At 71.0% G+C, this 40,865-nt stretch carries 41 protein-coding genes and 1 pseudogene (1 of these 42 only partly in view); 17 read left to right on the top strand and 25 right to left on the bottom strand.

All coding sequences use genetic code 11. The features are described 5' to 3' along the window. Window positions 1–145: 145 nt before the first annotated feature. Window positions 146–496, bottom strand: coding sequence for a DUF1622 domain-containing protein (locus ABD951_RS03090; RefSeq protein ID WP_345342009.1), 351 nt, complete (start codon window positions 494–496; stop codon window positions 146–148). An 85-nt stretch (window positions 497–581) separates the two neighbouring features. Between ABD951_RS03090 and ABD951_RS03085 the strand changes: the two genes are divergently transcribed. Both ABD951_RS03085 and ABD951_RS03080 read left to right on the top strand, forming a co-directional pair. Beyond that, on the top strand, window positions 582–1,718 hold the full coding sequence (locus ABD951_RS03085) for a lycopene cyclase family protein (RefSeq protein ID WP_345342007.1): 1,137 nt from the start codon (window positions 582–584) through the stop codon (window positions 1,716–1,718). Continuing rightward, window positions 1,715–2,749, top strand: a complete 1,035-nt coding sequence (locus ABD951_RS03080; protein ID WP_345342005.1) for a TIGR03617 family F420-dependent LLM class oxidoreductase — start codon at window positions 1,715–1,717, stop codon at window positions 2,747–2,749. The genes ABD951_RS03085 and ABD951_RS03080 overlap by 4 nt, the downstream gene beginning before the upstream one ends. Here the strand turns inward: ABD951_RS03080 and ABD951_RS03075 are convergent. Both ABD951_RS03075 and ligD read right to left on the bottom strand, forming a co-directional pair. Further along, complete coding sequence (locus ABD951_RS03075; protein ID WP_345342003.1) at window positions 2,712–3,521, bottom strand: metal-dependent hydrolase; 810 nt, start codon at window positions 3,519–3,521, stop codon at window positions 2,712–2,714. The two genes, ABD951_RS03080 and ABD951_RS03075, sit on opposite strands and share 38 nt — an antisense overlap. Before the next feature lie 163 nt (window positions 3,522–3,684). After that, the gene (gene ligD / locus ABD951_RS03070; RefSeq protein WP_345342001.1) at window positions 3,685–5,577 is read right to left on the bottom strand and encodes a non-homologous end-joining DNA ligase; all 1,893 of its coding nucleotides are present in this window, start codon (window positions 5,575–5,577) and stop codon (window positions 3,685–3,687) included. 63 nt (window positions 5,578–5,640) lie between these two features. Here ligD and ku point away from each other — a divergent pair. Further along, window positions 5,641–6,432: pseudogene (ku, locus tag ABD951_RS03065) on the top strand (non-homologous end joining protein Ku); the annotation flags it as partial. 11 nt (window positions 6,433–6,443) lie between these two features. Here ku and ABD951_RS03060 read toward each other — a convergent pair. The 9 genes from ABD951_RS03060 to ABD951_RS03020 form a co-directional block, all read right to left on the bottom strand. After that, window positions 6,444–6,908: a DUF4334 domain-containing protein gene (locus tag ABD951_RS03060; RefSeq protein ID WP_345341997.1), complete on the bottom strand. Its 465-nt coding sequence runs from the start codon at window positions 6,906–6,908 to the stop codon at window positions 6,444–6,446. Continuing rightward, window positions 6,905–8,029, bottom strand: coding sequence for an NAD(P)-dependent alcohol dehydrogenase (locus tag ABD951_RS03055; RefSeq protein WP_345341995.1), 1,125 nt, complete (start codon window positions 8,027–8,029; stop codon window positions 6,905–6,907). The genes ABD951_RS03060 and ABD951_RS03055 overlap by 4 nt, the downstream gene beginning before the upstream one ends. Window positions 8,030–8,124: 95 nt before the next feature. Continuing rightward, window positions 8,125–8,544, bottom strand: a complete 420-nt coding sequence (locus ABD951_RS03050; RefSeq protein ID WP_345341993.1) for a metal-sulfur cluster assembly factor — start codon at window positions 8,542–8,544, stop codon at window positions 8,125–8,127. Then, window positions 8,541–9,050: a Fe-S cluster assembly sulfur transfer protein SufU gene (sufU, locus tag ABD951_RS03045; RefSeq protein ID WP_345341991.1), complete on the bottom strand. Its 510-nt coding sequence runs from the start codon at window positions 9,048–9,050 to the stop codon at window positions 8,541–8,543. Before sufU ends, ABD951_RS03050 begins: the two co-directional genes overlap by 4 nt. Before the next feature lies 1 nt (window position 9,051). Then, on the bottom strand, window positions 9,052–10,347 hold the full coding sequence (locus tag ABD951_RS03040; RefSeq protein WP_345341989.1) for a cysteine desulfurase: 1,296 nt from the start codon (window positions 10,345–10,347) through the stop codon (window positions 9,052–9,054). 4 nt (window positions 10,348–10,351) lie between these two features. Then, complete coding sequence (gene sufC / locus ABD951_RS03035) at window positions 10,352–11,158, bottom strand: Fe-S cluster assembly ATPase SufC (RefSeq protein WP_345341987.1); 807 nt, start codon at window positions 11,156–11,158, stop codon at window positions 10,352–10,354. Between the two features lie 54 nt (window positions 11,159–11,212). Continuing rightward, a complete protein-coding gene (sufD, locus tag ABD951_RS03030; RefSeq protein WP_345341985.1) occupies window positions 11,213–12,406 on the bottom strand; it encodes a Fe-S cluster assembly protein SufD in 1,194 nt (397 codons plus the stop codon). Between the two features lie 26 nt (window positions 12,407–12,432). Further along, a complete protein-coding gene (gene sufB, locus ABD951_RS03025) occupies window positions 12,433–13,881 on the bottom strand; it encodes a Fe-S cluster assembly protein SufB (RefSeq protein ID WP_345341983.1) in 1,449 nt (482 codons plus the stop codon). A gap of 91 nt (window positions 13,882–13,972) precedes the next feature. Then, window positions 13,973–14,770, bottom strand: a complete 798-nt coding sequence (locus ABD951_RS03020) for a helix-turn-helix transcriptional regulator (protein ID WP_425569758.1) — start codon at window positions 14,768–14,770, stop codon at window positions 13,973–13,975. A gap of 145 nt (window positions 14,771–14,915) precedes the next feature. On the opposite strand from ABD951_RS03020, the gene mptB reads away from it, so the two are divergent. The 6 genes from mptB to ABD951_RS02990 all read left to right on the top strand — a co-directional run bounded on the left by mptB (window position 14,916) and on the right by ABD951_RS02990 (window position 21,503). Further along, a complete protein-coding gene (gene mptB / locus ABD951_RS03015; protein WP_345342022.1) occupies window positions 14,916–16,598 on the top strand; it encodes a polyprenol phosphomannose-dependent alpha 1,6 mannosyltransferase MptB in 1,683 nt (560 codons plus the stop codon). After that, the gene (locus ABD951_RS03010; protein WP_345341980.1) at window positions 16,595–17,533 is read left to right on the top strand and encodes an ABC transporter ATP-binding protein; all 939 of its coding nucleotides are present in this window, start codon (window positions 16,595–16,597) and stop codon (window positions 17,531–17,533) included. The genes mptB and ABD951_RS03010 overlap by 4 nt, the downstream gene beginning before the upstream one ends. Next, window positions 17,530–18,330, top strand: a complete 801-nt coding sequence (locus ABD951_RS03005) for an ABC transporter permease (protein ID WP_345341978.1) — start codon at window positions 17,530–17,532, stop codon at window positions 18,328–18,330. The genes ABD951_RS03010 and ABD951_RS03005 overlap by 4 nt, the downstream gene beginning before the upstream one ends. Window positions 18,331–18,419: 89 nt before the next feature. Continuing rightward, window positions 18,420–19,868: a hypothetical protein gene (locus tag ABD951_RS03000; RefSeq protein WP_345341976.1), complete on the top strand. Its 1,449-nt coding sequence runs from the start codon at window positions 18,420–18,422 to the stop codon at window positions 19,866–19,868. Window positions 19,869–19,919: 51 nt separating this feature from the next. Further along, on the top strand, window positions 19,920–20,894 hold the full coding sequence (locus ABD951_RS02995; protein ID WP_345341974.1) for a COX15/CtaA family protein: 975 nt from the start codon (window positions 19,920–19,922) through the stop codon (window positions 20,892–20,894). A gap of 123 nt (window positions 20,895–21,017) precedes the next feature. Then, a complete protein-coding gene (locus ABD951_RS02990) occupies window positions 21,018–21,503 on the top strand; it encodes an SRPBCC family protein (RefSeq protein ID WP_345341972.1) in 486 nt (161 codons plus the stop codon). An 82-nt stretch (window positions 21,504–21,585) separates the two neighbouring features. On the opposite strand, the gene ABD951_RS02985 is transcribed toward ABD951_RS02990, so the two are convergent. Continuing rightward, window positions 21,586–21,951: a hypothetical protein gene (locus tag ABD951_RS02985; protein WP_345341970.1), complete on the bottom strand. Its 366-nt coding sequence runs from the start codon at window positions 21,949–21,951 to the stop codon at window positions 21,586–21,588. Window positions 21,952–21,984: 33 nt separating this feature from the next. Here ABD951_RS02985 and ABD951_RS02980 point away from each other — a divergent pair, with 33 nt between their 5' ends. Continuing rightward, window positions 21,985–22,950, top strand: coding sequence for a quinone oxidoreductase family protein (locus ABD951_RS02980; RefSeq protein WP_345341968.1), 966 nt, complete (start codon window positions 21,985–21,987; stop codon window positions 22,948–22,950). A 2-nt stretch (window positions 22,951–22,952) separates the two neighbouring features. Here the strand turns inward: ABD951_RS02980 and ABD951_RS02975 are convergent, their stop codons facing one another. The 3 genes from ABD951_RS02975 to ABD951_RS02965 are packed head-to-tail and all read right to left on the bottom strand — an operon-like array spanning window position 22,953 to window position 25,848. After that, window positions 22,953–23,639: a TetR/AcrR family transcriptional regulator gene (locus ABD951_RS02975; protein ID WP_345341966.1), complete on the bottom strand. Its 687-nt coding sequence runs from the start codon at window positions 23,637–23,639 to the stop codon at window positions 22,953–22,955. Window positions 23,640–23,683: 44 nt separating this feature from the next. Further along, a complete protein-coding gene (locus ABD951_RS02970; RefSeq protein WP_345341963.1) occupies window positions 23,684–24,769 on the bottom strand; it encodes a TIGR03857 family LLM class F420-dependent oxidoreductase in 1,086 nt (361 codons plus the stop codon). Further along, the gene (locus ABD951_RS02965) at window positions 24,766–25,848 is read right to left on the bottom strand and encodes a phosphotransferase family protein (RefSeq protein WP_345341961.1); all 1,083 of its coding nucleotides are present in this window, start codon (window positions 25,846–25,848) and stop codon (window positions 24,766–24,768) included. The genes ABD951_RS02970 and ABD951_RS02965 overlap by 4 nt, the downstream gene beginning before the upstream one ends. 307 nt (window positions 25,849–26,155) lie before the next feature. Here ABD951_RS02965 and ABD951_RS02960 point away from each other — a divergent pair, with 307 nt between their 5' ends. After that, on the top strand, window positions 26,156–26,422 hold the full coding sequence (locus ABD951_RS02960) for a hypothetical protein (protein WP_345341959.1): 267 nt from the start codon (window positions 26,156–26,158) through the stop codon (window positions 26,420–26,422). Window positions 26,423–26,444: 22 nt separating this feature from the next. On the opposite strand, the gene ABD951_RS02955 is transcribed toward ABD951_RS02960, so the two are convergent. After that, window positions 26,445–27,416: a heme o synthase gene (locus ABD951_RS02955; protein ID WP_425569762.1), complete on the bottom strand. Its 972-nt coding sequence runs from the start codon at window positions 27,414–27,416 to the stop codon at window positions 26,445–26,447. Window positions 27,417–27,811: 395 nt separating this feature from the next. Between ABD951_RS02955 and tkt the strand changes: the two genes are divergently transcribed. The 5 genes from tkt (at window position 27,812) to pgl (ending at window position 34,305) form a co-directional block, all read left to right on the top strand. Beyond that, entirely contained in the window at window positions 27,812–29,914 is a 2,103-nt protein-coding gene (gene tkt / locus ABD951_RS02950; RefSeq protein WP_345341955.1) for a transketolase, read from the top strand. A gap of 5 nt (window positions 29,915–29,919) precedes the next feature. Continuing rightward, window positions 29,920–31,032, top strand: coding sequence for a transaldolase (tal, locus tag ABD951_RS02945; RefSeq protein WP_345341953.1), 1,113 nt, complete (start codon window positions 29,920–29,922; stop codon window positions 31,030–31,032). 4 nt (window positions 31,033–31,036) lie between these two features. Continuing rightward, entirely contained in the window at window positions 31,037–32,581 is a 1,545-nt protein-coding gene (gene zwf, locus ABD951_RS02940) for a glucose-6-phosphate dehydrogenase (protein ID WP_345341951.1), read from the top strand. Continuing rightward, a complete protein-coding gene (gene opcA / locus ABD951_RS02935; RefSeq protein WP_345341949.1) occupies window positions 32,578–33,486 on the top strand; it encodes a glucose-6-phosphate dehydrogenase assembly protein OpcA in 909 nt (302 codons plus the stop codon). Before zwf ends, opcA begins: the two co-directional genes overlap by 4 nt. A gap of 72 nt (window positions 33,487–33,558) precedes the next feature. Next, entirely contained in the window at window positions 33,559–34,305 is a 747-nt protein-coding gene (gene pgl / locus ABD951_RS02930) for a 6-phosphogluconolactonase (protein WP_345341947.1), read from the top strand. A gap of 4 nt (window positions 34,306–34,309) precedes the next feature. Here the strand turns inward: pgl and ABD951_RS02925 are convergent, their stop codons facing one another. The 7 genes from ABD951_RS02925 to secG all read right to left on the bottom strand — a co-directional run bounded on the left by ABD951_RS02925 (window position 34,310) and on the right by secG (window position 39,189). Then, on the bottom strand, window positions 34,310–34,474 hold the full coding sequence (locus ABD951_RS02925) for a hypothetical protein (RefSeq protein WP_345341945.1): 165 nt from the start codon (window positions 34,472–34,474) through the stop codon (window positions 34,310–34,312). A gap of 67 nt (window positions 34,475–34,541) precedes the next feature. Further along, on the bottom strand, window positions 34,542–34,790 hold the full coding sequence (locus ABD951_RS02920) for a hypothetical protein (RefSeq protein ID WP_345341943.1): 249 nt from the start codon (window positions 34,788–34,790) through the stop codon (window positions 34,542–34,544). Continuing rightward, window positions 34,787–34,960: a hypothetical protein gene (locus ABD951_RS02915; protein ID WP_345341941.1), complete on the bottom strand. Its 174-nt coding sequence runs from the start codon at window positions 34,958–34,960 to the stop codon at window positions 34,787–34,789. The genes ABD951_RS02920 and ABD951_RS02915 overlap by 4 nt, the downstream gene beginning before the upstream one ends. After that, window positions 34,957–35,583: a hypothetical protein gene (locus ABD951_RS02910; RefSeq protein WP_345341939.1), complete on the bottom strand. Its 627-nt coding sequence runs from the start codon at window positions 35,581–35,583 to the stop codon at window positions 34,957–34,959. The genes ABD951_RS02915 and ABD951_RS02910 overlap by 4 nt, the downstream gene beginning before the upstream one ends. A gap of 121 nt (window positions 35,584–35,704) precedes the next feature. Continuing rightward, window positions 35,705–38,497, bottom strand: a complete 2,793-nt coding sequence (ppc, locus tag ABD951_RS02905) for a phosphoenolpyruvate carboxylase (RefSeq protein WP_345341937.1) — start codon at window positions 38,495–38,497, stop codon at window positions 35,705–35,707. Between the two features lie 45 nt (window positions 38,498–38,542). Then, a complete protein-coding gene (locus ABD951_RS02900) occupies window positions 38,543–38,953 on the bottom strand; it encodes a PPOX class F420-dependent oxidoreductase (protein WP_345341935.1) in 411 nt (136 codons plus the stop codon). A gap of 2 nt (window positions 38,954–38,955) precedes the next feature. Next, the gene (secG, locus tag ABD951_RS02895) at window positions 38,956–39,189 is read right to left on the bottom strand and encodes a preprotein translocase subunit SecG (RefSeq protein WP_345341933.1); all 234 of its coding nucleotides are present in this window, start codon (window positions 39,187–39,189) and stop codon (window positions 38,956–38,958) included. Window positions 39,190–39,409: 220 nt separating this feature from the next. On the opposite strand from secG, the gene ABD951_RS02890 reads away from it, so the two are divergent. Continuing rightward, window positions 39,410–40,327: a tyrosine-protein phosphatase gene (locus ABD951_RS02890; RefSeq protein WP_345341931.1), complete on the top strand. Its 918-nt coding sequence runs from the start codon at window positions 39,410–39,412 to the stop codon at window positions 40,325–40,327. Window positions 40,328–40,396: 69 nt separating this feature from the next. Here ABD951_RS02890 and ABD951_RS02885 read toward each other — a convergent pair whose 3' ends face one another. Then, on the bottom strand, window positions 40,397–40,865 hold the 3' end of the coding sequence (locus ABD951_RS02885) for an FAD-binding dehydrogenase (RefSeq protein WP_345341929.1). 1,190 nt of this gene lie beyond the right edge of the window; the window shows 469 of its 1,659 coding nt (coding positions 1,191–1,659); the start codon falls outside the window, past its right edge — the gene reads right to left on this strand; the stop codon is at window positions 40,397–40,399.

Here is a 40,865-nt window from a genome sequence, read left to right as displayed (position 1 = left end):
GCACGCGCAGGGCGGATCCGGGTGCCGAGAGGAGGGTTCGCACACCGGCACGAACTTCGAGGTCGGTGGCGGTAATCACGACGAGCCAGCTTACCGGAGATTCGGACAGATCCCCGCCGGGGTCCGCCCACGACGACTGTGACGCTCATCGCGACGCCCGATCCCCCTGCCACGGCCAGCGACCGGTGATCTCGAGCTGCAGGGACCAGCTCAGGAAGGTCCGGATCAGCACGATCAGCGCAAGCACTCCGACCGACGTGAACGTCGGCGTGACGGCGACCGTCTTGATGATGTCGGCGGCGACGAGGAACTCGAGGCCCAGCAGGATCGAGCGGCCGAGGTTGCTCCGGTACCTCTCGTACACCGGCGCTCCCGGCACGGTTCGTCGGTCGGACAACGCAATCCAGCTCGCAACCACCGCACCGACGACGATCACGGCCACCCCGACGATGTCCACGACGGACCCGACTGCGGAGATGACGGACTCGAGGTGCATCCTGGCCTGCCTTCCCGATCGACTACCGACAGCGTCGCAGGTTCACGGCCTTCCGGCGTGGCGAACTCGGCTAACGTGCAGGCCCATGAGCGACGGCGGTGTCCCCGACCTGGCGGTCGTCGGGCTGGGTCCGGCCGGGCGGGCGCTCGCGCACCGCGCCGCCGCCGCGGGCCTGGACGTGGTCGCGGTCGATCCGGCTCCCGCCCGACGATGGGCACCGACCTACGCGACCTGGGTGGACGAGGTGCCGCCGTGGCTCGGCGACCGCGTCCTCGCCGCCCGGGTGCCGGGCCCGACCGTGTGGACGCGGCAGCCGCGGACCGTCGACCGGGAGTACGCGGTGTTCGACAACACCGCCCTGCGGGCCCGCCTCGACCTCGCCGGGGTCCGCGTCGTCACCGGTCGGGCCCGGCAGGTCACCGGCCGCACCGTCGCTCTCGGCGCCGGCGCAGTGGTGCGCGCCCGCACGGTCGTCGACGCCCGCGGTCTCCCCGTCGGGTCCGCCCTCGCCGAGCAGACCGCGTTCGGGCTGATCGTGCCGCGCGACGTCGCCGCACCGGCGCTCGGCGGTGCCGCCGCACTGTTCATGGACTGGCGCCGCGACAACGGCGCCGGCCCGCACCAGGCGCCGTCGTTCCTGTACGCGGTGCCGGTCGACGACGGCCGGGTGCTGCTCGAGGAGACGTGTCTGGTCGGGCGGCCCGCATTGTCGCTGCCGGCGCTGCGCGAACGGCTCCTGGCCCGCCTGTCCGCGCGGGGCGTGCAGGTACCCGGCGATGCCGTCGTCGAGCGCGTCCGCTTCCCGATCGAGGCACCGCGGCGCAGGCACGGCCCGCTCGCGTTCGGCGCCCGCGGCGGGCTCGCCCACCCGGGGACGGGGTACAGCGTCGCCGCGTCGCTGTCCGCCGCCGATGCTGTCGTCGACGCCCTGTGCGACGGCCGCGACCCGCGGGACGCACTGTGGCCCCGATCCGCTCGCGTGGTGCGGACCCTGCGCGGCATCGGGCTGCGGGCGCTGCTGGCCCTGCCCCCGGCGCGGGTCGACGGGTTCTTCGACGACTTCTTCGCGCTGCCCGCTCCGCTCCAGCGGGCCTACCTGTCCGACCGCTCCGACCCGGCGGGGGTCGCGGCGGCGATGTGGACGCTGTTTCGCCACGCGCCGATGCCGGTGCGGCGCACACTGATCGGCGCCGCACTGCACCCGGGGAGAGGACACCGATGAAGGTCGAGATCCAGCTCGACGCCGCGCCCGCCGACGCCGCCGCCCGCGCGGTCGACCTCGCCGCGACCGGCGCCGCGGGACTGTTCACCTTCGAGGGCCCGCACGACGTGTTCTTCCCCCTCGTCGCGGCCGCGCCGGTCGTCGACGTGGATCTGACCACCAATGTCGCCATCGCACTGCCGCGCAGTCCGATGCACCTCGCGCACGCCGCCTGGGACCTGCAGGCCCTGTCCCGCGGCCGGTTCCGGCTCGGCCTCGGGTCCCAGATCCGACCGCACATCGAGAAGCGCTACTCGGCTGCGTGGTCGCGTCCGGCCGCCCGGATGCGGGAGACCGTCCTGGCGGTCCGTGCCATCCTCGACGCCTGGGAGAACGGGTCGCGGTTGGACTTTCGCGGCGAGTTCCACACCCACACCCTGATGCCGCCGACGTTCGTGCCCGGGCCGAACCCGTACGGGCGGCCGCCGATCCTGCTCGGCGCGCTGGGGCCGGTCATGACCCGCACCGCCGCCGAGGTCGCCGACGGGCTGCTGGTGATGCCGTTCAACAGCGGCCGCCACTTCCGCGAGCGCACCCTGCCCGCGGTGGAGCGGGGCCTGGACGGCTCCGGCCGGTCCCGCGCCGACTTCGAGATCGTGCCGCAGGTGATCGTGGCGACCGGTCGCACCGACACCGAACTCGCCGCCGCGACGACCGGGGTGCGGGCGCTGCTCGCGTTCTACGGCTCCACGCCGGCCTACCGTCCGGTGCTCGAGGTGGAGGGGTGGTCCCACGTGCAGGAGCCGCTCAACGCGCTGTCGAAACGTGGTGCGGTGGCCGAGATGATCGCGATGGTCGACGACACGATGGTCGACACCCTCGCCGTCCGCGGCACGCCGGAGCAGTGCGCGGCCGAGATCGTCCGCCGCTTCGGCGAGCATGCCGACCGGGTGTGCTGTTACTTCCCGGGCTACGACGTCGATCTCGGCCATGTGCGCGACCTGGTGACCGCCCTCAGCGCAGCGCCTGCCACTCCCCCAACGCGTCCGTGACGGCGGCGGGGACACCCTCGATCGCCCACAGCGCCAACCCGACCGCGGCGAGGGTGAGCAGTGGGCCGAGGATCGCGCGTTCGAACGTCCCGCCGGCGCGGATCGACAGCATCGACGGCAGCTGAAACTCCCACCAGCGCCGTCCCCGCCACGGCACGAACGGGGCCAGGAACGGCACCCCCTCCTTGGTGATCGCGTCGCCGAGGCAGTGCACCGCGCACCCGAGCCCGACCGCGACGCCGAGGGCCCGCGAACCCACCTCGTCGGGATACCAGCGCCAGGTCAGCACCGACAGCACCGCGGCGGCGACGGTGACCGCGATCCAGCCGTTGCGTTTCGCCCACCCTCCGGCCAGACCCCGCAGCGCCAACCCGAGGGTCAGGAACAGGGTGCCGATGATCGCGGGTTGGCCGAACGCGACGATCAGCGCGGACACCGCGGTGCTGATCGCGACCGCGAACAGCGCCGTGTGGGTGAGCGTTCGGTGACCGCCACGGCGTTTCGGGTCGCGGCGACCGCGGGTGAGCCGGTAGTACCAGAGCGAGACCTCGTCGACCCCCTTGGCGAGCACCCAGCTGGCCGGGCCGAAGGACCGCGCCACCGTCGACTGGGCGGTGTCGAGGTCCGGCAGCAGGGCCGCCCCCGCGCACACACCGGCGAAGGTGAACACCTCCGCGGTCGACGTCGGACCACCCCACTCGGGCGGCAGCACCTGGGCCGCGAGCAGACCCGCGACGGCACCGGAGACGGCATGGGTCGCGCCCATCACCATGTCAGAATCATCACGAACGCGAAAACCTTTCGGACAGAACGGAAAGAGCACTGCCCGAAGCGAGCCGCACACTACGGGCCGAATGTACCAACACCGTCCGACAGGGCGGCAAGCCAGAGCACGCGCGTGGCTTCGCGACCGTCCCGCTGGCGCCGCGCCGCCCCTACCCCGTCGCCTCCGGGAACACCTGGTCGGGCCCCTTGTCCGGTCGCAGTCCACGCCACACCGGGTGACGTAGCCGGCCGTCGTCGGTCACCTCGGTGAACCGCACCTCGGCGACCAGTTCCGGGCGCAACCAGTGCGCCGTGCGCGCGTCGCCCTCGGGCACCGGCGGGTGGAACGGAGACTCGGCGGTCGCCAGTTCGGTTGCCCGCGATCGCAGTTCGTCGAGGGCCGCGCCGGTCAGCCCGCTGCCGACCTTGCCGACGTACCGCAGCCCACCGCCCTCGGGGACGCCGACCAGCAGCGACCCGATGCCCGCGGTGCGGCCGCCCTCCCCCGGCTGCCAGCCCCCGATCACCACCTCCGCGACGCGAACGTGCTTGATCTTCACCCAGTTCGGCGAGCGACCCGGCCGGTACGTCGAGTCCCGTCGTTTCGCGACGATCCCCTCCATGTGGTTCTCCGCGCTCGACGCCAGCGCCTCGTGGAGGTCGTCGGGCGCCGGCTCCGGGACCTGCCAGGTGTCGTCGGCGGCGAACCGGATCGCGGACAGGACCGTTCGCCGGTCCCGGTACGGTTTGCCTGCCAGCCCGGTCCCGTCGAGTTCGAGGAGGTCGAACAGCAGCAACCGCACCGGGTTCCGGGCCGCCGCCGCGGCCACCTCCCGAGGCCGGGTCCGGCCCATGCGCTGCTGCAGGCGCGCGAAACTCGGTGCCCCGTCGGCGCCGAACGCGACGATCTCCCCGTCGAGGATCCCGGAGTGCCCGCGCAGGCCCGCCGGGACGGCGGCGAGCTCCGGGTAGGTGGCGGTCATGTCGTTGCCGTTGCGGCTGATCAGCCGCACCGACTCCGACCCGGCATCGGAGGAGACGTGCACCAGCGCCCGGATCCCGTCGAGTTTGTACTCGAACGCCCACACGGCCGGGTCGGCGCGCGAGGCGAACCGGTCGACCGTGGTCGCGGTCGCCAGCATCGGCGTCACCGGCGGCGCGGCCGGTGCGACACCGCGAGGTTCCGGTGCCGCACCGGGCCCCGGAACGACGGCGGGCGCGACCCCGGCCCGCACCCGCCGCAGGACGTCGCCGAACTCCAGCTGCGTCAGGCCGGGGGCGGCGATCTCGTCCCAGGTCCGCGGCGCCGCCACGAACGGTCGCGCGGTCCCGCGCAGCGAGTACGGCGAGATGGTGGTCTTCGACGCCGAATTCTGACTCCAGTCGACGAACACCTTCCCGGTTCGCCGAGCCCGCGTCATCGTCGCCGTCACCGAATCCGGCGTCTGCCGTTCGAGTTCCGTCGCGATCGCCTTCGCGACCTCGCTGCAGCGCCGCGACGGCCATCCCGGCGGCAGACCGGCGTAGAGGTGAATCCCCTTGCTGCCGCTCGTCACCGGCAGGGCGTCGAGGCCGCGGTCACGCAACCGCTCACGCACGCGCAACGCCACCTGCGCGCACTCGTCGAGCGTCACACCGGGACCGGGGTCGAGGTCGATCACGAGGCGGTCCGGGTCGGCCGGAGTGCCGTCGGGGGCGAACCGCCACTGCGGCACATGGAATTCCAGCGCCCCCGACTGCGCGAAGTACACCAGCGCCGCCAGGTCGGTGACCTCCGGGTACTCGACGGTCCGCGAACCCTGCGTCAGGACGTGGGTCGGCACCCAGTCGGGAGTCGCGGCCTCGACGTTCTTATGGAAGAACGGCGGCGCGGACGTGCCGTCGGGCCAGCGTTTACGGGTGAGCGGCCGGCCCGCGAGCAGCGGCAGCAGCACCGGCCCGATCTCGGTGACGTACTGCAGCACCTCCGCCTTGGTGGTGCCGGTCTCCGGGTACAGCACCTTGTCGAGATTCGTCAGTGTCAGGCGTCGGTTTCCGACGCGTACCGCCGTGTTGTGCGTCATCAGCATCAGTCCACCGGATCGCTCCACCTGGCCGGATCCCACAGTATGGACCATCATGGGGTGATGCGGTCGATATGGAAAGGCTCCATCGCGTTCGGTCTCGTGAACGTCCCGGTGAAGGTCTACTCCGCAACCGAGGACCACGACATCCGGTTCCACCAGGTCCACGGCAAGGACGGCGGGCGGATCCGGTACAACCGGGTGTGCTCCGAGTGCGGCCAGGTCGTCCAGTTCGCCGACATCGACAAGGCGTACGTGTCCGAGGACGGCACCCAGGTCGTGCTGACCGACGAGGACTTCGACAAGCTCCCGGCGGCGGAGAAGCACGAGATCCCGGTGCTGCAGTTCGTGCCGTCCGAGCAGATCGACCCGATCCTGTTCGCGAAGAGCTACTTCCTCGAACCCGACTCCGCGTCCGCGAAGGCGTACAACCTCCTCGCGTCCACGCTGGAGTCCAGTGAGCGCACCGCGCTGGTGCACTTCACGCTGCGTCAACGCACCCGGCTGGCCGCGCTGCGGGTCCGCGACGGGCTCCTCGTCGTCCAGACCCTGCTGTGGCCCGACGAGGTCCGTGCCGCGGACTTCGGCCCCGTCGAGGAGGGGGTCGCACCGTCCGAGAAGGAACTGGCGATGGCGACCATGCTGGTGGACTCGATGTCCGAGGACTTCCACCCGGAGTCGTACACCGACGACTACCAGATCCAGCTGCAGAAACTCCTCGACGACGCGATCGCGAACGGCGGCGAGAAGGTGACCGTGCCGTCCGTGGGCGCCCGCGAGTCCGACGCGGAGGTCGTGGACCTGGTCGCCGCGCTGCAGCGCAGCGTCGACGAGGCGAAGAAGTCCGCGAAGACCGGCTGACCGGGCTACCGCTCGTCGTCGCGGTCGAGCACGAACCAGAAGTGTTCGCCGTCGTCGAGGACGCCCTTGCCGTTCATCACGCCCAACAGGGTGTCCGCTCCCACCCGCTTGAAGTGGTCGAACACCGGCATCCCGTCGTAGACCATCGTCGCGGTCACCTCCCCGCGGAACTCGACCATCCACAGGCCGGCCTCGCCGCGCCCGGATTCGACGTCCGAGAACAGCTCGCCGTCGTCGCCGCGGCAGATCAGCGGCTGCACGTCGAACCGGGAGCCGAACGTCTTGCCGTACCAGCGGGTCCGCTCGAGAAGGCGGCCGGTGCGGTGCCCGGTGCGGAACCCGCGGCCACGCCACCGCCCCGACAGTTCCTCGATCCGCACGACGGGCAACTGCGACCAGAGCCGGTCGAGTTCGCGGGGATCGACGCTGTCCGCCGCGAGCAGGGACTCGACGTGATCGTGGTGGTTCATGCGCGCCTTTCGTCGGGGTGGGTGAAGGTGAGTACCGGTTCGACCACGGAACCGGCGCGCAGCGCGTCCAGTGCCGCGGGCAGGTCGTCGAAGTCGAAGGTCGTGATCAGCTTGTCGAACGGGAACCGTCCCTCCCGCCACAGCGCGATCAGTTCGGGGATGAACTGCTGCGGGTCGGCGTCACCCTCGATCACGCCGGTGACGCTGCGCCCCATCAGCAACGCCGACTGGTCCAGCGTCACCGGGTTGTGACGGCCGCGCAGCCCCAGCGTCGCGCAGCTGCCCGGGGACCGCAGCACCGCCACCGCCGTGGTCAGGACCTCGTCGGATCCGACGGTGTCGATGCTGTGGTCGGCGCCGCCGCCGACCACGGCCCGCACGCGGCGCGCCAGGTCCGGTTCGGCGCTGTCGAGGACGGCGGTCGCGCCGAGCGAGCGGGCCAGTTCCCGGCGGGCAGGCAGCGGGTCCACCACGACGACGGTTCCGCATTCGGCGACGGCCGCCGCGAGCACGGCACCGAGACCGACCGCGCCGGCGCCGAAGATCACCAGCGAGGCACCGACCCGGGGCCGCAGCACCCGCAGCACCGTGCCGGCGCCGGTCTGGATGCCGCAGCCCAGCGGGCCGAGCAGGGCGATCGGCAGATCGTTCGCCACCTGCACCACGTCGACGTCCAGCGCGACTGCGTGTGTCGCCATCGACGACTGACCGAACCAGTTGCCGTGCAGGGCCGCACCGTCCACGTGCAGAGTGGTGGTGCCGTCTAGGCGCCGGCCGGAATGGTTGCGGACCGCGAAGTGCTCGCAGTAGGCGGGATGCCCCTCGCGGCAGTTCCGGCAGGCCCGGCAGGCCGAGAAGCTGAGCACCACGTGGTCGCCGGGGGCCACGGTGTCCACCGCGCTGCCGACCGCCTCGACGACCCCGGCTCCCTCGTGCCCGAGTACCGCGGGCACCGGGATCGGAACCGCGCCTGCCGCGGCGCTCAGATCGGTGTGGCAGATCCCGGCACCGACGATGCGCACCAGGACCTCGTGCGCACGCAGCGCGTCGAGCTCGACGTCCCGGATCTCGAACGGTTCCCCGAACGCACCCAGCACCGCCGCCCGCGCCTGTGTGCCCACCAGCACCCCCGAGAATCCGGATTAACTTTCATCGGCAGTGTAGACACGAAACCCCGCCGGGCACAGGGCTCGGCGGGGTTCGGCGGTTGCGGGTCCTAGACGGTGAATCCGAGCGCGCGCAGCTGCTCGCGGCCGTCCTCGGTGATCTTGTCCGGACCCCACGGCGGCATCCAGACCCAGTTGATCTTCAGTTCCTCCACGAGGCCGCTCTTGACCAGCGCACCGCGCGCCTGCTCCTCGATGACGTCGGTCAACGGGCAGGCCGCGGACGTCAGCGTCATGTCGATCGTCGCGATCTGGTCGTCGTCGACCGCGATGCCGTAGACCAGGCCGAGATCGACGACGTTGATGCCGAGTTCGGGGTCGACGACGTCACGCATCGCCTCCTCCACGTCGTCCACCACGGCCTGCTGCTCGGCAGTCAGCTCGACCACGGCCTGCTGCTCGGGGGTCGCCGCGGCCGGGGTCTCGGCCACCGCCGTCTCGTCGGGTGTGCCCGCCTGGGTGTCGGTCATGATGCGGATCCTCCGGTCCCTGCCGGCACCGTGCTGCCGACTGCATGCGAGTCCGCTGCCGCGTCCTCGGTGTCAACTATTCGAACAACGGCGTCCTTGAACGCCATCCATCCCAGCAGGGCGCATTTCACACGAGCCGGGTACTTCGCGACCCCCGCGAACGCGATGCCGTCGCCGAGCACGTCCTCGTCGCCCTCGACGGTGCCGCGGCTGGTGATCATCTCGTCGAACGCCGCGACCACGTCGAGCGCGTCCTGCACCGCCATGCCGGTCACCTGGTCGGTGAGCACCGACGTCGCGGCCTGGCTGATCGAACAGCCCTGCCCGTCGTAGGACACGTCGCCGACCCGGCCGTCCTCGGTGATCGCGACGCGCAGCGTGATCTCGTCCCCGCAGGTCGGGTTCACGTGATGCACCTCGGCGCCGAACGGCTCCCGCAGGCCGCGGCCGTGCGGATGCTTGTAGTGGTCCAGGATGACCTCCTGGTACATCTGCTCCATCCGCATGTCAGGACGCTCCGTCCACGGTCGTGTCGTGATGGTCGAGGGGCGCGTGGGTTCCGAAGAACTCCTGCGCCCGCCTGATCGCGGCGGCCAGCGCGTGCACCTCGTCGGCCGTGTTGTACACCGCGAACGACGCCCGCGCTGTCGCGGCGACGCCGAGCCGGCGGTGCAGCGGCCACGCGCAGTGGTGCCCGACCCGGATCGCGACGCCCTCGTCGTCGAGGACCTGACCGAGGTCGTGGGCGTGGATGCCGTCGACGACGAACGAGACCGCGCCACCGCGGTTCTCCGCCGTCGTCGGGCCGACGATCCGGACTCCCGGGATCGCGCCGAGCAGCTGCAGCGCCAACGCGGTGAGCTCGTGCTCGTGTGCGGCGACCGCGTCCATGCCGATCGCCTCGAGATACCGCACGGCCGCACCGAGGCCGACGACCTGGGACGTCATCGGCACCCCGGCCTCGAACCGCTGCGGCGGCGCCGCGTAGGTGGTCGACTCCATCGTGACCGTCTCGATCATCGAGCCGCCGGTGATGAACGGCGGCATCGCCGCCAGCAGTTCCCGCTTGCCGTACAGCACCCCGACACCCGACGGGCCGAGCATCTTGTGCCCGGAGAACGCCGCGTAGTCGACGTCCAGCAGGTGGAAGTCCACCGGCATGTGCGGCACCGACTGGCAGGCGTCGAGCACCACCAACGCACCGACCGCACGCGCCCGCCGCACCAGCTCCTCGACCGGCGCGACCGCCCCGGTCACGTTGGACTGGTGCGTGAACGCCACGACCTTGGTCGCGTCGGTCAGTGCCAGCGAGTCCAGGTCGATCCGGCCGTCGTCCGTGACGCCGTACCAGCGCAGTGTCGCGCCGGTGCGCCGGGCCAGCTCCTGCCACGGCACCAGGTTGGCGTGGTGCTCGAGCTCGGTGATCACGATCTCGTCGCCGGGCCCGACGTGCCGGTCGAACCGGTCGTCGCCGAGCACGTAGGTGACCACGTTGAGCGCCTCGGTCGCGTTCTTCGTGAACGCCAGCTCGTCCGGCTCCGCACCGACGAATCGGGCGATCGCCGCGCGGGCGTCCTCGTACGCGTCGGTGGCCTCCTCGGCGAGCTGGTGGGCCCCGCGGTGCACCGCCGCGTTGGAGGTGACGAGGAACTCGCGCTCGGCGTCGAGCACCTGCACCGGCCGCTGCGAGGTGGCCCCGGAGTCCAGGTACACCAACGGCTTCCCGTCCCGCACCGTCCGGGACAGGATCGGGAAGTCCGCCCGGATCCGGGTCACGTCGAGCGCGGTCACCGGGGTGGTCATGGACTCAGGCTCCCGTCGCTGCGGCCTGCGTGAACTTCACGTAGCCGTTGGCCTCGAGCTCCTCGGCCAGCTCCGCACCGCCGGACTCGACGACCTGGCCGCCGACGAACACGTGCACGAACTGCGGCTTGATGTAGCGCAGGATGCGGGTGTAGTGGGTGATCAGCAGGACGCCGCCGTGCTCGCGCTCCTGGTAGCGGTTCACGCCCTCGGACACGATCCGCAGCGCGTCGACGTCGAGGCCGGAGTCGGTCTCGTCGAGAATCGCGATCTTCGGCTGCAGCAGGCCCAGCTGGAGGATCTCGTGGCGCTTCTTCTCGCCGCCGGAGAAGCCCTCGTTGACGGAACGCTCGCCGAACGCCGGATCGATCTCCAGCTCGGTCATCGCCTCCTTGACCTCCTTGACCCAGTGCCGCAGCTTGGGAGCCTCGCCGCGGACGGCGGTGGCGGCGGTGCGCAGGAAGTTCGACATCGACACGCCCGGCACCTCGACCGGGTACTGCATCGCGAGGAACAGGCCGGCGCGGGCCCGCTCGTCGACGCTCATCGCGAGCACGTCCTCGCCGTCGAGGGTGATGCTGCCGGAGGTCACCTCGTACTTGGGGTGGCCGGCGATCGCGTACGACAGCGTCGACTTGCCGGAGCCGTTGGGGCCCATGATCGCGTGCGTCTCGCCGGAGCGCACCGTCAGGTTCACGCCCTTGAGGATGTTGATCGGCTCGGCGTTCTCGTCGGTCTGGGCGACCCGGACGTGGAGGTCCTTGATCTCGAGCACGGAGGTCTCGGGAGCGGGGGTTTCAGCGGTGGTCATTGAAGAAGTCCTTTTGAAAGTGTGTGTGTCGGCGACGGTCTCGGCGGGCCGGAGTCAGACGCCGACCGCGGCGAGCTCGACCTCGATGGCCGCCTCGAGGCGCTCGCGCACCTCCGGGACGGCGATGCGCTCGATGATCTCGTGGAAGAAGCCACGGACCACCAGTCGCCGGGCCTGCTCCTCCGGGATACCCCGCGAGCGCAGGTAGAACAGCTGCTCGTCGTCGAACCGGCCGGTGGCGCTGGCGTGGCCCGCGCCGACGATCTCGCCGGTCTCGATCTCGAGGTTCGGGACCGAATCCGCGCGGGCGCCGTCGGTCAGCACCAGGTTGCGGTTCATCTCGTAGGTGTCGGTGCCCTCGGCCTCGGCACGGATCAGCACGTCGCCGACCCACACGGTGTGCGCGTCGTGCCTGTGCGCGTCGGCGCTCACCTCACCCTGCAGCGCGCCCTTGTACACGACGTTCGACTTGCAGTGCGGCTGCGAGTGATCCACCAGCAGGCGGTGCTCGAAGAACTGGCCGGCATCCGCGAAGTACAGGCCGAGCAGCTCGACGTCGCCGCCGGGTCCGTCGTACTTGACCGTCGGGGTCACTCGCACCACGTCGCCGCCGAGGGTGACCGCGGTGTAGCGCAGCGTCGCGTCGCGACCGATCCGGGCGTGGTGCGCGGCCGCGTGCACGGCGTCGTCGGCCCAGTCCTGGACCGCGACGACGGTCAGCTTCGCGCTGTCGCCGAGCACGAACTCGACGTTCTCCGCGTAGGTTCCGCTGCCCTTCTGGTCGAGCACGACCGTGGCGACGGCGAAGGCCTCGAGACGAATCTGGATGTGGCCGTAGGCAACCTGGCCCGCACCGGGGCCGGTCACGACGACGTTCACCGCGCCGGCGACCTCACGTTCGGCGCCGACGGTCACGACGGTCGCGGTCTCGAAGCCCGAGTAGGCCTGCGCGGCAACACGATCCGCCGGGACACCACCCTGCCCAAGCCGGGCGTCGTCCCGCCCGACCGTCTCCACCGTGACACCGTCCGCGGCCGACACCTCGACGGTCGCGGCACCGGACCGGACCGCGGTGCCGTCGTGCAGGCCACGCAGCCGGCGCAGCGGGGTGAACCGCCACGCCTCGTCGCGACCGGCAGGCACCTCGAACGCGTTCACGTCGAACGACGTGAAGACCTCGCCCTTGTTGGTGGCAGGCGCCGCCTGCGCGTTCGTGGCAGGGTTCTCACCGGCGACGGCAGCCTTCACGCCCGTCGCCTCGTTTGCGTTGGCCACTAACCCACGGCCCCTTCCATCTGCAGTTCGATCAGGCGGTTGAGCTCGAGGGCGTATTCCATCGGCAGCTCCTTGGCGATCGGCTCGACGAAGCCGCGCACCACCATCGCCATCGCCTCGTCCTCGGTGAGGCCGCGGCTCATCAGGTAGAACAACTGGTCGTCGGACACCTTCGAGACGGTCGCCTCGTGACCCATCGACACGTCGTCCTCACGGATGTCGACGTACGGGTAGGTGTCGGAACGGGAGATCTGGTCGACCAGCAGGGCGTCGCACTTGACGGTCGCCTTCGACCCGTGCGCCCCCTTGTTGACCTGCACCAGACCGCGGTACGACGCGCGGCCGCCACCGCGGGCCACCGACTTCGACACGATCGTCGAGGAGGTGTGCGGCGCCAGGTGCAGCATCTTCGCGCCGGTGTCCTGGTGCTGGCCCTCACCGGCGAACGCGACCGAGAGCACCTCGCCGCGGGCGTGCTCGCCCATCATCCAGACGGCGGGGTACTTCATCGTCACCTTGGAGCCGATGTTGCCGTCGATCCACTCCATCGAGCCGCCGGCGTCGACCTTGGTGCGCTTGGTGACCAGGTTGTAGACGTTGTTCGACCAGTTCTGGATCGTCGTGTAGCGGCAGTGGCCGCCCTTCTTGACGATGATCTCGACGACCGCCGAGTGCAGCGAGTCGGACTTGTAGATCGGCGCCGTGCAGCCCTCGACGTAGTGCACCGAGGCACCCTCGTCGACGATGATCAGGGTCCGCTCGAACTGGCCCATGTTCTCGGTGTTGATCCGGAAGTACGCCTGCAGCGGGATGTCCACGTGCACGCCCGGCGGCACGTAGATGAACGAGCCACCCGACCACACCGCGGTGTTGAGCGCGGAGAACTTGTTGTCGCCGGCCGGGATCACGGAGCCGAAGTACTCCTTGAAGATCTCCGGGTGCTCGCGCAGGCCGGTGTCGGTGTCGAGGAAGATCACGCCCTGCGACTCGAGGTCCTCACGGATCTGGTGGTAGACCACCTCGGACTCGTACTGCGCGGCGACACCGGCGACCAGGCGCTGCTTCTCCGCCTCCGGGATGCCCAGCTTGTCGTAGGTGTTCCTGATGTCCTCGGGCAGATCCTCCCAGGACTCCGCCTGCTTCTCGGTCGAGCGCACGAAGTACTTGATGTTCTCGAAGTCGATGCCGTCGAGGTTGCTGCCCCAGTGCGGCATCGGCTTCTTGTCGAAGGTGCGCAGCGCCTTGAGGCGGATGTCGAGCATCCACTCCGGCTCGTTCTTCTTCGCGGAGATGTCCCGCACGACGGCCTCCGACAGGCCACGCTGCGCGCTCGCGCCCGCGACGTCGGAGTCGGACCAGCCGTACTCGTAGTGTCCGAGCGAGGCGATGGTCTCGTCCTGCGTCAACGTCTGCTGGTCGGGGCGTCCCTGGTCTTGGGTGACGGTCATGCGAGCTCCTTCCGGAGTCTTGTTGCGTACCGATGCGGGCTGGGCACCGGCGAGGGGTCGGAATGCTGGGGCGGGGCGATGTCGGCGGGCGTCACGTCGCTTCCTGGTGCAACGCGGCGGGCGGCACCAGCGGCACGTGCGTGGTGCACGCGCAGTCCCCGTTCGCGATCGTCGCGAGCCGCTGGACGTGAGTGCCGAGCAGCTCCGCGAACGCCTGTGTCTCCGCCTCGCACAGCTCGGGGAACTCGGCCGCGACGTGCGAGACCGGGCAGTGATGCTGGCAGAGCTGGACACCGTTGCCGACCGGCCGGGTGGTCGCGGCGAACCCGGCGGACGTGAACGCGTCGGCGATCGCCTCGGCGGTCTGCTCCACCTCCGCGGCGTCGTGGCCGTGGGCGGGGTCGATGTCCGCGACGATCGTCTGGACCCGGCGACGGGCGAACTCGACGATCGCGGCCTCCCCGCCGATCTCCCGGAGCTGACGCATCGCGGCGCCGGCGAGGTCGTCATAGGAGTGCCCCAGTCGGGAGCGGCCCACGGCCGTCAGCTGGAACTGCTTGGCCGGCCGTCCCCGGCCCTTCTGCTGCCAGCTCGCCGAGCGGGTCGCCCGGGCCTCGCCGGCGTCGATCAGCGCGTCCAGGTGGCGACGCACCCCGGCGGCGCTCAGACCGAGGCGGCTGCCGATCTCGGTCGCGGTGATCGGCCCCTGTTCGAGCAGCAACTGCACGACGGCGGCCCGGGTGTGCCCCTCGTGCCCCATCGCGGTGACGGCACCCATCGGCGAACGCGACCCCGCGTCAGGCGTGTGACCTGCGCTTTCGTCACGAGCGGGCTGGGTGGCTGCCGTTTTCACAACACCAGTGTGACGGAATTCGTCGTCCCGGTCCACCAAGGGTGCCCTCGGTTACACCGCTACGCTGCATGCTGTGCCGCAGACCGACGACACACCGGAGTCCGGTGACAGCGCGAGAACCGGGCCCACCGCCACCGAGCACCACTCGCTCGCCGACCGGTCCAGGGCACGGCTTCGCCGCATCCTCGGACTCGACGGACCCCACGACGGATTCGTCGTCTCGAGCCTGCACGGCGACGAGGCCGAGGCACCGGGACTCGACGCCCGCGAGACCGCCCAACTGCGCGGCGTCCGCCGCTTCGGCGCGACCGGCGCCCTGCTCATGGCCCTCGGCGCCCTCGGCGCCGGCGCCCAGCCGGTGCTGCAGAACCCGGTCCAGGGACTGCGCTTCCTCGGCCTGCCCGCACGGATGCCGAGCGTCGCGCTGACCCTGACGATGACCGGCAGCGCGATGGTCGTGCTCGCCTGGCTGCTGCTCGGACGGTTCGCGGTCGGCAGCTTCCGGGAAGGCTCGCCGGTCCGGCGGTTGACCCGCTCCCAGCTCGACCGGACCCTGCTGCTGTGGGTGATTCCGCTCACCATCGCGCCGCCGATGTTCAGCAAGGACGTGTACTCCTACCTCGCCCAGTCGGAGATCGCCGCCCGCGGACTGGACCCCTACGCGATCGGACCCGCGCAGGCGCTCGGGGTCGACGACGTTCTCACCCGCACCGTGCCGACGATCTGGCGCGACACCCCCGCCCCCTACGGGCCGCTGTTCATCTGGCTGGGCAAGGGCATCTCGGGCCTGACCGGCGACAACATCGTCGCCGGCATCTTCCTGCACCGCCTGCTCGCGCTCGCCGGCGTCGCGCTGATCGTGTGGGCGCTGCCGCGGCTGGCCCGGCGCTGCGGTGTCGCGGCCGTCACCGCCCTCTGGCTCGGGGCGGCCAACCCGCTGCTGCTGTTCCACCTGGTCGCCGGCATCCACAACGAGGCGCTGATGATCGGCCTGATGCTGGCCGGCATGGAGATCGCGCTGCGCGCGGTGGAAGGCCCCGACCCGATCCGGTTCCGGATACCCGGGACCGCAGCGGGCGGCGGGAGCCTGGCCCTGCTCCTCGCCGGGTCCGGCCTGATCGCGCTGTCCGCGACCGTGAAGATCCCCACCCTGCTCGCGCTCGGCTTCCTGGGCATGGCGCTGGCCCGCCGGTGGGGCGGCACGTTCCGCGCGGTGTGTGCCGCCGCCGCGCTGCTGACGGCGGTCACGGTCGTCGTCGTCTTCGCGGTCAGCCTGCTCAGCGGACTCGGATTCGGCTGGCTCAACCCGGACACGCTCGGCACCGCGAACGAGGTGCGCAGCTGGATGTCGCTGCCCACCCTGCTCGGCCTGGGCACCGGCCTGGCCGGGGTGCTCCTCGGGCTCGGCGACCACACCACCGCGGTGCTGAGCCTGACCCGGCCGATCGCGTCGCTCGCCGCGGCGTTCGTCGCGCTGCGGATGCTAATCGCCGTCCTGGTCGGGCGGATCCACCCGATCGGCGCGCTGGGCGTGTCCCTCGGCGTCCTGGTGCTGCTGTTCCCGGTCGTGCAGCCGTGGTATCTGCTCTGGGCGGTCATCCCGCTGGCCGCGTGGGCGACCCGGCCGGTCTTCCGCATTCCGGCGATCGCGTTCTCGTCGGTGGTCAGCCTGATCGTGATGCCGAACGGCGGCGAGTACCCGCCGTTCATCATCGTCCAGGCCGCGATCGCGACGATCCTCGTCTGCGGAACGTTCATCGTCGTCACCCGCAACCGGCTGCCGTGGCGGACGGAGACCGGGAACTCGAACAGCGGGGCGACGGGCGGGCACCGGACCCCCGGGGCCTACGCTGAGACCCCGTGAGTTCCTCCCTGTCCGAACCTCCCGTGCTCCGGCTCGACGGTGTGGTGAAGGCGTTCGGCGACACCACCGCGGTCGCCGGCCTCGACCTGACCCTGCACCGGGGCCAGGTGCTCGCCCTGCTCGGCCCGAACGGCGCAGGCAAGACCACGACCGTCGAGATGTGCGAGGGCTTCCAGCGGCCGGACAGCGGAACCGTCCGCGTCTTCGGACTCGACCCGGTGGCCGCGTCCGGTGAGGTCCGCGCCCGCATCGGCGTCATGCTGCAGGGCGGCGGCGCCTACCCGGGCTCCAAGGCCGGCGAGATGCTGGACCTGGTCGCCGCGTACTCCGCGAACCCGCTCGACCCGCAGTGGCTGCTGCGTGAACTGGGACTCGCCGACGCCGTCCGCACCCCCTACCGCCGCCTGTCCGGTGGCCAGCAGCAGCGGCTCGCGTTGGCCTGCGCGCTGGTCGGACGCCCCGAGCTGGTGTTCCTCGACGAACCGACCGCCGGCCTCGACGCCCAGGCCCGGCTGATGGTGTGGGAACTGATCGACGCCCTGCGCCGCGACGGCGTCACCGTCCTGCTGACCACGCACCTGATGGACGAGGCCGAGGCCCTCGCCGACCGGCTGGTCATCATCGACCACGGCCGGATCGTCGCCGAGGGCACACCCAGCGAACTGACCCGGCACGGCGCCGCGGGGCGGCTGCAGTTCACCGCGCCCGAACGCCTCGACCTCACCGGTCTGACGGCGGCGCTGCCGGACGGCTTCACCGCGACCGAACCGTCGCCCGGCACCTACGAGGTCGCCGGCGACATCGACCCGGCCGTGCTCGTCGCGGTCACCACCTGGTGCGCCGACCTCGACGTGCTCGCCACCGAGCTCCGGGTCGACCAACGCCGTCTCGAGGACGTCTTCCTCGAGCTGACCGGACGGGAGCTGCGGGGATGAGCATGTCCCACACCGATCGCCTCGCCGACAACCGCTTCACGCCCGGCACGTTCACGCCGAACCCGCGGCCCGCGGCTCCGCTGCCGATGCTCGCGGCGCAGACGAAGCTCGAACTGACCCTGCTGCTGCGCAACGGCGAGCAGCTGCTGCTGACGATGTTCATCCCGATCACGCTGCTGATCGGACTGACGTTGCTGCCGTTCGGCGATCTCGGGGATCCGCGGGTGAACCGGGTGATGCCTGCGGTGATGATGGTCGCGGTGATGTCGACCGGCTTCACCGGTCAGGCGATCGCGGTCGGGTTCGACCGCCGCTACGGCGCGCTGAAGCGGCTCGGTGCCACCCCCCTCCCGCGCTGGGGCATCATCGCAGGCAAGAGTGCCGCGGTCGTGATCGTCGTGGCGTTGCAGATGGTGTTGCTCGGCGCGATCGGGGTCGCACTGGGCTGGCGTCCGAGCGCCCTCGGCCTGCTCCTCGGCGCGGTGGTGATCGCGCTCGGTACCGCGATGTTCGTCGCCCTCGGGCTGCTGCTCGGCGGAACCCTGCGCGCCGAGATCGTCCTCGCGCTGGCCAACGTGCTGTGGTTCGTGATGGCCGGTGTCGGCTCCGTCGTGTTCGGCGGTGACTCGATTCCGGGTCCCCTGCACACCGCGGCGCGGCTGATCCCGTCCGGCGCGTTCGCCGAGGCACTGGACCACGCACTGACCGGGTCGGTCGACCCGTTCGCGCTCGCGGTGATGGCCGTGTGGGGCGCCGGCGCGGCGTGGCTCGCGACCAGGACCTTCAAGTTCACCTGATTTCCGACCGGGCGGCGCCTCCCGACACGGACGAACATTCCGTGCCGAACCGAAACATTTCCCGCAATTTCGGGGCACACTCGCTCACCATGCCGACCACCTCCGCGCGCGCATTCACCGTCGCATCCGCCGTCGCCCTCGCCTGCACCCTCGGCGGGGGTACTGCCGCCGCCCAGGGCCCGTGGGGCCCGCTCGCCCCGCCGAACCCGCACCTGGGACCGGTCGGCACCGCGACCATGCACGGCGACGCCGGATCGTCCGACGCGACACGCCTGGCCGGACCGGGCGCCGGCGAGGTCGGGGTCACCGGCATCCCGCTGCTGTCCGCGTGCCCGACGCTGCTGCAGGGCTCCGACGGCCTGGTCGTCGCCCTGTGCACCGCGATCGCCGGCCAGACGCCGACCGTGCACCTGTTCGACGCCGACGCGTCGAAGTCCGTCGCGTCCCTGCCCCTGGCCAAGGGCAGCCTCCTCGGCGGCGTGTACGCCTTCCTCGACGACCGAAACCGCCTCGTCGCGGTCGACGGCGACCGCAAGCTTCAGCGGATCGGCCACACCGCCGACCGGCTGTTCGTCGACTCCACCGTCGACCTGTCCGGCGCGGTGCCGGACGGGGACGCCGTCACCGGACTCGTCCCCGACTGGGCGGGCAACGTCTGGTTCGCGACGGGCGCCGGTGTCATCGGCGCGGTCGACGCCGCGGGTGTCGCGAAGACGGTCCGGGTACCGGCAGGCGAGCAGGTGCAGAACAGCATCTCCAGCTCCCCCGACGGGGTGTCGGTCGCGACCACACACGCGCTCTACCAGCTGTCCCTGGCCGCAGACGGGACCCCGCGGATCGACTGGCGCCACGACTACGACCGCGGCTCCGCCCGCAAGCCCGGCCAGCTCAGCTGGGGCACCGGCTCCACGCCGACGTTCTTCGGTCCGGCGACCGGCCACGAGTACGTCGCGATCGTCGACAACGCGGACACCCGGGTCAACCTGATCGTCCGTCGCGCGACGACCGGTGAGCAGGTCTGCTCGATCCCGGTGCTCGCCTCCGGCGGTCCGGGCAGCGAGAACTCCCCCGTCGGCGTCGGCAACTCGGTGTTCGTCGCGGGCACCTACGGCTACCCGTACCCGAAGGTGCCCGAGGGCGCCGGCCCGGCGGTGCCCGCGAGCGCCCCGTTCACCGGCGGGATGACCCGGGTGGATCTCGACGGCACCGGCTGCCACGTGGTCTGGGACACCGCGCTGCGCAGCTCGGCGGTGCCCCACCTGTCGACCGCCGACGGCCTGCTCTACACGGTCCTGCGGGAAGGGGCGGCGACCACGACTCCCCTCGACGGATACGCGTTCGCGGCGATCGACCCGGCCACCGGCGCGGTCCTGCGCAAGACCGGCATGGGTGCGACGACCGCGAACGACACCCTCCAGATGTCCGCGCTGATCACCTCGCGCGGCGACTACCTACAGGGCACGATCACCGGCGTCCAGCGGGTCCGCGCCGGCGGCGGCTCGGGCAGCCTGGGCGATCTCGGCAGCTCGGGCAGCTGATCGACCGCCCCAACGACGGCCTGTAGTGGACCGGGCTCTACGATCGGAACCGTGCTGTATCGCGGGTTTGTGAGCCTGGTCAACCGTCTGCCGCTGCCGTCACTGGCGGTGCAGAAGTGGATCGCCTTCGCGGTGATCCTGAGCCAGGGCGGCATCGCGGTGACCGGTTCGGTCGTCCGCGTCACCTCCTCCGGGCTCGGGTGCACCACCTGGCCGCAGTGCTATCCGGGCAGCTTCGTCCCGACCGCGTCGTCGACCGCGCCCGCGTTCCATCAGGCCGTCGAGTTCGGGAATCGGCTGCTCACGTTCCTCGTCATCGCGACGGCCGCCGCGGCGGTGCTCGCCGTTACCCGCGCCTCCCGACGGCGCGAGGTGCTCGTCTACGCGTGGCTGATGCCGCTGTCGACGGTGCTGCAGGCGGTGATCGGCGGCATCACCGTCCTCACGGGCCTGCTCTGGTGGACCGTCGCGGTGCACCTGCTGGTGTCGATGGCGATGGTGTGGCTGTCGGTCCTGCTGTACCACAAGATCGACCAGCCCGACGACGGCGTCGACGTGATCACGGTGCCGAAGCAGCTGCGCAGGCTGACCGCGCTGACCGGCGTGATGCTCGCCGCGACCCTGGTCGCGGGCACGATGGTGACCGGCGCCGGCCCGCACGCCGGCGACAAGAGCCCGGAGCGGACCGTCGAACGGCTCGAGCTCGACATCACGAACCTCGTGCACCTGCACGCCGAACTGCTCGTCGGCTACCTGGCGCTGCTGGTCGGGCTCGGCTTCGGCCTGTACGCGGTCGGGGCGCGGGCGTCGGTGACGCTGCGCCTGAAGGTGGTCATCGCGTTGGTCGTCGCGCAGGCGTGCGTCGGACTCGTGCAGTTCTGGACCCACGTGCCCGCCGTGCTCGTCACGATCCACGTCGCCCTGGCGGCGGCATGCACGGCCGCCACCGCGGCGCTCTACGGCGCGGGCCGGGTCCGGGAGACGGCACCGTCGACCGCGGACTCCCCCGCCGTCACGTCCGCCTGAACGCACCCGACACCGGGCGAGAGCCCGGACACACCTCACCGCAGGCGAGGTCCCCTCGCGCACTCCGCATACCATTCGGCACGGCACCACCGCCGCACGCCGAACGAGAACGAAGGAGCCGCCATGCGTCTGCGCGACACCCCGACCGTCGAGGTCACCGCACGTCTGACCTGCAGCCCGGAGCGGGCCTGGGCACTGGTCGCCGACATCGAACTACCCACCCGCGCGGACGGGGAGCTGCAGCGGGCGGAGTGGCTGGACGGTGCGACCGAGGTCGCGGTCGGCGCCCGGTTCCGCGGCCACAACGCCAGCGCGCAGGGCGAGTGGCACACCGAGCCGGAGATCGTCGAGGTCGAGGACGGCCGGCGCTGGGTGTGGCGGGTCGGCCCGGCGGACGCGCCCATCTCGCTGTGGGGCTTCGAGGTCGACGCCGACGGCGACCGCGCTCTGGTCCGGCAGTGGGCGAAGGTGGGCACCGGGCGTTCGCCGCTGTCCGACTTCATCGACCAGCACCCGGACACGGAGGCCGCGATCCTCGACCACCGGATGTCGGTGTGGCGGGACTCGATGACCGCCAACCTGGCCGTGCTCGAGCAACTCGCCGGCTGACCACGCGTCACCGGACACGAAAATCGGGCCGGCTCACCATCGATGGTGAGCCGGCCCGATGCGTTCGTGAGGCGACGAGCGCTCAGCCGAGCCCGTTCCGCGCCTTCGGGAAGCGGGTCTGCTTGGCGACCCAGCCGGCCATCTTCTGCCAGTGCCCGACTCGCGGGGTCACGACGCTGGTGACGCTGCGCTCCCACCCCGAGGTGGTGACGCCCTCGACCTGGGCGACGACGGCGTCCGCGGTCGCAATGTCCTCGACCACCTGGTCGCCGAGGACGCCGTCGGCACCGACGAGGGTGATCCGGACGCCGTCGAGACCGATCGGCTGGATGACAGCGGTCGCGGCGCCACCGTGGGCGGCGACGAAGTTGCGCACCGCGGTGACGGCGCGGGGCGGCGCGGCGACGGTCGGGGCGGCGGCGCCGGAATCCTGGGTGTCCACACTCATGGGCCCAGGATACGGGAGGGCAGAATCGTCGCCATGCGCGCAATCACCGTGACCGAGTTCGGCGGCCCCGACGTCCTGCAGATCACCGATCTTCCCGACCCCGTTCCGGGCCCGAACGACGTGCTCGTCCGCACCGAGGCGGTCGGCGTCAACTTCATCGACACCTATCGCCGGACCGGCGCGTACCCGATGGATCTGCCGTACGTCGCGGGCAGCGAGGGTGCCGGCGTGATCGTCGCCGCCGGCGACGACGTCGCCGGCCTCCGGGTCGGCGACCGGGTGGCCTGGGCGGACGCCCCGTCGAGCTACGCCGAACTCGTCGTGGTGCCTGCGGAGAAGGCGGTGCCGGTGCCTGCGGGCGTGCCCGCCCCGCAGGCGGCCTCGGCGCTGCTGCAGGGCATGACCGCCCATTACCTGCTGCACTCGGTGTACGAGGCGCAGCCGGGCGAGTCGGTGCTCGTGCACGCCGGCGCGGGCGGGGTCGGACTGATCCTGACCCAGCTCGCGACCGCCCGCGGGGTGCGGGTGATCACCACGGTCTCGACCGACGAGAAGGAGGCGCTCTCGCGTGCGGCGGGCGCGGCGGAGGTCCTGCGCTACGGCGACGACCTGGCCGGCCGGGTGCGCGCCCTGACCGGCGGCGAGGGCGTCGCCGCGGTGTACGACGGGGTCGGTGCCGACACCTTCGAGGCGAGTCTGGCGTCGCTGCGGATCCGGGGCACGCTCGCGCTGTTCGGTGCGGCCAGCGGGCCGGTACCGCCGGTCGATCCGCAGCGCCTCAACACCGGCGGATCGCTGTTCCTGACCCGTCCGACGCTCGCGCACTACACCCGCGACCGCGACGAACTGCGGTGGCGGTCGGGCTCGGTGTTCGCCGCGATCGCGAACGGCACGCTGACGATCCGCGTCGGCGCCACCTACCCGCTGGCGGACGCCGCACAGGCGCACCGTGACCTGGAGTCACGCCGGACCACCGGCTCGATCGTGCTGGTGCCCTGAGTTCAGGTCAAGAAGGCCACGACGGCCTCGGCGAGCGTCCGACGGGCGACATCGAGCTCCGAGGTGAAGCCGAGCTGGCGCTCGTTGCTCAGGCCTCGCACCGCCGCCGGGAGCAGGCATCGCACCTGGTACAGCTTCGCCGAGTCGAGGTCGAGGCCTTCCATCATGTAGTCGAAACCCTGAATCCAGTCGTGCTCGCGGGCGGCGAAGGCCGCCGCCGTCCGCGGGTACTCGGCGGCGACGTCCGACGGTCGCGGGGGCAGCCAGGTGCGCAGCGCGGTCAGGGCCCTGCCCTCGGTCGTGTCGAGGTAGGTCCACACCGAGTCGATGACCTCCTCGACCCGCTCCCGCAGCGAGCCGCTCCGTGCCGGCCACCGTCCCGGGATCTCCACCCAGCTGCGGGTGTGGATCTCGGTGACGACGGCGACCCACAGTCCGTCCAGGTCGCCGAACTGGTGCTGGACCGTGCCCCAGGTGACGCCGGCCTCCTTGGCGACGCGGTTCGCGGAGACCGGCTCGCTGCCACCCTCGGCCAGGCAGGCGATGGCCACATCGAGCAGCCGCGCCCGGGTCTCGAGGCCGCGCTTGTTCAGCTTCGTGCCGGCGGCCGACGTCGTGACCGGGGTCGGGACGGCCACCCGCCACCGTTCCAGGGCACGGGCCGCCTGGGGCGGGAACTCTCCGGTCATGACCTGCGGATCCTCGGCACCGCGCCCAGCCTACCGACGGCCGCTCAGGCGAACCGTCCCGGATTCGCCGCGACCGCCCTGCGCAGCGTCGGTCGATCGGCGCGATAGGCCGCCACGACGGGCGCGAGTTCCTGCGGGCTCGCCCCGTGCATGATCACCGAGTGCACGCCCAGGTCGAACTGCCGGGCGACGGTCTTCGCACAGTCCTCGGGCGATCCGGACGCGGCCGACGAGAGCCAGTCGTCGGGCATCATCGCGGCGAGCTGCTCCAGCGTCTCGACCGATGCGCTGGCGTCGACGGGGCCCGCGGCGGCCGCGTTCAGGAAGAGCTCGGTCCGGCGCATCCGCTCCCACACGGCGGGGTCCCAGCCGTTCACCCGGATCAGGACGTCGGCATAGGCCTGCAGGTAGGTCACGAGCCGCCCGGCCCGGCGGCGCAGGCGGTCCTCCTCTGCGAGGGTGTCGCTGACCGTCGCCAGACAGGCCCAGATCCGGACGCTGTCGGGGTCCTTGCCCGCCCGCTCGGCGCCGCGCCGCACGGCCTCGACGGACGCGACCGTCGCCTCGTCGGAGAAGAAGGTGTGCAACACGACGAAGTCGCCGATCTCACCGGCCAGCTCCATCGTCTTCGGGCCGACCGCCACGAAACCGATGGGCGGGGAGTCCTCGAGTCCGTTCACGTGGCGCAGCACCGGCCACTTCCCCGCCGGCCCGTCGTGGTTCAGGATCGTCTCGCCGTCCCACAGGCGACGCAGGATGCCGACGAAGTCGCGCAGCCGGGCCTCGGTCACCACCGGAAGGCCGACGGCCTGCCAGTAGGCACCCATCCCCCGGCCGAACGCCAGGGAAAAACGCCCCTCGGTGAGCGCGTGCATCGTCGATCCGACGGTCGCGGTGACGGTCGGGTGCCGGGTGTGATGGTTGGTCGACGGGCCGATTCCCAGGGTGGTCGTGCAGCCCGCCAGCGCGCCGGACAGGACCGCGGCGTCCTTGACGGTGAATCGCTCCCCGACGTGGCAGGAGCCCAGGCCGAGCTCCTCCGCGGCGCGAGCCTCGGGGATGAGCACCCGTGCGTCGGCCGGGTGGCGTGTCACGGCGTAGTAGCCGAGTTCGTTCAGTTGCTCGCTCACGGGGCCACCACGTCCAGACCGTCGACGAGGCTCTCGAACAACGGTCTGTGGTGCATCAAGGACTCGATGTCGTCGGGGCGTTCGGCCTCGCCGAAGTGGATGGCGCGCGCTCCGGTGCGCAGGAACAGGATGCCCCAGTTGACGGCGCTGTGGACGTGGTACCAGTGCAGGTCGCCGATCGGGGAGCCGGTGAGCTCGGTGTACCGGGCCACGACATCCTCCTCGCGCATGAAGTCGGGCATGCCGGGCAGGCCGAAGCGGGTCGTCATCGACTCGAAGACCTGGTGCGCGAAGATCAGCCAGGACAGGTCCAGCTCGCGTGGACCGATGCTCGCCATCTCCCAGTCCAGGACCCCGACCGGCTCGAAGTCGACGTACATCACGTTGCCGAGGCGGGCGTCGCCCCAGGTCAGCACCGCCTCGGTGGTGTCCGGCAGGGTGGATTCGAGCCAGCTCAGGGCCCGCTCGATCAGCGGTGATCGCTCGAGATCACGGGCGGCGAACTCGTACCAGGCGCGGGTGCGCGCGAGGTTGCGCTGCAACGCGGTGCCGCCGGGCTGCTGCGGGTCGAGGAAGGCGAAGGTCTCGTCGGCCGCCGGGATCGCATGCAGGCCCGCGAGCGCCTTTACCGTGCTGTCCTGCAGGCGCCGCTGATCCTCCGGGGACGCGTCGAAGAGCCAGTTGCCGCCGAAGTTGTACGGCATGACGTCGGGTGGGACGACTCCGTCGAGACGATCCATCAGGAAGAAGGGCATCCCGAGTACGTCGCCGGTGGGCTCCATGAAGCCCACGCTCGGCACGGGGACGTCGCTCGACTCGCCGATGATCCGCATCGTGTCGTACTGGTCCTGCAGCGCGTAGTGCTCGAGAACCGGGAAGTCCTCGGCCGACGGTACGACCCGGGCCACGTACTCGGCGGTGCGCTCCTCGCCGCCCTCCCGCCAGGACGCGTCGAAGACGAGGGTCTCGGAGGACATCCCGTTGGCATCGATCCCGGAGTGCAGGGTGACGGTGGGCTCCGCGCCCTCGGGGAGCTTGGTGGCGAGCCATCCGGCGAGGGCGGCCGGCACGACGCTCATGTCCCGGCTCGTTCGCTGCATCTTCATGTCATCCGGCGGCTGGGCGTGCGTCACATTTCCTCCCGAGTGTTACCTGCGTTACAACGACGAGCCAACATTCGGCCACGGGAAAGCCATTGTCAATGAACCCTCTCAAAAAAGTGAGGGGTGTGGAGACGCGCCGACTCGGACGCGGTCCGCGGCGAGACCGGCCGGGGGGTGGCCGACAGTCACCCCTGGGGTGGTTCCCGATCGCCGGCCGGGCCGCGAGAGTGGTTCTCACCCGGGAACCCTCCGGGCCTCGCAGCGAATCAGGAGTGAACTCGTCATGACCAGCGCGATCGTGAGTCAGAAGAAGAAGCGGTCGAGACGGAAGTCGATCGATCCCGACACGGCGGCCGCGTCCATCTCACCGAAGGTGGCGTGGTCGTCTGCGGCGAGCGCGCTGGCGGTCGTCGTCTGGACCCTCGTCGCCTCGCTCGCACCCACGGCGTTCACGCCGTCGTCAGTGGCGACCCTCACGGGCTCGACGGCCACGCTGCTGGTCTTCGTCGGCGGCTACTTCGCCAAGGACACGCTGCGCCACCGGCCCTGATCGGGGGGACGCGGAACCGCGGTCAGCTCAGCAACGAGGCGATCGTGTCCCAGCCGAGGACGGAGTCGACGGCGAGGCCGCAGAACACGACCGCGAGGTAGTTGTTCGACTGCAGGAACAGGCGCAGCGGCTTGACGGACGCGCCCTTGCGGACGCCGGCGTACAGCTGGTGGGCCATCAGCAGGAACCAGGCGCCGGCGACGAGCGCGACGGCCGCGTAGATCACGCCGGCGGCGGGGACCAGCGCCAGCGTCGCGAGCACGGTCAGCCAGGTGTAGACGAGGATCTGCTTGGTGACGCGCTCCTCGGTCGCGATCACCGGAAGCATCGGCACGCCGGCCGCCTTGTAGTCCTCCTTGTACCGCATCGCGAGCGCCCAGGTGTGCGGCGGCGTCCAGAAGAAGATCACCAGGAACAGCACGATCGGTTCCCAGCTGATCGTCCCGGTCACCGCGGCCCAGCCGACGAGCACCGGCATGCAGCCCGCCGCGCCGCCCCAGATCACGTTCTGCCAGGTCCGGCGCTTGAGGACCATCGTGTACACGAACACGTAGAACGCGATCGTGGCGAGCACGAGCAGGCCCGCGAGAAGGTTCGCGGCCCACCACAGCCAGACGAACGACGCGGTGCCGAGCACCAGGCCGAACACCAGGGCGTGGGAGGTCGGGACCGCCATCCGGGCCAGTGGGCGGCGGGCGGTGCGCTTCATCACCTTGTCGATGTCGGCGTCGACCACGCAGTTGAGGGTGTTGGCGCTGGCCGCGCCCATCCAGCCGCCGAACAGCGTGGCGAGGATCAGCGGGAAGTCGATCGTCCCGCGGTCGGCCAGGAGCATCGCCGGGATCGTCGCGACCAGCAGGAGCTCGATGACCCGGGGCTTCGTCAGGGCCAGGTAGGCGAGGACCTTCCCGGAGATCAGACCCCAGACGGTGTCCGATCCGTTCGAGGGGGTGGCATCGGGGGCACCAGCGAGACCGTGTCCGCCACGCTCCACTATCCGCACCGTTTCTCCTACTTCTCGGGCGCCGCCTGTGGGGCCCGGCTTCTCGGCTCGGCCTTCATGGGCTGTGGGCCGCGCGAACGTCAACCGCTCCGGCCGTCCACCCGTGACCGGGGACCCGAGCTACTACACCCGATGGTAGACGGCCCGTCCGGCAGAGCCGAACCGGCGGGGTCGAGTCACCCGAAACGGACACCCTCCGCCGGACCGCCCCGACCAGGCGTCTACTGGGCGGACACCCGGATCGACCTGCATGCACCCGAGCACTAGTGTTGTGTCGGCACTACGCTTGTGTGTCGGAGCCGACGTCGGCGTTCGCCGCACCCCGGCCGTCCCTCAGTCCCGCCGCCCGCAGTGTCGCCGTTCACCACTTAGGAGACTAGAAGCTCGTGTCGATCACAGACGAGATCCGCGTCCTCACCCAGCCGGTGCATCCCACCGACTGGACCGAGCTGGACACGAAGGCGGTCGACACCGCTCGTGTCCTCGCCGCCGACGCCGTGCAGAAGGTCGGCAACGGCCACCCCGGCACCGCGATGAGCCTGGCGCCGCTCGCCTACACCCTGTTCCAGCGTGTGATGCGTCACGATCCGTCGGACGCCGAGTGGGTCGGCCGGGACCGCTTCGTGCTCTCCTGTGGCCACACCAGCCTGACGCTGTACCTGCAGCTGTACCTGTCGGGATACGGCCTCGAATTGTCCGACCTCGAGTCGCTGCGCACGTGGGGGTCGCTGACCCCGGGTCACCCCGAGCACGGGCACACCACCGGCGTCGAGATCACCACCGGTCCGCTCGGCCAGGGTCTGGCGTCCGCGGTCGGCATGGCGATGGCGGCGCGGCGGGAGCGCGGCCTGTTCGACCCGGACGCCCCGGCCGGCACGAGCCCGTTCGACCACCACGTGTACGTGATCGCCTCCGACGGTGACCTGCAGGAGGGCGTGACCTCCGAGGCCTCGTCGATCGCGGGCGTGCAGCAGCTCGGCAACCTGATCGTCTTCTACGACGACAACGAGATCTCGATCGAGCACGACACCCACATCGCGTTCGGCGAGGACGTCGCGGCGCGCTACGAGGCGTACGGCTGGCACGTCCAGCGGGTCGAGGGCGGCGAGAACGTCTCGGCGATCCTGGACGCGGTCGAGGCGGCGAAGGCCGTGACCGACAAGCCGTCGATCATCGTCCTGCGCACGATCATCGGCTACCCCGCCCCGACGAAGATGAACACCGGCGACGTGCACGGTGCCGCGCTCGGCGCCGACGAGGTCGCCGGCGTGAAGCGGGCGCTCGGCTTCGACCCGGAGAAGAGCTTCGACGTCGATCCGGCGGCGCTGGCGCACGCCCGGGAGGTCGTCGGCCGCGGCGCCGCGGCGCACACCGCGTGGCAGGCCGAGTTCGACGCCTGGGCCGCGCGCGAACCGGAGCGCAAGGCCCTGTTCGACCGGCTGCACGCGGGCGAGTTCCCGGAGGGCTGGACGGACGCGCTGCCGACGTGGGAGCCGGACGCCAAGGGCGCCGCGACCCGCAAGGCCTCGGGCAAGGTCCTCAACGCGCTCGGCCCGCTCCTGCCGGAGCTGTGGGGCGGTTCCGCCGACCTGGCAGGCAGCAACAACACCACCATCGACGGCTCCGACTCGTTCGGCCCGCCGTCGATCTCGACGAAGGACTGGACCGCGCAGCCGTACGGCCGCACCCTGCACTTCGGCATCCGCGAGCACGCGATGGGCTCGATCCTCAACGGCATCACGCTGCACGGCCCGACCCGGCCGTACGGCGGCACCTTCATGGTGTTCAGCGACTACATGCGTCCGGCCGTGCGGTTGGCGGCGCTGATGGGCACGCCGGCGATCTACGTGTGGACGCACGACTCGATCGGTCTCGGCGAGGACGGCCCGACGCACCAGCCGATCGAGCACCTCGCGGCGCTGCGCGCCATCCCGAACCTGTCGGTGGTGCGCCCCGGTGACGCCAACGAGACCGCGCAGGCGTGGCGGTACGCGCTGGAGAACACGACCGGCCCGACCGCGCTGGCCCTGACCCGTCAGGACATCCCGGTGCTCGAGGGCACCGCGCAGCGTGCCGCCGAGGGTGTCAAGCGTGGCGCGTACGTCCTCGAGGACTCCTCGACCGGCACCCCGCAGGTGATCCTGCTCGCGTCCGGTTCGGAACTGCACCTGGCCGTGGACGCCCGCAAGGCGCTCGAGGCCGACGGCATCGGCACCCGCGTGGTGTCCGTCCCGTGCATGGACTGGTTCAACCAGCAGGACCAGGCGTACCGCGACGAGGTGCTGCCGCCGGCGTGCCGCGCCCGCGTGTCCGTCGAGGCCGGGATCGCGATGCCGTGGTGGCGTCTGCTCGGCGACGCCGGTGAGGCCGTCTCGATCGAGCACTTCGGCGCGTCCGCCGACCACAAGACGCTGTTCCGCGAGTTCGGGTTCACGGCCGAGGCCGTGACCGCCGCGGCTCGCCGCACCCTCGATCGAGTGAAGGGCTGATCGTCATGGCACAGAACCAGAATCTCGCAGCACTGTCGGCCGCCGGTGTGTCGGTGTGGCTCGACGACCTGTCCCGCGCACGCCTCGAGTCGGGCAACCTCGCCCAGCTCGTCGCCGAGAAGTCGGTGGTCGGTGTCACCACGAACCCGTCGATCTTCCAGGCCGCGCTGAAGGGCCCGGAGTACCACGATCAGCTGCACGAGCTGGCCGGCCGCGGCGCGAACGTCGACGACACGGTGCGCGCGCTGACCACCGACGACGTCCGCGACGCGTGCGACCTGCTGACCCCGCAGTACGAGGCGAGCGGCGGCGTCGACGGCCGGGTCTCCATCGAGGTCGACCCGCGCCTGGCGCACGACACCGAGGGCACGGTCGCGCAGGCGATCGAGCTGTGGAAGATCGTCGACCGGCCGAACCTGCTGATCAAGATCCCGGCGACCCTCGCGGGCCTGCCCGCGATCACCCGGGTGATCGCGGAGGGCATCAGCGTCAACGTGACGCTGATCTTCTCGGTGGAGCGGCACAAGGCGGTCATCGACGCATACCTGGCCGGGCTCGAGGCCGCGAAGGCCGCCGGTCACGACCTGGCGAGGATCCACTCGGTCGCCTCGTTCTTCGTGTCCCGGGTCGACACCGAGATCGACGCCCGGTTGGAGAAGATCGGCACCGACGCCGCGCTCGCGCTGCGCGGCAAGGCCGGTGTCGCCAACGCCCGCCTCGCGTACGCCGCCTACCAGGAGGTGTTCGAGTCCGGTGACCGGTTCGCGGAACTCGCGAAGTCCGGTGCGCGCGTGCAGCGTCCGTTGTGGGCGTCCACGGGCGTGAAGAACCCCGAGTACCCGGACACGCTGTACGTCACCGAGCTCGTCGCCGCGAACACGGTGAACACGATGCCGGAGAAGACGCTCGACGCGGTCGCCGACCACGGCACCGTCACCGGCGACGCGATCACCGGGACCGCCGCCGCGTCGCAGGAGGTCTTCGACGCGGTCGCCGCCGCGGGCGTCGACCTCACCGACGTCTTCGACACGCTCGAGACCGAGGGTGTCGACAAGTTCGAGGTCTCCTGGAACGAGCTGCTCGAGGCCACGGCCGCGTCCCTCACCGCGGCGTCCTAGATCGATGGGGAGCACGGGCACCGCGTCGCAGTGGGTCAATCCTCTCCGCGACGAGCGAGACAAGAGACTGCCGCGAATCGCGGGCCCGTGCTCCCTGGTGATCTTCGGGGTCACCGGCGACCTGGCGCGCAAGAAGCTGATGCCGGCGGTGTACGACCTGGCGAACCGGGGGCTGCTGCCCCCCGGTTTCGCGCTCGTCGGGTTCGCCCGGCGGGACTGGGCGGACGAGGACTTCGGCAAGGTGGTCCACGACGCCGTCCGCGAGCACGCCCGCACCGAGTTCCGTGAGGAGGTGTGGGATCGGCTCGCCGACGGAATCCGCTTCGTGCAGGGCTCGTTCGACGACGACGCGGCGTTCGACTCGCTGACCCGCACGTTGACCGCGCTCGACGCCGAACGCGGCACCAGCGGCAATCACGCCTTCTACCTGGCGATCCCACCGGCCGCGTTCCCGACGGTGTGCGAGCAGCTGTCCCGGTCGGGGCTCGCGAAGCCGGTGGACGGCCAGTGGCGGCGGGTGGTGATCGAGAAGCCGTTCGGCCACGACCTCGAGTCCGCCAAGGAGCTGAACGCGGTCGTGAACACCGTGTTCCCCGAGGACGCGGTGTTCCGCATCGACCACTACCTCGGCAAGGAGACGGTGCAGAACATCCTGGCGCTGCGGTTCGCGAACCAGCTGTTCGACCCGATCTGGAACGCCCACTACGTCGACCACGTGCAGATCACGATGGCCGAGGACATCGGGCTCGGCGGCCGGGCCGGCTACTACGACGGGATCGGCGCGGCCCGCGACGTCATCCAGAACCACCTGCTGCAGCTGCTCGCGTTCACGGCGATGGAGGAGCCGGTCAGCTTCGAGCCGTCCGCGTTGCAGGCGGAGAAGATCAAGGTGCTCTCCGCGACCAGGCTCGCCGCACCGCTGGACGAGACCACCGCCCGCGGCCAGTACGCGGGCGGCTGGCAGGGCGGACAGAAGGTCGTCGGCCTGCTCGACGAGGAGGGCTTCTCGAAGGACTCGACGACCGAGACGTTCGCGGCGATCACGCTCGAGGTCGACACCCGCCGCTGGGCCGGGGTGCCGTTCTACCTGCGCACCGGAAAACGACTGGGCCGCCGGGTGACCGAGATCGCGGTCGTGTTCAAGCGGGCCCCGCATCTGCCGTTCGACCAGACCATGACCGAGGAGCTCGGTCAGAACGCACTGGTGATCCGGGTGCAGCCGGACGAGGGCGTCACGATGCGGTTCGGCTCCAAGGTGCCGGGCTCGTCGATGGAGGTCCGCGACGTCAACATGGACTTCAGTTACGGCCAGGCCTTCACCGAGTCCTCCCCCGAGGCGTACGAGCGGCTGATCCTGGACGTCCTGCTGGGTGAGCCGTCGCTGTTCCCGGTGAACGCCGAGGTCGAGTTGTCCTGGCGGATCCTCGATCCGGTGCTCGACCACTGGGCGGCCGGCGGTCGGCCCGACCCCTACGAGGCGGGCACGTGGGGTCCGCAGTCGGCGCACGAGATGCTGCGCCGCACCGGACGCGAATGGAGGCGACCGTGATCATCGACATTCCCGCCACCACGACCGGCGCCGTCAACAAGCGCCTCGTGCAGCTCCGGGAAACCGGCGGCGCGGTGATCCTGGGCCGGGTGCTGACGCTGGTGGTGAGCACCGACGACGACGAGAACGCCGAGTCGGTGATCGAGGCCGCGAACGAGGCGAGCCGCGAACACCCGTGTCGCGTCATCGTCGTCACCCGTGGTGGCCGCGACCGCGAGTCCAGGCTCGACGCGCAGATCCGGGTCGGCGGGGACGCCGGCGCCTCCGAGGTTGTGGTGCTGCGCCTGTACGGCGAGCTGGCCGGCCACGAGGACAGTGTGGTGATCCCGTTCCTGCTGCCGGACACCCCCGTGGTGGCGTGGTGGCCGGACAAGCCTCCCGCGGTTCCGGCCCAGAATCCGCTGGGGCGGTTGGCGATCCGGCGGATCACCGACGCGACCGGCGCTCCCGACCCGGCCGCGACGATCAAGTCGCGGCTGCAGTCCTACACCGCCGGCGACACCGATCTGTCCTGGGCTCGCGCGACCCCGTGGCGGGCGCTGCTGACGTCGGCGATGGATCAGCCGCCGCACGAGAAGCTGTTGTCGGCGACGGTGTCCGGGCTGGCCACCGAGCCCGCGGTGGACCTGATCGCCGGCTGGCTGGCGAGCCGAATCGACGGTCCGGTACGGCGCCGTGCCGGGGAACTGCGGATCGACCTGCACCGGGAGACGGAGTCGATCTCGTTGAGCCGGCCACAGACCGGCAAGACCGCGACCCTGAGCCGGTCCGGCGCACCGGACGCTCTGGTGTCGCTGGCACGCCGGGAGACCCGCGACTGCCTGGCGGAGGACCTGCGTCGTCTCGACCCCGACGAGACCTACGAGGCGGCACTGGCCGGGCTCGACCGCGTCGTCTACGAGTGACGTCGACCTCCCCGATCCTTCGACACGGCAACGGTCCTCCTCCGGACGAACACCAGCACATAGGGTGGGGCCATGACTGATTCCGTGTCCGTGCAGACGTACGACGACGCCGAGGCCCTCACCACGGCAGCGGCCCGACAGATCATCGACGTGATCGTCGCGGCCCAGAGAGACCGCGACTCGGCGTCGATCGTCCTCACGGGCGGCGGGAACGGGATCGGGCTGCTCCGCACCCTGCGCGCGGATTCGGGTGCGATCGACTGGTCGAAGGTCGACATCTTCTGGGGCGACGAACGTTTCGTTCCGGCCGGCCACCCGGACCGCAACGAGGTGCAGGCCCACGAGGCGCTGCTCGACCACGTCCCGGTGAACCCGGCCCGGCTGCACCCGATGCCGTACGGCGACGGCGCCTACGCGGGCGATCCGGATGCGGCGGCACACGCCTACGAACACCTGCTCGCTGCGCACGCGGACGGCGGTCCGATCCCGGAGTTCGACGTCCACCTGCTCGGCATGGGCGGTGAGGGACACGTCAATTCGCTGTTCCCCGACACCGACGCGGTGCGGGAGGACACCCGGTTCGTCGTCGGGGTCACCGACTCCCCCAAACCTCCCGCCGAACGGGTCACGTTGACACTGCCCGCGATCCGCCGGGCCCGGCGGGTGTGGCTGCTCGTCGCCGGTGCCGACAAGGCGGAGGCCGTCGCGGCGGCGATCGGGGGCGCGAACCCGCTCGATGTGCCTGCGGCGGGCGCGCTGGGCACCGAGGAGACCGTGTGGTTCCTGGACCGGGCCGCGGCGTCGCGCCTGCCGGACTGATCGCTCAGGCGCCCGGCCCGTCGTCGCCCGCGGTGCGCGGGTTAGGCTCCCGCGGCGCCGGATCCACCCGGCTGCCGTGCACCAGCGCGTGACTGCGGAGCGTCGCCCGCGGCCGCGCGAGGGTGCGCAGGCCGCCGCGCCAGTCGGGCGTTCCGGTGCACTGGGTCATCGCGAGACTCCTTCCCCGTCAACTGCTCTCGGAGGGTAGGACGCACGGCCGCCGCCGCCGGTTCCCGTCAGGCTCGGGACGGGGTGAGGTTCCACAGGGCGATGTGGAACCCGGTGTCCGTGACGGTCACGGCGGTGTCGGTGAAGCGGCGTCCACCCAGCATGCTCCGGACGAACTCGCGCACCGGGACCGGCTGGGCGTCCAGGCTCGCCACCTGACCGTCCCGGGTGGCGAAGGTCCAGCGCCGGTTGAACGACTCGGTGGTGGTCCGGAAGTGGCCCTGATCGGTCGGGTCGACGGCGGCAGCCGGTGTCAACGACTCCAGTCCGGCGGCGGATTCGTCGACCCGACCTCCGGGGTGCCGACGGTGCCCACCAGCCCGCAACCGGGTTCGGCGGAGGTCGCGGAACGCCTTGTCATTCCGGCGAACACCAGCGCGGCGACGGTGACGACCGCGGTCCGTCCGACCGCACGACTGCGCGTCACACCCACCCCAGTGCGCCGAAGACGACGAGTGCCGCGGCGTCGACCCCCAGGATCGCGCCCACCGTCACGGCCTTGGCGCGCACGGTCGGCAGATCGTGGACCCAGAAGCAGACCGCGAAGAACGGAACGTAACCGATCAGCCAGATCAGGTAGGGGAAACCCGGCTGCCACCACGACCATTCCCACGTCAGCACGCCGGCCTTGTTGAGCAGCACCTCCACGCCCACCGCCGCGGCCGAGTTGACCGCGACGAGAACCGGCCGGTTCGGCAGGCCGAGGATGCGCGTCTCCCGCGGCGGCAGCATCTTCGCCGCCGCGATGCCCATGACGGCGAACATGAAGCAGATCTCGATGTTCAGGCCGATCAGGATCTGGTACGCGGTGGGCCCGATCGCGGCCCAGACCGGGGCACGGTCGGTGAACTGGAACACCAGGGCGTTCCAGATCTCGTTGAACCAGTCCATCGCCCACAGCGCGAGCCCGGCGAACAGGACGTTCCAGTTCCGCCGTTCGACCTCGACGGAATAGACGTAGATCACCAGCAACAACAGCGGGATGACGTACCACTTGAACAGGCTCGCGTCACGAAGCATCGCGAGCGCCGCTTGGGCGCTGTCGGTCAACGATGGGCCTCTCTGCTCGCTACGGGACCGCGCGAGTATTACACATTGACACCGAACGTAAACATGAATCGAGACACGTCGACGTCACCGACCCGGCACGCCCCGGAACCCGGCCGGCGCCCTACCCGCTGTTGCGCAGCGCGGTCGCGAGCCCGTTCATCGTGAGTTGGATACCGCGGCGCACCGGAACGCTGTCGTCGCCGGCCCGGTACCGCCGGAGCAGCTCGACCTGCAGGTGGTTCAGCGGTTCGAGATACGGGAAGCGGTTGTAGACGGAGCGTTCCAGCGCGGGGTTGTCGGCGACCAGCGAGTCGTTGCCGGTGATCGCCCGGTACATCGCGACGGTGCGGGCGTGTTCGGCGGAGATCATCCCGAACACCCGCTCCCGCAACGCGACATCGGGCACGAGGTCGGCGTAGCGGGCCGCGAGCCCGAGGTCGGACTTCGCCATCACCATCGCCATGTTCGAGAGCACGGTCCGGAAGAACGGCCAGCGCCGGTACAGGTCGGTCAGCCGGGCCAGCCGGTCGGCGTCACCGGCCACCCAGGACTCCAACGCGGCGCCGGTGCCGTACCACCCGGGCAGCATCACCCGGGACTGGCTCCAGGACAGCACCCACGGGATCGCGCGCAGATCCGCGATCGACCGGGTGGGTTTGCGGGACGCGGGACGGGACCCGATGTTCAGGGCGCCGATCTCCGCGACCGGTGTCGACGTGGTGAAGTACTCGACGAAACCCGGTGTGTCGTGGACGAGTTCGGCGTACGCGACACGCGCCCGTTCGGACAGGTCGTCGAGCAGCGTGTACGCCGCGTCGGCGTCGGCGCCGAGACCCTCGACGTCGAGCAGGGTCGTCTCCAGTGTCGCGGCGAGCAGCGTCTCGAGATTGCGGTGCGCGATCGCGGGCTGCGCGTACTTGGCGGCGATCACCTCACCCTGCTCGGTGATCCGCAGCGACCCGGCGACCGCTCCGGGCGGCTGGGCGAGGATCGCCTCGTAGCTGGGTCCGCCGCCGCGGCCGACCGTGCCACCGCGACCGTGGAAGAACCGCAGCCGGATTCCGGTCTCGCGGGCGGCGTCGACGAGGTCGAGTTCGGCGCGGTACAGGGCCCAGTTGGCGGCGAGGTAGCCCCCGTCCTTGTTCGAGTCGGAGTAGCCGAGCATGACCTCCTGCAGACCGCCGCGCGCGTCGACGAGGTCCCGGTACTCGGGGACGGCGAGCGCGGCCCGCAGCGTGGCCGCTCCCCCGCGCAGATCCTCGATGGTTTCGAAGAGCGGCACCACGTTCGGGGCTCCACGGTCCGGTTCGCCGGGCATCAGCAGGCCGACCTCCTTGAGCAGGACGGCGGCTTCGAGCAGGTCGCTGACCGAGGTGCACATGCTGATGACGTAGTTCGGAATCGCGTCCGGCCCGAGGTCGGCGGCCGCGTCGGCGGCGGCGGTCAGGATCGCCAGCTCCGCCGTGGTCCGTTCGCCGAATACGGCACCCGGACGGGTGAGCGGGCGTCGGGTGCGCAGTTCGGCGGCGAGCAGCGCGACCCGCTCCGGCTCGGCGAGCGCCGCGTAGTCGGGATGCACCCCGGCCCAGGCGAACAGCTCCGCGATCACCTCCTCGTGCACCTCCGAGTTCTGTCGCAGGTCCAGGCCGGCGAGATGGAATCCGAACGCCTCCACCGACTCCCGGATCGTCGCCAGCCGGGCATCGGCGAGGACGGCGTCGCCGTGTCCGCGCAGGGAGGAGTCGAGGACGGCGAGGTCCGCGAGCAGTTCCGCCGGGCCCGGGTAGGGCGCGAGCCCGGAGTCGGCGAGGGCGGCCGACGAGGTGCGGGCGAGGTCGGCGCCGAGGACCGCGATCGCGGTCTCCGTCAACCGGGCCCGCATGCCGCGCAGCGCCCGCCGATACGGTTCGTCGATCCGGGACGGCGCCTCGTCTCCCGAGGCGTCGGCGAGCGCGTCGAGGTCCGGGGACACCGTGACGAGCCGCGCCGACATCGCCAGTTCCTGCTCGAGCGCGTGAAGGTCGTGCAGGTGCCGGTCGAGCGCGGTGGCCGCGGCCCGGCGGGTGGCCCGGCGCACCACGTCGGCGGTGACGTAGGGGTTGCCGTCCCGGTCCCCGCCGATCCACGACCCCGTCCGCAGCATCGGCTCTGGCAACAGGTCGGCGTCCGGCCATCGCCGCCGCAACTCGCGGCGGAGCGACGCGTTGATCCGCGGTACCACCTCGAACAGCGCCGCGTCGTAGTACCGCAGCCCGACCTCGATCTCGTCCTGGATCCGCAGGCGGGACAGCCGGATCAGCGCGGTCTGCCACAGGGTGAGGATCTGGCGCCGCAGTGCGGCCTCCACCTCGCCGGTCTCGGTCGCGTCGAGGTCGGTGCGAGCGCGCAGCCGCATCAGCTCGGTGATCCGGGTCTGCGTCTCGAACACGGTGCGGCGACGCGTCTCGGTGGGGTGGGCGGTGATCACCGGAACGACCTGCGCCCCCTCGAGCGCCTGCGCGACGACCTCCGGGTCCAGCTGCGCGGCATCGAATTTCGCGTACGTCGCGGCGAGGCTGCTGTCCTGTGGCGGTTCCCCGGCCCGGACGTGGATCGCCCGCCGCCGCTCGCGGTGCAGGTCCTCCGCGAGGTTCGCGAGCAGGGCGAAGTGACTGAACGCGCGGATCACCGGGATCGCCCGGTCCACCGGGATGCCGGCGAACATCGCGGCGAGTTCGGCCCGGTCGACCTCGGAGCGCCGGACCCGGAACGACTCGACCCGGGCCCGTTCGACGAGCTCGAACACGTCGTCGCCGGCCTGTTCCCGGACGGTCTGCCCGAGCATCCCGCCGAGCAGCCGGATGTCGTCGCGCAGCGGTTCGGTGGCCGCCCGGGCCTGTGCCGACGGGTCACCGGACGAGTGTGGCGTCGTCATCGCCTCAGTATCGCCGGTACCACGTACCGACCGCAGTGCGAGCGGTCAGGCTGTGAACACGACGGTGTCCGGCGTGAGCCGGCCGATGACGCGGGGCGTGCCCGGGGCGTCGAACTCCCACCGCGGCGCGCCGGTGTACTTGGTCGCGAGGGCGTGGATCAGCGAACCGTCGGGGTCGTCGGTGAACGAGACCGTGCCGCGGACCTCGAGGTAGCTGTAGGGCCGCGCTGCCGGGTACACCAGCAGCGTCGCGCGCGGGTCGCGTTCGAGGTTTGCGGCCTTGCGCCGGCCCCGGACGGTGGAGAACAGCACGTCGCCGCCGTCCCGCCGCACCCAGATCACCGACAGCTGCGGCTGCCCGGAGGGCTCGACGGTGGCGAGGGTCGCGAACTCGGGTGCGTCGATCAGCGCAGCGCCCGCGTCGGGCAGCACCGTCGAGCGGACGATGTCGGCCACCGTCAGCTGAACTTGATCTCGAGGCCGATGCCGAGGATCGCGATCAGCCAGACCAGGGCCGTGAACACCGTGACCCGGTCGAGGTTCTTCTCCACGACGGTCGACCCGGACAGGCTGGACTGCACACCGCCACCGAACAGGCTGGACAGGCCGCCACCCTTACCGCGGTGCAGCAGCACCAACAGGATCATCAGCAAACTGGAGACGACCAGCAGGATGTCCAGGAAAAGTCTCATCTCGGCTGTACTCTGCCCTTCGCGCGACGGTGGTGGCCACAAGCGCGTCCAGCCTACCGTCACCGGTCGTTCGGCGACGACAACCGGTCGGTTTTCGGGTGCCGCGGAGAATTCTGTCCGCTGAGCGGGAGGACGATGGGCGTTTCGCCACGGTGGCGCTACACGGTGGTTACGTTCCTGGCTCACCCGAATCCCCTCACTTCGATCGGAAGGTTCCTCCATGTCTCGTGTGCACCGGATTCCGGCTGCTCTGATCCTCGCCGGCGCCACCGTGCTCGGCGCGACCGGAATCGCGCAGGCGCAGCCCGCGATCCCGCCGGCGCTGGCCGGCCTGCTCGACAGCGGCTCCGCCGCGCTCGGCAGCAGCGCCGAGGCGCCCGCCCCCGACGCACCCCGGCTGGCCAGCGTTCCCAACTTCCGCGACGTCGCCGGCACCGGCGCCGGTTACGCCGGAGACAGGGGCGCGCACCTGAACAAGGGCGTGTTCTACCGGTCGGACGCGCTCGTGCCGAACGACGCGGATCTGGCCACCCTCGAGGGCCTCAAGCTCAGCGAGGTCATCGACCTGCGCACCGACCAGGAGGTCGCCGACAAGGCCGACCGCCTGCCTGCGGGCGTCAAGTACACCCGGGTCCCGATCCTGTCGGGCAACATCAACGACATGGTCGCCAAGATCAAGTCCCCCGAGGACGCCCGCAACATGATGCGGCAGATGAACGTCGCGTTCGCCACCGGGGACGCCGAGCGCGCCGCGTTCAAGACGGAACTGACCGATCTCGCGAACGCGTCCGGCCCGAGCGTCTTCCACTGCACCGCGGGCAAGGACCGCACCGGCTGGACCGCGATGCTGCTGCAGAGCATCGCCGGCGTGGACGACGCGACGATCATACAGGACTACCTGCTCACCAACGAGTACAACAAGGACTGGGCCGCCAAGACCCGCGCCTACATCGCCTCCACCCAGGGCGAGCAGGTCGCGCTGCTGTTCGAGCCGCTGCTCGGTGTCGAGTCCAGCTACCTGCAGTCCGGCCTGGACGCCGTGAAGACCAACTACGGCTCGATCGACAAGTACCTGACCGACGGCGTGGGCCTGTCGGCCGACACCATCGCCAAGCTGAAGGCGAAGCTGCTCCGATAGGAACGCCCGCGGCGCCCGTGAGTGATCTTCACCCCGACCGGGGCGAAGATCACTCACGGGCGCTGTGCGTTACAGCGCGCGGGCGAGCGCACGCCCGGCCGACCGGCCGGAGAAGATGCACCCGCCGAGGAAGGTTCCCTCGAGGGCGTTGTACCCGTGCACGCCGCCACCGCCGAACCCGGCGACCTCCCCCGCCGCGTAGAGACCGTCGAACGCGCTGCCGTCGGGACGGATGACCTGCGAGTCGAGGTTCGTCTCGAGGCCGCCGAGGGTCTTGCGGGTCAGCAGGTTGAGCCGCACGGCGATCATCGGGCCGTGCGCCGGGTCCTGCAGCTTGTGCGGCTTGGCGACGCGAACGATCTTGTCCGGGGTGTAGGCCCGCGCGTTCCGGATCGCCATCATCTGCATGTCCTTGGAGTACGCGTTGTCGACCTCGCGGTCGCGGGCGACGACCTCGCGCTGCACCTGCTCGAAATCCAGTGCGGGGCCGGGATTGATCGCGTTCATCCCGACGACGAGGTCGCGGAGGTTGTCGCGG

The sequence above is a fragment of the Rhodococcus olei genome, from assembly GCF_039540555.1.
Lineage (GTDB): Bacteria > Actinomycetota > Actinomycetes > Mycobacteriales > Mycobacteriaceae > Rhodococcus_G > Rhodococcus_G olei.
Note: the sequence above shows the minus strand (reverse complement) of the source record. Positions and strands in the feature narration are given on the sequence as shown.

Coding starts and splice junctions, on each gene's coding strand:
- ABD951_RS02925 (WP_345341945.1), bottom strand. CDS start 34,474: ATGACCCAGTGCACCGGAACGCCCGACTGGCGCGGCGGCCTGCGCACC.
- ligD (WP_345342001.1), bottom strand. CDS start 5,577: ATGACGCACAACACGGCGGTACGCGTCGGAAACCGACGCCTGACACTG.
- ABD951_RS02985 (WP_345341970.1), bottom strand. CDS start 21,951: ATGAGTGTGGACACCCAGGATTCCGGCGCCGCCGCCCCGACCGTCGCC.
- ABD951_RS03000 (WP_345341976.1), top strand. CDS start 18,420: ATGCCGACCACCTCCGCGCGCGCATTCACCGTCGCATCCGCCGTCGCC.
- ABD951_RS02975 (WP_345341966.1), bottom strand. CDS start 23,639: ATGACCGGAGAGTTCCCGCCCCAGGCGGCCCGTGCCCTGGAACGGTGG.
- ABD951_RS03085 (WP_345342007.1), top strand. CDS start 582: ATGAGCGACGGCGGTGTCCCCGACCTGGCGGTCGTCGGGCTGGGTCCG.
- tal (WP_345341953.1), top strand. CDS start 29,920: ATGGCACAGAACCAGAATCTCGCAGCACTGTCGGCCGCCGGTGTGTCG.
- ABD951_RS03050 (WP_345341993.1), bottom strand. CDS start 8,544: ATGACCGACACCCAGGCGGGCACACCCGACGAGACGGCGGTGGCCGAG.
- secG (WP_345341933.1), bottom strand. CDS start 39,189: ATGAGACTTTTCCTGGACATCCTGCTGGTCGTCTCCAGTTTGCTGATG.
- ABD951_RS03040 (WP_345341989.1), bottom strand. CDS start 10,347: ATGACCACCCCGGTGACCGCGCTCGACGTGACCCGGATCCGGGCGGAC.
- ABD951_RS03060 (WP_345341997.1), bottom strand. CDS start 6,908: ATGAACCACCACGATCACGTCGAGTCCCTGCTCGCGGCGGACAGCGTC.
- ABD951_RS02960 (WP_345341959.1), top strand. CDS start 26,156: ATGACCAGCGCGATCGTGAGTCAGAAGAAGAAGCGGTCGAGACGGAAG.
- ppc (WP_345341937.1), bottom strand. CDS start 38,497: ATGACGACGCCACACTCGTCCGGTGACCCGTCGGCACAGGCCCGGGCG.
- ABD951_RS02980 (WP_345341968.1), top strand. CDS start 21,985: ATGCGCGCAATCACCGTGACCGAGTTCGGCGGCCCCGACGTCCTGCAG.
- pgl (WP_345341947.1), top strand. CDS start 33,559: ATGACTGATTCCGTGTCCGTGCAGACGTACGACGACGCCGAGGCCCTC.
- ABD951_RS03075 (WP_345342003.1), bottom strand. CDS start 3,521: ATGGTGATGGGCGCGACCCATGCCGTCTCCGGTGCCGTCGCGGGTCTG.
- sufC (WP_345341987.1), bottom strand. CDS start 11,158: ATGACCACCGCTGAAACCCCCGCTCCCGAGACCTCCGTGCTCGAGATC.
- sufU (WP_345341991.1), bottom strand. CDS start 9,050: ATGCGGATGGAGCAGATGTACCAGGAGGTCATCCTGGACCACTACAAG.
- ABD951_RS03080 (WP_345342005.1), top strand. CDS start 1,715: ATGAAGGTCGAGATCCAGCTCGACGCCGCGCCCGCCGACGCCGCCGCC.
- ABD951_RS02890 (WP_345341931.1), top strand. CDS start 39,410: ATGTCTCGTGTGCACCGGATTCCGGCTGCTCTGATCCTCGCCGGCGCC.
- ABD951_RS03005 (WP_345341978.1), top strand. CDS start 17,530: ATGAGCATGTCCCACACCGATCGCCTCGCCGACAACCGCTTCACGCCC.
- sufB (WP_345341983.1), bottom strand. CDS start 13,881: ATGACCGTCACCCAAGACCAGGGACGCCCCGACCAGCAGACGTTGACG.
- ABD951_RS02965 (WP_345341961.1), bottom strand. CDS start 25,848: ATGAGCGTCGTGCCGGCCGCCCTCGCCGGATGGCTCGCCACCAAGCTC.
- ABD951_RS02990 (WP_345341972.1), top strand. CDS start 21,018: ATGCGTCTGCGCGACACCCCGACCGTCGAGGTCACCGCACGTCTGACC.
- zwf (WP_345341951.1), top strand. CDS start 31,037: ATGGGGAGCACGGGCACCGCGTCGCAGTGGGTCAATCCTCTCCGCGAC.
- ABD951_RS03090 (WP_345342009.1), bottom strand. CDS start 496: ATGCACCTCGAGTCCGTCATCTCCGCAGTCGGGTCCGTCGTGGACATC.